Annotated in this window: 51 protein-coding genes (1 of these 51 running past the window's edge); 4 read left to right on the top strand and 47 right to left on the bottom strand. The window is 49.8% G+C overall.

Annotated features, from left to right (window positions below):
• Positions 1-277: 277 nt before the first annotated feature.
• Positions 278-1,114, top strand: coding sequence for an EcsC family protein (locus tag VIS48_05045; GenBank protein ID HEY9165507.1), 837 nt, complete (start codon positions 278-280; stop codon positions 1,112-1,114).
• A 172-nt stretch (positions 1,115-1,286) separates the two neighbouring features.
• A complete protein-coding gene (locus VIS48_05040) occupies positions 1,287-1,559 on the top strand; it encodes a hypothetical protein (protein HEY9165506.1) in 273 nt (90 codons plus the stop codon).
• 880 nt (positions 1,560-2,439) lie between these two features.
• On the opposite strand, the gene VIS48_05035 is transcribed toward VIS48_05040, so the two are convergent.
• From VIS48_05035 to VIS48_05000, 8 genes are all read right to left on the bottom strand, one after another.
• Positions 2,440-2,826: a VOC family protein gene (locus VIS48_05035; GenBank protein ID HEY9165505.1), complete on the bottom strand. Its 387-nt coding sequence runs from the start codon at positions 2,824-2,826 to the stop codon at positions 2,440-2,442.
• A gap of 366 nt (positions 2,827-3,192) precedes the next feature.
• Entirely contained in the window at positions 3,193-3,444 is a 252-nt protein-coding gene (locus VIS48_05030; protein HEY9165504.1) for a hypothetical protein, read from the bottom strand.
• Positions 3,441-4,100, bottom strand: a complete 660-nt coding sequence (locus tag VIS48_05025; GenBank protein ID HEY9165503.1) for an NmrA family NAD(P)-binding protein — start codon at positions 4,098-4,100, stop codon at positions 3,441-3,443. The genes VIS48_05030 and VIS48_05025 overlap by 4 nt, the downstream gene beginning before the upstream one ends.
• Before the next feature lie 211 nt (positions 4,101-4,311).
• Positions 4,312-4,857: a hypothetical protein gene (locus VIS48_05020; GenBank protein HEY9165502.1), complete on the bottom strand. Its 546-nt coding sequence runs from the start codon at positions 4,855-4,857 to the stop codon at positions 4,312-4,314.
• Positions 4,858-5,322: 465 nt separating this feature from the next.
• The gene (locus VIS48_05015; GenBank protein HEY9165501.1) at positions 5,323-5,730 is read right to left on the bottom strand and encodes a DUF3224 domain-containing protein; all 408 of its coding nucleotides are present in this window, start codon (positions 5,728-5,730) and stop codon (positions 5,323-5,325) included.
• 135 nt (positions 5,731-5,865) lie between these two features.
• Positions 5,866-6,210: a cupin domain-containing protein gene (locus VIS48_05010; GenBank protein HEY9165500.1), complete on the bottom strand. Its 345-nt coding sequence runs from the start codon at positions 6,208-6,210 to the stop codon at positions 5,866-5,868.
• A 224-nt stretch (positions 6,211-6,434) separates the two neighbouring features.
• A complete protein-coding gene (locus VIS48_05005) occupies positions 6,435-6,767 on the bottom strand; it encodes a cupin domain-containing protein (GenBank protein ID HEY9165499.1) in 333 nt (110 codons plus the stop codon).
• Positions 6,768-7,171: 404 nt separating this feature from the next.
• Positions 7,172-7,969, bottom strand: a complete 798-nt coding sequence (locus VIS48_05000) for a lysophospholipid acyltransferase family protein (GenBank protein HEY9165498.1) — start codon at positions 7,967-7,969, stop codon at positions 7,172-7,174.
• Positions 7,970-8,242: 273 nt separating this feature from the next.
• On the opposite strand from VIS48_05000, the gene VIS48_04995 reads away from it, so the two are divergent.
• Positions 8,243-8,554, top strand: coding sequence for a GIY-YIG nuclease family protein (locus VIS48_04995; GenBank protein ID HEY9165497.1), 312 nt, complete (start codon positions 8,243-8,245; stop codon positions 8,552-8,554).
• On the opposite strand, the gene VIS48_04990 is transcribed toward VIS48_04995, so the two are convergent.
• From VIS48_04990 to VIS48_04940, 11 genes are all read right to left on the bottom strand, one after another.
• Positions 8,551-8,856: a hypothetical protein gene (locus VIS48_04990; protein HEY9165496.1), complete on the bottom strand. Its 306-nt coding sequence runs from the start codon at positions 8,854-8,856 to the stop codon at positions 8,551-8,553. The genes VIS48_04995 and VIS48_04990 overlap by 4 nt on opposite strands.
• A gap of 19 nt (positions 8,857-8,875) precedes the next feature.
• Entirely contained in the window at positions 8,876-9,445 is a 570-nt protein-coding gene (locus VIS48_04985) for an SHOCT domain-containing protein (GenBank protein ID HEY9165495.1), read from the bottom strand.
• 206 nt (positions 9,446-9,651) lie between these two features.
• Positions 9,652-10,314, bottom strand: a complete 663-nt coding sequence (locus VIS48_04980) for a DsbA family oxidoreductase (GenBank protein HEY9165494.1) — start codon at positions 10,312-10,314, stop codon at positions 9,652-9,654.
• 19 nt (positions 10,315-10,333) lie between these two features.
• Positions 10,334-11,263, bottom strand: coding sequence for an ion channel (locus tag VIS48_04975; GenBank protein ID HEY9165493.1), 930 nt, complete (start codon positions 11,261-11,263; stop codon positions 10,334-10,336).
• Positions 11,264-11,341: 78 nt separating this feature from the next.
• Positions 11,342-11,752 carry a DoxX family protein gene (locus tag VIS48_04970; GenBank protein ID HEY9165492.1) on the bottom strand — a complete coding sequence of 137 codons (411 nt, stop codon included), beginning with the start codon at positions 11,750-11,752 and terminating at the stop codon, positions 11,342-11,344.
• 117 nt (positions 11,753-11,869) lie between these two features.
• Positions 11,870-12,412, bottom strand: a complete 543-nt coding sequence (locus VIS48_04965; protein HEY9165491.1) for a hypothetical protein — start codon at positions 12,410-12,412, stop codon at positions 11,870-11,872.
• A gap of 144 nt (positions 12,413-12,556) precedes the next feature.
• Complete coding sequence (locus tag VIS48_04960) at positions 12,557-13,453, bottom strand: SPFH domain-containing protein (protein ID HEY9165490.1); 897 nt, start codon at positions 13,451-13,453, stop codon at positions 12,557-12,559.
• A gap of 206 nt (positions 13,454-13,659) precedes the next feature.
• Positions 13,660-14,526, bottom strand: coding sequence for a glycosyltransferase (locus VIS48_04955; GenBank protein HEY9165489.1), 867 nt, complete (start codon positions 14,524-14,526; stop codon positions 13,660-13,662).
• A gap of 80 nt (positions 14,527-14,606) precedes the next feature.
• The gene (locus tag VIS48_04950; protein ID HEY9165488.1) at positions 14,607-14,963 is read right to left on the bottom strand and encodes a hypothetical protein; all 357 of its coding nucleotides are present in this window, start codon (positions 14,961-14,963) and stop codon (positions 14,607-14,609) included.
• Complete coding sequence (locus tag VIS48_04945; GenBank protein HEY9165487.1) at positions 14,964-15,545, bottom strand: HDIG domain-containing metalloprotein; 582 nt, start codon at positions 15,543-15,545, stop codon at positions 14,964-14,966. It abuts the gene before it with no gap.
• 865 nt (positions 15,546-16,410) lie between these two features.
• Entirely contained in the window at positions 16,411-16,788 is a 378-nt protein-coding gene (locus tag VIS48_04940) for a response regulator (protein HEY9165486.1), read from the bottom strand.
• A gap of 261 nt (positions 16,789-17,049) precedes the next feature.
• Between VIS48_04940 and VIS48_04935 the strand changes: the two genes are divergently transcribed.
• Positions 17,050-17,823 (top strand): inositol monophosphatase family protein, encoded by a 774-nt coding sequence (locus VIS48_04935; protein ID HEY9165485.1) that lies wholly within the window; start codon positions 17,050-17,052, stop codon positions 17,821-17,823.
• 127 nt (positions 17,824-17,950) lie between these two features.
• Here the strand turns inward: VIS48_04935 and VIS48_04930 are convergent, their stop codons facing one another.
• The 28 genes from VIS48_04930 to pyrB all read right to left on the bottom strand — a co-directional run.
• Positions 17,951-19,702 carry a M20/M25/M40 family metallo-hydrolase gene (locus VIS48_04930; protein HEY9165484.1) on the bottom strand — a complete coding sequence of 584 codons (1,752 nt, stop codon included), beginning with the start codon at positions 19,700-19,702 and terminating at the stop codon, positions 17,951-17,953.
• A 3-nt stretch (positions 19,703-19,705) separates the two neighbouring features.
• Entirely contained in the window at positions 19,706-20,104 is a 399-nt protein-coding gene (locus tag VIS48_04925; protein ID HEY9165483.1) for a hypothetical protein, read from the bottom strand.
• A gap of 2 nt (positions 20,105-20,106) precedes the next feature.
• The gene (locus VIS48_04920) at positions 20,107-21,138 is read right to left on the bottom strand and encodes a hypothetical protein (GenBank protein ID HEY9165482.1); all 1,032 of its coding nucleotides are present in this window, start codon (positions 21,136-21,138) and stop codon (positions 20,107-20,109) included.
• The gene (locus VIS48_04915; protein HEY9165481.1) at positions 21,135-21,587 is read right to left on the bottom strand and encodes a peroxiredoxin; all 453 of its coding nucleotides are present in this window, start codon (positions 21,585-21,587) and stop codon (positions 21,135-21,137) included. The genes VIS48_04920 and VIS48_04915 overlap by 4 nt, the downstream gene beginning before the upstream one ends.
• 145 nt (positions 21,588-21,732) lie before the next feature.
• The gene (locus VIS48_04910; protein ID HEY9165480.1) at positions 21,733-22,776 is read right to left on the bottom strand and encodes a hypothetical protein; all 1,044 of its coding nucleotides are present in this window, start codon (positions 22,774-22,776) and stop codon (positions 21,733-21,735) included.
• Positions 22,777-23,013: 237 nt separating this feature from the next.
• Positions 23,014-24,324 carry a thymidine phosphorylase gene (locus VIS48_04905; protein HEY9165479.1) on the bottom strand — a complete coding sequence of 437 codons (1,311 nt, stop codon included), beginning with the start codon at positions 24,322-24,324 and terminating at the stop codon, positions 23,014-23,016.
• Positions 24,324-24,884 (bottom strand): NUDIX hydrolase, encoded by a 561-nt coding sequence (locus tag VIS48_04900; protein HEY9165478.1) that lies wholly within the window; start codon positions 24,882-24,884, stop codon positions 24,324-24,326. The genes VIS48_04905 and VIS48_04900 overlap by 1 nt, the downstream gene beginning before the upstream one ends.
• A complete protein-coding gene (pyrE, locus tag VIS48_04895) occupies positions 24,847-25,428 on the bottom strand; it encodes an orotate phosphoribosyltransferase (GenBank protein ID HEY9165477.1) in 582 nt (193 codons plus the stop codon). Before pyrE ends, VIS48_04900 begins: the two co-directional genes overlap by 38 nt.
• Positions 25,428-25,709, bottom strand: a complete 282-nt coding sequence (locus VIS48_04890; GenBank protein ID HEY9165476.1) for a 4a-hydroxytetrahydrobiopterin dehydratase — start codon at positions 25,707-25,709, stop codon at positions 25,428-25,430. The genes pyrE and VIS48_04890 overlap by 1 nt, the downstream gene beginning before the upstream one ends.
• A gap of 30 nt (positions 25,710-25,739) precedes the next feature.
• Positions 25,740-26,333: an SIS domain-containing protein gene (locus VIS48_04885; GenBank protein ID HEY9165475.1), complete on the bottom strand. Its 594-nt coding sequence runs from the start codon at positions 26,331-26,333 to the stop codon at positions 25,740-25,742.
• On the bottom strand, positions 26,333-27,097 hold the full coding sequence (locus VIS48_04880; GenBank protein HEY9165474.1) for a geranylgeranylglyceryl/heptaprenylglyceryl phosphate synthase: 765 nt from the start codon (positions 27,095-27,097) through the stop codon (positions 26,333-26,335). Before VIS48_04880 ends, VIS48_04885 begins: the two co-directional genes overlap by 1 nt.
• Positions 27,098-27,104: 7 nt before the next feature.
• Positions 27,105-29,708, bottom strand: coding sequence for an alanine--tRNA ligase (gene alaS / locus VIS48_04875; GenBank protein HEY9165473.1), 2,604 nt, complete (start codon positions 29,706-29,708; stop codon positions 27,105-27,107).
• Positions 29,709-29,711: 3 nt separating this feature from the next.
• A complete protein-coding gene (locus tag VIS48_04870; protein ID HEY9165472.1) occupies positions 29,712-30,008 on the bottom strand; it encodes an ATP-dependent Clp protease adaptor ClpS in 297 nt (98 codons plus the stop codon).
• Between the two features lie 435 nt (positions 30,009-30,443).
• The gene (locus tag VIS48_04865; protein ID HEY9165471.1) at positions 30,444-31,715 is read right to left on the bottom strand and encodes an MFS transporter; all 1,272 of its coding nucleotides are present in this window, start codon (positions 31,713-31,715) and stop codon (positions 30,444-30,446) included.
• 75 nt (positions 31,716-31,790) lie between these two features.
• On the bottom strand, positions 31,791-32,933 hold the full coding sequence (locus VIS48_04860) for a hypothetical protein (GenBank protein ID HEY9165470.1): 1,143 nt from the start codon (positions 32,931-32,933) through the stop codon (positions 31,791-31,793).
• A 92-nt stretch (positions 32,934-33,025) separates the two neighbouring features.
• Positions 33,026-33,547: a hypothetical protein gene (locus VIS48_04855; GenBank protein HEY9165469.1), complete on the bottom strand. Its 522-nt coding sequence runs from the start codon at positions 33,545-33,547 to the stop codon at positions 33,026-33,028.
• A 16-nt stretch (positions 33,548-33,563) separates the two neighbouring features.
• A complete protein-coding gene (locus VIS48_04850; protein ID HEY9165468.1) occupies positions 33,564-34,244 on the bottom strand; it encodes a PspC domain-containing protein in 681 nt (226 codons plus the stop codon).
• A gap of 29 nt (positions 34,245-34,273) precedes the next feature.
• Positions 34,274-34,849, bottom strand: coding sequence for a 5-formyltetrahydrofolate cyclo-ligase (locus VIS48_04845; protein ID HEY9165467.1), 576 nt, complete (start codon positions 34,847-34,849; stop codon positions 34,274-34,276).
• Positions 34,850-35,174: 325 nt separating this feature from the next.
• A complete protein-coding gene (locus tag VIS48_04840; GenBank protein ID HEY9165466.1) occupies positions 35,175-37,196 on the bottom strand; it encodes an APC family permease in 2,022 nt (673 codons plus the stop codon).
• A gap of 80 nt (positions 37,197-37,276) precedes the next feature.
• Positions 37,277-38,389: a T9SS type A sorting domain-containing protein gene (locus tag VIS48_04835; GenBank protein HEY9165465.1), complete on the bottom strand. Its 1,113-nt coding sequence runs from the start codon at positions 38,387-38,389 to the stop codon at positions 37,277-37,279.
• A complete protein-coding gene (locus VIS48_04830) occupies positions 38,389-40,362 on the bottom strand; it encodes a M1 family aminopeptidase (protein HEY9165464.1) in 1,974 nt (657 codons plus the stop codon). The genes VIS48_04835 and VIS48_04830 overlap by 1 nt, the downstream gene beginning before the upstream one ends.
• Complete coding sequence (locus VIS48_04825) at positions 40,359-41,279, bottom strand: EamA family transporter (GenBank protein HEY9165463.1); 921 nt, start codon at positions 41,277-41,279, stop codon at positions 40,359-40,361. The genes VIS48_04830 and VIS48_04825 overlap by 4 nt, the downstream gene beginning before the upstream one ends.
• A gap of 29 nt (positions 41,280-41,308) precedes the next feature.
• Positions 41,309-41,905 carry a phosphatase PAP2 family protein gene (locus VIS48_04820; protein ID HEY9165462.1) on the bottom strand — a complete coding sequence of 199 codons (597 nt, stop codon included), beginning with the start codon at positions 41,903-41,905 and terminating at the stop codon, positions 41,309-41,311.
• Positions 41,906-42,026: 121 nt separating this feature from the next.
• Entirely contained in the window at positions 42,027-42,749 is a 723-nt protein-coding gene (locus VIS48_04815) for a transglycosylase SLT domain-containing protein (GenBank protein HEY9165461.1), read from the bottom strand.
• 463 nt (positions 42,750-43,212) lie between these two features.
• A complete protein-coding gene (locus tag VIS48_04810; protein ID HEY9165460.1) occupies positions 43,213-43,407 on the bottom strand; it encodes a hypothetical protein in 195 nt (64 codons plus the stop codon).
• 2 nt (positions 43,408-43,409) lie between these two features.
• Complete coding sequence (locus tag VIS48_04805) at positions 43,410-44,183, bottom strand: sugar phosphate nucleotidyltransferase (GenBank protein ID HEY9165459.1); 774 nt, start codon at positions 44,181-44,183, stop codon at positions 43,410-43,412.
• Positions 44,180-44,569 carry an aspartate 1-decarboxylase gene (gene panD, locus VIS48_04800; GenBank protein ID HEY9165458.1) on the bottom strand — a complete coding sequence of 130 codons (390 nt, stop codon included), beginning with the start codon at positions 44,567-44,569 and terminating at the stop codon, positions 44,180-44,182. Before panD ends, VIS48_04805 begins: the two co-directional genes overlap by 4 nt.
• A gap of 237 nt (positions 44,570-44,806) precedes the next feature.
• On the bottom strand, positions 44,807-45,103 hold the end of the coding sequence (gene pyrB / locus VIS48_04795; protein HEY9165457.1) for an aspartate carbamoyltransferase. The gene runs 612 nt beyond the window's last position; the window shows 297 of its 909 coding nt (coding positions 613-909); its start codon lies beyond the right edge, outside the window; its stop codon occupies positions 44,807-44,809.

The following is a 45,103-nucleotide window of genomic DNA, read 5'->3' as shown; positions in this document are numbered from 1 at the left end:
GAGATCACAACCTCGAGAGAGTGGATGGATATTGCGATGCACAAGTTCAACGTTCCATTGAAGTTTGAGATGCATCCTGTATTTGGCAGGGTGATTAAGAAATTAGTCTAAATCAGAGAATGGGGTATGCCCTGGCATCGTTTAGAAATCCACGCCTCGTGGAGCGATAATCCGGCGGGACGGATTTGAGAATGAGATCGAAGGGGGAAACCGACTAACAAGATCTTAGGAAGCGGGTTGCTTTCCGCCTCAAGGTGTATGCAGCTTCTGTATCATCGTGCGTAAGAATGTTGTGCTCGAAAACCACGACAGGTATATTGAAACGATGAATAGCACGGACCTGCAGGAGCTTAGAGAAGCTGTCGAGTTGCTCGAAAATCCTGGCTGGATCGCAAATCTTACCAATCTCATCGGCGTGCCTCTGGAGTCGGCAATCTCCAGGCTGCCGAGACGGATAAAGGTAAGGATAACGGGGGCTGTAACGAAGTCCATTCGAGTAGCGTTGGAAATAGCCGTAAAGACCATGGACCAAACAAAAGAAGTTTCGGTCAGTAATTGGATACACCGCGCAGCAGTTGGTGGAACAGGTGCATTGGGCGGTTTCTTCGGGCCATGGGCCCTGACTCTTGAGCTTCCAATTTCGACTGCTATAATGTTACGGTCAATCGCATTCATTGCTAGAAGTCACGGTGAGGATTTGACAGTCCCCGAGTCGAAGCTGGCGTGCATTGAGGTTTTTGCCCTGGGGAGTTCATCATCAAGCCATGGTTCTTTGGACGCCAGTTATTATGGCGTGAGAATCGGACTTGCGCGAGCGCTCAGCGAAGCCGCCGAATACATTGCAGCTAAAGGTCTGGCTGACGAAGGAGCTCCTGTAATTGCCAGGTTGATTGCACGGATAGCAGCAAGGTTTGAAGTTGTTGTAACAGAGAAAGTGGCGGTCGAGATTGTCCCTGTCGTTGGGGCTGTGACCGGCGCAACTATTAATGTTTTATTCATCAACCTTTTTCAGAAAATGGCCGAGGGTCATTTCACCATCAGAGAGCTGGAGAGAAAATACGGCCCTGAGGAAGTGAAGAAACAATACTATAAGTTACGTCAGGATGCCGATTGAGAATCGAGCTACCTTATATGACTCATTGTGTACGGCAATAAATGCTGAAGCTGACTAATCGGCATTTCTTGTTTCGAAATCCTATAAGGACTGCCGCAGCAACCTGGAGTAGTGTAGCATGGGCATGGTGAGACGAACCAAGGATTGGATTGTCTCGAAAGCTTTAAGGTTAATGTTTAAGAAATCCCTCTCTGATCTCGGCGAGTTGGCCGATGCAAGCATAAACCCGGAGACAAAACGCATTCATTTACGGCTGGAACTAAAAGGAGAAACAGAACCTATCGATGTTACAATTCTCAAATATGAAGTGAACGGTTCCTGTTTTGTGATAAAAGAGATCACAACCTCGAGAGAGTGGATGGATATTGCGATGCACAAGTTCAACGTTCCATTGAAGTTTGAGATGCATCCTGTATTTGGCAGGGTGATTAAGAAATTAGTCTAAATCAGAGAATGGGGTATGCCCTGGCATCGCCTAGTAGAACGGCAGATAAGTTCTTGAGGCAAGCTGGAGAGCTGAAAGATGGATTTTTCTCTCTTTCCCGCCGCTCAGGAAGGAATGGATTTCACTAAACCCTTACGAGCCAGGGCTCTCGTGCTTCAGCTTGTTCCGTCAGCTTGCTTGCCCTCCGTCTTTTTGGCGGGAGCGCCTGGTTAGCACGCACGTTCACTGGTCTTGCCAGTTTGCCGGCTGCGTCGTAGTGAACGTATAGTTAATTTGTTTTTGCAATCTTAGATAATCAACAACTATGAACAAATTGCTATTAGAATGCACAAAAGCAGTATCGCTGATCACTTCGTCGGTTAGCACATTGATCTTTACAGTGTGAGCGCCATCGGTGATACTGGTTTGGGTCGAAGCAGCAAACCCAGTGTTTGGGTTTGTTGTGACCATTTAAAACTCAGCGTGTGTTTGGCCGTCGATGCCGATTGCCACGGAATCTGACTGGAAACCATTTTGTAACATGATTCGGATTCCATATGAACCCGGCGGTTGCACAGGATTGTTCTTGCTGCAACCGAGAATGCAAGAAACAACAACGATTAGAGCGAAGACGAACATTTTCATGATGTATGTTGACGTGCGTCCTAACGGACCGGAGCTTCCGCCTTCGTCGAAAGAACGACTTCGGCGGACAGGAAGCTGCGGCGACGTGCAGCCATTTCCATGTAGACCATACGCGCGGCAGACATCGCCTTTCCTTAAAAAATTCTTTTTGCGCGCGGCGAAATCGTCGACGCCTGGTTCCGTCAGCTTGTCCGAAGGACTCCTTCGGAGAGCGACTTGTTAGGCCGCAGTTCGCAGCTGTGAGTAACGAGCTTGCTCATTGGCCTTGAGGCGGCTGCCATAGCTCGACCTTGTTTCCCTCTGGATCAATGACCCAGGCAAACTTCCCATACTCGGATTCGTCAATCTTCTCGAGCACATTGCAGCCTTCTTCCTTCAAGACCTTGACCAAGGCGTGGAGGTCTTCCACTCGGTAGTTGACCATGAAGGGAGCAGAGCTCGGAGCAAAGTGATTACTTTCTTGCGGATCGATGAGCCAGGCAGTTGTGCCTGCAACCGGCTTGCCCTCGGCGTCGGTCCAATCGAAGGCGGCTCCGCCCCAGGCTTGGACGTCGATTCCCAAGTGCCGCTTGTACCAAGCCTGCAGTGATGGAGCGTCTTTGGCCTTGAAGAAGATGCCGCCGATACCAGTGACTCGTTTCATGTGACCTCCTATGTGTGGTGGTGGTGAGAGGAATGTTTCTTCTGCGGCCTAACGGACCGGAGCTTCCGCCTTCGTCGAAAGAACGACTTCGGCGGACAGGAAGCTGCGGCGGCGTGCAGCTAGTTCATCGTAGACTATACGCACGGCAGACATCGCCTTTCCTCAAAAAAATTTTCTGGCGCGCGGCGAATTCGTCGACCGCTGGTTCCGTCAGCTTGCTTGCCCGCCGTCTTTTGGGCGGGAGCGACTGGTTACAACGCACACGGCAAAATATTTATTTGACAGATACATAGAGTTTATAAATTCAGTTCCGTGTCGCGGTTCACAATGCATTAGATTATGCCCCGCGTAACATGGCAACAGAATTCACGACGGGCGCTTGAATTGAAGCGCTGAGAGCACATCCCGCACAGTCGTCCAACGCATGTTGGGATAGCGATCATTGTCGAGCGGCTCTAGCTTTGCCCGGCCGTCAAACATGTTACGCATGTACTGCATGCCCTGCCATGCCGGGAAAAGCTCCTTCTCAGCGGGAGTGACGGTGCGCGCTACTTTGATAAGCGTGCCGAGCATTCCCAGACCTCCGGCGCGGAACAGGCGGAACTTCTTTGCCGTCACCTCACCCACAACCGCTGTGAGCTCCCGAGCGCTGATTTGATCGCCAGCGATTCGTAAAATGCGAGGGGTGGACGGATGAAGAGCCGCGCTCGCCGTGAATGCGGCCGTGTCGTCAATCGTCGTGAAGTCCATGCGTTGGTCTGCATCCCCCAATACAGGACTCGCTTCAGTTTGAAGAGAATGAGCGGCATTTGATCGGTCAGAAGATCGGTAAATGCGCCGTTGAAGATCGTGGTCGCTGAAATCGAAGTCTCATCCAGGCGCTTATGGAAGTCTCGGCGCAGATCGAGATTGCGGTTCTCTCCGGGTGGAAGCTTGGTGAAATCGATCGAGTAGTCGGACGGAATGAAGCGAGGTATTCCTGCCGCTATTGCTGCATCCAACAATACTCTTTGGGTATCTACAATCACCTCATGTAATCCTTGCAATGCTGACACGACACAAGATACACCACTGCATGCATCGGACATTTCTTCTACATTTGACATATTTATCTTAAATATCTTCACTCCAAGTCTCTCAAGCTCATTTAATTTTTCAATATCACTGCTTGAGCGAACAACCACTCTAACTTCAGCACCCCTGTCAAGTAAAGCGTTAATAACCCTTTTGCCTAGATTGCCTGTCGCACCTGCTACTAATATTATTTTTTTCATCTTTCCTGTTTTGTTATAAATTTATTAAATATTTACTGAAACTGAAATTTATAGTCATTCACTTTATCCGTTAGAAGTCAATTTACAATTACTGCAACTCGTTAAACTACGCCATGAGCAATTCGTGCGTTCTAACGCTGGTGCTCAGCCGCTGCCGTAAGCGGGAGCGACGCAGGAGCGTACGTTGTAGGCAGTCGGCTGCAACGGTGTGTTAAGTGGCGGTGGTGGAGCCGCCGCTATCTGGCTTTGACTCATCTTTCAAGACCTCGCCAAGGTCGATAGTACCGCCGCCTTCACCAGCAATAATATGAACTACACCCTTCGGGTATTTCTCAATCCGGTGACCGTCTCGAAGCTCAACACTGAGTGGAGGATGTGAGAGAACAGCTCTCATCTCCGTTTCATTTTCTGCCGCAGAACTTTTGAGCAAAGCTTCGACGAATTCGGGCCTCTCAATATATGAACGTAGATATGAGAGATTCTCTTGGTACGCATCAAGACCAACAATACAAAAGAACGCGACGGACTTATATTCTTCTAAAAAAGTTGCCTTCGGCTTTCTCTCGTCTGCGCCGAAAACGCCATAGGCTTCACTTCGGAGATTCTTAAGGCCGGCAATGAGAGAAGCTTGGAGTTGTACAAATGAGTCCAACTCTAGGTGGTGTGCAAACTCATTTCGTATTTTGCGCAAAACGGTAGCTGCGCTCAAAATTTTCGTTGGGATAAACGCGAGTGCCTCGGCGAGCGCGATCTTCATAGAGAACGTGAAATCAGTCGCGGTAGTGAGTCGCGAATAGCGAGGAAGGAATGATCTAAGCGTAGCATCAAGACGATCTTCGACTATGAGAGCCGTGACAATAGCCAACAATCTATCGTCCTTGAGCTGTTCCGTTTTGTTGAATAGCTCTGGAAGTGGATTGTGCCGAAAGTACCGCAAGAGTGGCTCGATAAAGAGTGACTCACCCTCATGTCCAGAGATTAGTCCCATCGTTGCCCTTTTCACCTCTTTCTATTAGTTTCAGCGAGCCTACCTAACGGATTGCGGCTAAGCTGACCGCGTGGCCAATTATAATTTTACACAAAACGAATCGAGGCACAAGACGAATATTTTCATTCAACACAAAACTTCCAAGCGCAATATTAAATTCTACTGACGCTCATACGGTCAGCTTGTCCGAAGGACTCCTTCGGAGAGCCGCTGGTTAGGCAACAAGCATCTGGTTTATAGCGTGTAATCTAACTCTATCTGAGCACCATCTTGATTAGCACTATACCGACCAGTCCCTTGTATACTTTTAAGTTCTCCCATACCTGAACCAGTAATAATTTGCAATGTAGAACTTGCCGCACCATTCTCAAATGTGCCATGGTCTTCAATCGCAAAACTTCCTTCTTTTCCTAAGATACTACCGATAAATCTCATTATCCCAATATAGACAGCAGATGATTTATGTTGGTCGTTTCCGTTGTAATATTTATAGAACATCAAATATTCTACAACAGACTTACCATTAATCTCTCCGCTCATTGAATATTCAACCGATGCTTTGGTCATTTTCACTTCCGAAGAGATTTGCTCGTACACATTCTCCTCCCACTTCTTTACTCCATATGTTCCTTTTGCTATCAATTCGATTTCTCCTTTTTTATGTTTGTTGCCTAACGGTTCAAGCTCAGCGGCGAGGAGGAAGGAGCGCAGCGACTGAAGACGAGTCCGCTGCAGCGTGTCGTTAGGCGGCGACCGGGGTAAATGTCGGGCCTGAGCTCACTGTTGCCTGACTATATCGACTGAGATCTCCACCGCCGGCGTCGTTCCTCTATTCTCAAGCCAGTGCGTGGTGTTCCTATCCTCGGGCCAGCCCAGTCCCGGCCCATACTCCTTCGCCACTCCATTTCGATGGTCAGTGATCGTTCCTTGCAGTATATAGACCATGCCCGGCCTGTCTTTATGGTCGTGAATCGGGCCGAAGACGCCTCCAGGTTTGATGGTCACCACACGCATTCGAAGTTGGCGCCCTGCCATGCCCTCGATTTCAAGGCCAAGGTCAAGCGCTGCTAGCAGCTTCACCGTGACACCTTTCGTCTCAGGTGCTGCCTGTTCATTTCTCATCGTGGTCTCCTTTCTCTACGTTCTGCCCGCCTAACTATAATTAGCCTGCCGTATATCCGCATAACATTCCCGCGATTGAGCGGCGGGCAGGCCGGCAGTAAAAATGTTATGTGCCATCTTCTTTCGCATCTCGACAGAATATGAACGGAGGCTCCCGAAGAAACAGGCTAACTTTGAAAGTTACACCTTTCACTCTCAAATACCGAAACTGTTAGAATGCAATGTCATTCTTTGATCATCACTAACAGCATTTTGAAACGCTGCACTGCACTTGCTGAGTGAGGAACATTGGCGGGAAGAATTATAAATTCGCCCGTGCCGACTTTGACATCTTTACCTCCGACAACAAATTCCGCTTCACCGTCGAGAACTTCCACAAAGGCGTCGAAAGGAGCCGTGTGCTCACTTAACGATTGTCCCTTGTCGAAAGCGAATAGGGAAATCGTACCTCCTCCGCGCTTAATCAACTGTTTGCTGACAACCGCATCTTCGGAGTATCCAACTGAATCGGCTGTCTTCATTGCTTGTGAGCCAAAAGGTTTCTTCTCATCCGTCATTCCTTTACTCCTTCTTTGTTGTGCAGGAGTTGAACTCCTGCACCAGAGCCGACTGCGACAGTTCAACTGTCGCAGAACGCAGACCTTCTAAAATTATCTGCTTACTGTCTTTCCCCTGTGCCATCTTGTCTCGCATTTTCAACAGAATATAAATGGAGGCTCTCGAAGAGACAAACTTGGCGCTCTTTCCCGGCGACGTTTCCGTCGGCTTGACCGCCTGGTCAAGCACAGCGCAATTAATATATCAGCGGGATTATTCTTCTTGTCCGTTTTTTATAATCCAGGTAATTTTGTCCTAGTTGTTCAGTCATGAATTTTTCTTCTACATTTATCCGATAGCCGTGTCCAATAGCAATTGGAATTATCATGAGTAGGATTGATATCCAATTCGACAGCAGGGATCGTTATGCCACCTTTGCGCCCCACTCTTGTAAGTGAGAAACGACAAAATCGATTATTTGAGTATTTTCTTTTTTCCCGTTACCTGAAATTGTCAGCGGCTCGCCGAACGTTATATAGATCGGTTTATGTCTGCTGATGCGCCCTAAGTCTTTTACAACTTTCCCGATTTCCCAAAAATCGGTCTTCAGTGCGATCGGGATTACCCGGACTTTTGCATTTGCGGCTAACTTTACTCCGAGTGAATTGAATTTCGCCGGCACAAACTCAACCATCCTCGTACTCTGTGGAAATATCACGACGGATATTCCTTTCGATAATAATTCCTGTCCTTTGCTCAAGACAATCCCTAAGTCTTCTCTCGAATTTTCCCTGCCGAGCACTATCGGGGCCCTCGACCGCATGATGGGTCCGAAGAAAGGATGCTTCACCAGGCTTTCTTTCACCACAAAGGTTACTTTTTTCTCGGGAGCGATGATACAGGGCAAGACCATCGTTTCCAAGGTGCTCATATGGTTTCCTACAAATACGACGGGGTCGCTGCATCTGCGGATGTTGTCCATTCCCGATATGTGAAACCTGCCGCCGCAGCTTTCGATCAGCTTGAAGATTTCAAAAGAGGACAACGCCCATGCTTCCGCATCGTATCTTCCCTGTATTGCCTGCTTGCGAGTCTTCAATACGATGGAGCTGTATTTGCCGACAAAGAAAAGTCGGGTGTTCAGAGCAATCCTATCCAGGAAGGCGCGGCGGGTATTCTCGCTCGTCAGGTACGCATCCGACGTAAAATATTTTGTTAACAAGATCTAACGTCTCCCTCTGCTTCAATTGGTGGTCAATGAAGGTTACCCAAATGCCCCCCGTAGTTCAAGTGGGAAAAGGGACGTGTCTCACTTTCAAAGGCTCCTGTCACCCTGAACACCGGATAGGAACATTCCGGTGCAGGCTAGTCTGTCGGAGACAGATCCGACAGGGTCGGATTTCGGGGTCTATAGACTTGAACGGTCATAGATGCCGAAATAATCCCGAATAGGATCACTTCGGGACAGGATTCGGCATGACAGGAAGAGGGGGTTATGAGGAGGCTTGGCAAAGACGGTTATGTTTACATCATGAGCAATTTCAATCGCACGACTTTCTATATCGGTGTGACTAGTAATCTTGTCCACAGAGTGATGGAACACCGTGAGGGAAAGGTCCGGGGCTTCACGCAAAGATATAGGCTCAAGTACTTAGTTTACTTCGAAGTCGCCGGCTCGATGATCGATGCAATCTCCCGCGAGAAGCAATTGAAGAACTGGCACAGGGAATGGAAGATCAATCTTATTAAGTCGATGAACCCTGAGATGAAAGACCTTTCCGATGACATTCTTGGAGGAGACAGTTAATGAACTCTGTCGACAAAATAGATGCTCAGCGATATGCTCATGCAAACGAAGCCTGCGAAGAATGCGAGGAGACTCCACTTGTTCGACTGCGAGAGTTTCCCTACTCTCGCTAAGACGTATCCTACAACCAGATTTCCTAGCGCCCAGACGACATTCACCACCGGCGATGAAAGTCCCTTGCCTGGCGGATTGGAAAAGGGAGTTGGAAAGCTGTCACCAGATACGCCGTGAATAAAGTGAGGAACCGTGTTCGCCATAAAGATGCCGGCGAAAATACAGACGACATAATGATACCATTTCATGAGATCCTCCTTCGATTTTTCAGAAGCCCATCCGGCGAGTCGTAGATTGAGCGCCTTCAATGATCGACTTCTTGATCAGATCGTATTCGTCATCGTTGATGGCACCGTTTTGCTTGAGCCTTGCGAGTTTCTCCAGCTGATCAGGAATGCTCACGGCGGACATTGGAACGAAATGAGCTTCAATGAAATTGCGCCTGCGCTCCTGTAGCTTCTTGATGAAATCCGCCAGCGCGTCGCTCGAAGGATTGTCGGAGTAAAAGAGAAGTGTTTGACCTGTGCAGTGAAGACCAAGGTATTTCACGCGTGAAATGAAAAAGCGAACACCAAAAGGGATAGCGAAAACAAAATAGACAAGTGTGGATACGGTATCGAGTCTCGAGTCAGCAATTAACAGTATCAAAGTTCCGACACCCAACGTTAAGAGCCCCACGAAGAACCAGAAGGCAAACTTCGAGTAGGTGCTGAATATATATGTCTCGTCGCTGATTGCTTCATAAGAAATCTTGAATTCGCGGTAGGTAAGAAATGAACGAACACTTACCTGGACTCCGTCGGCGGCAAGTGAATAACTGCGCTTATTGAGCAACAATCGAGTTTGAATCAGGTCAGGGGCATCCATAACAGTCGCTTTCGAATGATTGCACGTCGAGGATGTAGCGGCTATGCTGTCGCCCCGGTTTCGCTGATCTCGCTGGAGGGATCCTGTCTATGGTCTGCTCACCCCCGGTCGCCGGTTTGCCGGCTCGCAAATTATCCCTCGCCATGAAGGAATATATGCGAACGGCTCTGAAGAATCTACTTTAGTAAACTCTTCTCTTGGACATGCTCCTCGTTCCACACCTGATCGAGCGTCTCCATGAAGAGATGGGTCGGCTGAGCGCCGGAGATCGCGTACTTCCTGTTGAAGACGAAGAAAGGTACGCCGGTTATACCAAGCGACTCGGCTTCATCTAGATCCTGCCGCACTTCATCTTCAAATTCCCCGCTCTCCAATGCTTTCCTCGTCGCGGCGGGATCCAAACCGATTTCGGTCCCGAGTAGTACGAGCGTTTCAAATTCGTTTATGTCCTTCCCTTCCGTGAAGTACGCGGCAAAGAGCCTCTCCTCCGCTTTGCCCTGCAAACCGTGCTTCGCTGCAAGATGGATCAGCCTGTGCGCGTCGAATGTGTTGGCTGGAATTATATTATCGAATTTATACTCGAGGCCCACTTCCTTCGCCCTCGCCACGAGGTCATCGTGCATCTCCTTCGCCCACTCACGCGAGCGGCCATACCTGTTTGCAAGATATTCGTGTATATCGCCCGCCGCGCCGGGGTTGAATTCAGGATTCAACTGGAAACTGTGCCACAATATTTCTACTCCATCCTTATGTTCGAACTTGTCAAGCGCGATCTCGAACTTGCGCTTTCCCATGTAGCAGAACGGGCAAACGACATCAGACCAGATTTCTACTTTCATCATCAACTTCCTTCGTTTCTTAAACGGCAGCTTTCTCAACTTCACTCAAGCGGTCCAGCGCCAGGGCCATGTCACCGTCAGCCGTCACGCTGAAAGCGGGAAGGAATTTTGCTCCCCACAATATCTCATCGAACCTGTACGAGTAACGCGAGTGCACAACCTGGCTGAACGTGTCGTCAAACGCCTTTATCATGATAAGGATTTCCGCCTGTGAGTCTGCCAGGTCCTTCAGAGTCTTCCCAAAAAGCGGGCTCTGTTCGTCGATCGGGTGGACGACCGTCCAGGTGAGCGGGAGGAAATATACAGACGATCGTTCGAGGTTCATTACGTGATATTCACGCCTGTGATTGTCACCTGTCCCTGAGACCGTCATGATCAGGACCTTCGCCTCAATCTCCATGAGCGTGTTCGTGCGCTGGTTCGCAATGCGGAATTGAAGGCTCGTCCTGCCGCGATACGGGGCGATGATCGCACTGTCGCTGAAGACCATTCTTGCCGACGGCCGTGAGAATCTCCCGTAGAGCAATCCTGTCGCCACCGCAAGTGCCATCAGTCCCGTCAGCGATTCGAGCGCCGCCACTGAGTTCGTCCAGACGTCCTTAGGTGCGATCGTCCCGTAGCCAACGGTCGTGAACGTATGAACGCTGAGGAAGAATGTGCTCAGGAATTCCGACAGCGGCGTCGAAGTGTCGGCTCCATGTATGTTCCCGATGCCCGCGAGGAGATAAAGACACGCGAAGAGCGCGTTGACCAGTATGTACCCCGAAAGGATAACGAGGAAGAACCGTGGCCAGGAAATGTTTATAAGGAATTGGTAGAAATGGAAATGCTTCAGGCCCAGGCCCGTCTTCCGGACATTGAAAGATCCGTCCTTCTCAATCGCCCGCTGCAGCTTACCGGTGTATTTCTGTGTCAGTCCTGGATCGAACGTCGTTTGCTCAAGACTCATAAATCCTCAGAAGTTGTTGAGTGAAAACTCCAGCTCCCTCGCAGGCGAGACTATTTCCCCGCTGTCAGGAATCAGCCGTCATATTCCAAACAACAAATGGTCCAAAGAAATTCTCCCTGGACCGAGAAGCACGACCGAAGCGGCCGCCAGAAGTACTACGAGCTCGAATTCCCACCCACCCGAAGCGCCCTTGGCAAGGAAAGGCATCTTCGTGTTTCTTTTGAGGCGTATTGCCAGGAACATGACAATGACAAAACACGAGGCGGTCAGCTGGGTGAGCAAACCGAGGAGAATAGCGATTGCGCCGAGCGGTTCGGCGTACGATAGGATCCTCAGATTCTTCAACGCGCCGGCAGTGAGTTGCTCCGATGGCTGCATATTCCTGAACTGCGCTTTCATCACGCCGTGGAGCCAGAAAATCACGGCGAGTCCCGCTCGAAGAATCAGTATTCCGATACTTGGATGATAAATTGACGAGAATAATTCCATGACATCACCTTCTACGAATCATATGGAAATTTAACAATTCCTCTAACACTTTGAACACAGACCCTGTTCCCGCCAAAGCGAGTGGCGTAAGCCCTCCGTCAACTTGTCGTTAGCAATTTAAAGGTTGAAGTTTACGCCTGCCTTGAGATTAGGCAAGACAAGTGGCGCGTTAGCGGAAAATGAAGCAGCTATCCCCATCGACCAGATAAAGTGAAACCCGGGATCGACGATGTTCTCGTGGCCAATGTTTATCTCGCCCGCAAATCCCCCGGTCATGCGGTGTGTGATTCGGTTGGGGAAAAGAACTACTTCGTAGCTGATGCAATTCAGCGTGGACCAACCGGTGTTTTGCGAGACTCTTATCCCGAATCCCCCGTCTGCACTTGGGAAATAACCGCCGCCAATCCAATAGCCGCCGTACTTCACCCCGACAGCCCAGCGATCGCTAACCTGGTACCCAATTCCCAATCCAAATAGTTCGGCCAGGCCCACGGTGAGATGAAAATAAGGACCCCTGACTTCCTGGTCCAGTGAGTCAACTGATATTCCGACAACCGCTGCTGTATCAGACTGAGCTTCCCGGTCAATTGAAGCAACTGGTCCGGCGATTGATTCGGATGCCGGACAAAGCAAGAGGAAGATGAAAAAATTGATTTTCATGTATGAGGTTCTCCTACACTCTTCAGCAAATCCGACTGTAGAAGTTGGTTCCGCATTTATACCACGCCACTGGTTTAATTGGGCTGAAGCCGATTTCTTGTTTGATCTCTGCCGCGAGCTAAAGCTCGGTGCAAGAATCGTGTATTACCCGGCTGAACCGCCACCCGACTTCTTCATCGGTACAATTCCCGCCATGTCGCCGATGACGTTGACGAGCTCCTGGTTGGCGGGCACCACGATCTTTGTGTTCTGCTGTAAAGATGCCTGGACGGTCTCGAGTCGCTTGAGGACCTGCGCATTACCGACGAAGTATTTGTTCGCGGCTTCGTTCACAAGCCGGATCGCTTCGGCTTCGCCTTCAGCCTGGAGTATCTGGGCCTGTTTAATTCCTTCGGCTCTTTTTATTGCCGCACGTTTTTCACCGTCTGCCGTCGTCTCGGCAGCAGTTGCGAAATCTACTGCGGCGATCTTTTCATTTTCTGCTTTCACGATCTTGTTCATAGTGTCCTGGACGTCTTTCGGAGGGTCGATCTGCTTAAGCTCCGCGCGGACGATGTCTATTCCCCAGCTTGTGGTTTCCCTTACAAGTATGTCGATGAGGTCTTTGTTTATTCTACCGCGCTCGCTGTTTGCCGACTTCAGCGTCAATGTGCCGAGTATATTCCTGAGAGTGGTCCGTGTCAGGTTTACGATTTGATACTCGATGCTGTTCACGCTGTATTGGCTTCTTTTCACGCTCTCTTCGTCTTCCCTGATCTTGTAATAGATCTGAGCGTCTACCATCGCGTTCAGATTGTCGTTTGTGATTATCTCCTGCGGTTCGGCGTCGATCATCTTTTCAGTAATATTGACTTTGACAAGTCTGTCGACCATAGGAATGATCCAGTTGAATCCGGCACGCGCGAACTTCCTGTACCTTCCCATTCGTTCGACAAGTCCGCGATGAGTCGGCCTTACGATCTTTATTCCTGAAAAGAAGAATAGGGCAACAAGAATACCAATTGCCCATTCGAGAAATACTAGCCCGCTATCCCCTTCCATGACATCCAGTCCTTTTTTTAGTTTCCTGAATTATGAATGCGAATCAGCCCGTGAAATGGTATACGCCATCGCTGCCAGCCGATCATGATTCCGTTCAGGCGACTCGCAATCATCCTGTTTGCAGAAACGAGAAATATCTAGAGAAAATTAGCAGAGGGAAGAGGAATATTCAATAATGTCGATACGACAGCCGCCGGCATTCCGGGTCAAAGTTTCTCGAGTCCGAGCTTGCATCTCGGATCGCCCGACTTCCTGACCTCCTCGAATCTTTTCACGGATCTATCGGATGGCATTGTGCGAGTGTGAAAGACGTGAAATTGTATGGCCAGATTTCTGAGAGATTTTCCAGTGACACCGACCAGTGAAAGACGGTACTGAATATCAGAATCTTCTCCGTGTCCCGGGCCGTCATAAGCTTCATCGAAGCCGTTTACCGCGACCAGATCCGACTTGTGGACAGAGAAATTGCTCCCGAGAATCTTGTCCGAATCTCTCTTGATGAGTTTTCGAATCAACGTATTCTTTATTCTGATTCCATCCTCAAGTCGAGCCGCCTTCCCTCGCACGCCATCGATGACATCAAATAGCCCGATCCTCTCAAACCGGCCGCTCGCAATTTTCTCTACGTTAAGCGCCTCAGCCCATCTTTCGCTCATCTCAACTCTCCTCCCGAGAAGGAGCCTGTGCGGTTCTCTTTCATCCAGATGATCTTTGAGGAAATCCCGGGCGGCGATACAATCGCCGTCGATAAATACAAGGTAGTCCGACTTCGAGGCGCGGATCGCGTTGTTCAACATTATGTTCTTTCGCCACCCGCGATCTTCATGCCAGAGATGAGTGATAGGAAAGTGGTAGCTTTCCTTTGCCTCACGCACAACTTCTGCAATTGCGGGAGCGGAGCCATCATCCGCCACGATAACCTCGAAGCCTTCAACCGATTGTCGGGCACATGCGGCAAGCGCGCACCGTAGCACTTCAGGCTTGTTATAAACCGCTATCACCAGGCTTATAGAAGGAGCAGCGCCGGCGGACAGCGAGTTTTCGACAGCAGAATATGCTTTCAATCTATTCATTATCCCGGGATTCGAACTCGCGAAGATTCACGCCAACTCAGATCGACCAGAGATAAGTCGGCGTGCGAGATGGGAAATTGTCAGCAGCAGACTGATTGCAGAATTTCCCGGATACTGGAATTGAATTCAAATCTCGAGAGGACTTCATCGCACCCGGCAACGATCGCTTGCGCTTTGAGCGGTGTGTTGACGTGCGAAAGGTAGGCAACGACTCTGATTGAAGAGGTCGAGTCATTCTTCTTCAATCCCTCAACGAAACCGAGTGAGTCGAGAAATTCGTTTTCGAGATCGATAAGGACGAGCGCGCAGTCTTTCAGGTAGAACTGCACCTGGTGGTCCGTTCCTGCGAACCCGACGCTCAAGCCGAAATATTCGGCCGTGTTTCTGATCTTCGTCATGAAAATCAAATCGTTCACTATCGCCGTTACTTTTGCCATTTATCCTAATCCCAATGTTGGTGCATTTTCCTGGAGGGCCTTGATGACGAATGAAATATGCTCATCTTCCGGAATGCCAAGTTCCGCAATCCCGTTTCGAATGTCGTCGCGACTGACGCTCCGGGCAAACGCTTTGTCCTTCAGTTTCTTTTTCACCGACGACGGTTCGAGCCCGACCAATTTTGTAGGCCGCACCAGAGCGACTGCCACAATGAATCCGGAGAGCTCGTCGCACGCGAAAAGGCATTTTGCCATCTGTGTATCTCGCGGGAACTTCGTGTAAGGAGCATGACCCATAATGGCATTTCTGAGACTTTCGGGATAACCTTTCTCCGTAAGAATTTTGTTCCCGACATACGGATGCTGCTCGGCAGTGGGATACATTTCATAATCGAAATCATGAAGTAAGCCGCCCAATCCGTAAAGATCGGGATCTTCATGAAACTTGATCGCATAGGCGCGCATAGCTGCCTCGACTGCGAAAGCATGTTTCCGAAGACTATCTGTCTTGGTATACTCGAAGAGTAAAGCTACCGCTTCATCCCGGCTCGGAACTAAGTCATCTCCCTTGTCACAACTCAAATATATTTTTGCCGCACATTATAATCAATTATCGGTAGTGCCTCACTTTGAGTTACGACCAGATACCCCCACAAACGGCCTTCGGAAAAAATGGCGATTAGGAAATTTCCCGTACTGCCCAACAGAGGCCTAACAAACAAATCGCCGACGCCGTCAGGCGGAGGCTTGATTTGTTTCCCACTTAAGCGGAAATTTCCAGCCATTTTTTCCGATAGCCTTGATTTTTCCTTTGGTACTTTCCTTTTGATCAAGCAAAAGGAAAGTACATCACCTTTCTGGACTCCTGTAATTTATCTTGTCCACTTTTCCCGCTCCGTTTGCATTCACAAATGTGCGGGATCCGCAAGGCGGACTTTTGCTCGTCCAAAAGTCCCGCTCTACGGGATCCCGTATATTGCGTAGATATTGTGGTACGGGAAAAGTGGACAGAAAGTCCGCCAGAGGTCGACGGCACGTCTACGACCCTTCGGGTCGAAAGACCCGTAGGGACTCGTCGAGCGGATGCGCCGCATATAAATTATCGGAGGCGCAAAAAGGACGCCCCGCGAAAATGGTCCCGACTTACGTCGGGGTCGTCCCGCCCGCTGCTTTATGCGATTTTTTGAATTGCTCCGTTAAGTCCTCTGTTGACAAAAAATCGCTATAGCCAATCTGTAGAGACATGAATAGACTGTTCCTCCTTAGCGGGACTCTCCCGAAGGGATCCCTTTCCCTAAGGGACTCCTTCGGAGCGGGACATTTTCGCAAGGGGAGAACAGTTACTTATTGAAATTGGGTCACCACCCAATTATCTCATGCATTTTGACCCGGCGGGAGCCGGCGGATGGCAATCGGGGTGACGAAGAAGGAGAGAATTCCTGAACGATCAGGATTTGCCGGTTCTCGAAAGGATTGCGTTGACCCGCGCTAAGAACACTTTTGTGCTGAACGGCTTGGTTATGTAGTCGTCCGCTCCCTGCTCGAGTCCTCTGACGATTTCTTGTTCGCTCGATTGAGCTGTGAGCATGATTACCGGGATGGACTTCAGCGCAGGATTGCTCCGAAGTCTGCTTAGAGTCTCAAGCCCATTCATCACTGGCATCATCACATCAAGCACGATCAGATCAGGCGGATTCTTTTCCGCGGCTTCGAGTCCCAGCTTCCCGTTCTCTGCCAGCGTCACGTTGTGGCCGGCACCCTTCAACTTGAACTGGATTAATGCCGCGAATTCTTCGGCATCTTCGATGACAAGTATATTCGCCATTTGATCTCGACGCCTCTATTTTCGTGGAACAAAAACCATTATGACCACAGGACAGCTCCAATCTTTCTTCGGAATATTGTCGAACGACTTAAGACTATGGCTGTGTTCTCGAATAGATTTGTCCGACGTTTGATAAATTACGCAAAAAAGCAGCGGAATGCTCAACAACAATATCAGGAGAATCGTGGACAACGCAATGAGATTTCGAATTCTGCTCTATTCAATCGATGTTTGGTCAAATTTTCATAAATTGTTAGAAAAATGATCGACAAGATTAAGGAAATTGCGGTTCAGGCAGGTCACTTCTTAAAGGAGAACCAGGGAAGAATTTCGGAGGTGAAAGAAAAGGGATCGTCCACCAACCTGGTTACAGACATAGACAGGAAGTCGGAAGCGATGATAGTTGATTTCGTCCGGAAGAATTTTCCGGGTCATGATGTCCTTGCGGAAGAAGGAGGCGGAAGTAAAACAAATTCGGAGTACAAGTGGATAGTCGATCCGCTTGATGGCACTACAAATTTCACACATGGATATCCCGTTTACTGTGTTTCAATTGCGGTTGAGCACAAGGGGGAAGTGATCGCAGGCGCGGTGTATGATCCCAACCTGGACGAGATGTTTACTTCTGAAAAAGGATCCGGCGCGTTCTTGAACGGGGAGAGGATCCACGTATCACAAACCGATAATCTTCCGCACGCAATGCTCGCCACAGGATTTCCTTACGACGTAAAGGATGATCCATATAACTGCATCGAGCACTTCGACACATTTCTCCTTTACTCACAAGCCATAAGAAGACTTGGGTCGGCAGCACTGGACATATGCAACGTAGCCAATGGAAGGCTCGACGGATTCTGGGAAGTAAACCTTCACGCGTGGGATACCGCAGCTGCTGTGCTCATCTCGACCGAGGCCGGTGGGAGAGTCTCTGACTTTCGCGGCGGGAAATACAGCATTTACGACAAGAACATCCTGCTCTCAAACGGAAGAATACACGATGCGATGATAAAGGTTCTCGCGAAGAACCTGAAGTAGGATGACTTGCTGCAACGGCCGGGTGATGAATTAACGGTGGAACCGGCGCGCTTCGAATTCCCTCACCGCACGACGACAATTTTAGTTTTGTAAAAATTGAGCCGCGGCCACCTCTCCACCATAACCCCTATCTTCTGCTGACAGTTGCCTCTGCAGTCTCTTTGTTCCCATTCCGCAGATACTTGATAACGATTTTATCGCCCGATTTTATTTCCTGCAAGACGTACATCAGGTCATAGATATTTTTTATCTCTTTTGATCCGATCTTCGTGATCACGTCGCCGCCACGAAGCCCGGCTTTGTCGGCAGGACTGCCGGGGGTCACTCCACTAAGCTTGTAACCGACGTCCTGACTTCCGAAGTCAGGAATCGTACCGAGATACGCCCTCGCTCCCTCTGTCGGCCTTTGCTGCGCAGCGACCGCGGTGAACGCAGGTCTCCACGTTGCGGATTCGAGACTGTCCAGGTCCGCCTTCACGAAGTTCAATACCTTCACCTCACCCGGATAATTCAACTTGTCATAAGTATCGCTCGGTTTGTGGTAGTCCGAATGAACATCAGTGAAGAAGAAGAGTACCGGTATCGACTTTGTATAGAACGATGCATGATCGCTTGGTCCGAATCCCTCCATGTCGAGAGAAAGACTGAGGGAGTCCGCACCGAGCTTCTCGTCGTTAAGCTTCGCAAAACTTTCCCATTGAGTTGCGGTTCCGATGCCTCCAAGAATCAGGCGGTTGTTTCGCAGCCTGCCGATCATATCCATGTTAAGCATTGCCCCGACGTTGTTCTTCGGCATCGGAAGGTGACCAGCGAAATACTCCGAACCGAAGAGCCCTTCTTCTTCGCCCGAAAAGCAGACGAAAACTATCGGCTTCTTCAATGCTTCGCGATGAGAGGCATAGTACCGCGCCAACTCCAGAACGCCCGCCACTCCACTCGCGTTGTCATCCGCACCGTGGTGAATGGCGATCGTATCGGGCTTCATCGATCCAAAAGGTCCCCAGCCAAGATGATCGTAATGGGCACCTAGTATGTAGCAAGTGGAGTCGCTGCTGCCGGAAGGACGGACAATGCCGGCAACATTTATCGCTTTCGTCTTGAGAATCGAAATATCTATTGCCAGGTTCAGCTCGAGATTCTTGATTTCCCTTGAATCGGGTGACATTGTCTTTTCTATTTTTGAGAGCGACGCGGCCAGGTCAAATCCACCCACCTCCAGAAGACGTGTTGCGGCAGCATAGGACATGTTGACTGCGAGAATACCGGCACTCGGGCTGAAATCGTATTCGAATTTCGCGAGCGTCTTGTCGCTTTCTCTATTTACCACGATGATGGCTGACGCGCCCAGATTTCTCGCTGTCATCAGCTTCATCCTCACCGCGCTGAATTTGTAAAGCCGGTCGCTAGTCGAGTCTTCGCGAGGCGAGCCTTTCATTACCACAACGATCTTCCCCTTTACATCGAGGTTGCCATAATCATCATAGTTCGAATCTTTGGCTGAAATTCCGTAGCCCGCGAAAACGACAGGACCGTTCGCAGATCCGCTGTCTGAGTAAGTGTACGGAACGTAATCGGAGTCAATTGCGGCTGAGAAGGTCTTCCCGTCGACAGACGCCGCGACAGAATTCCGACTGCCAAGGACCGCCTTCGCGTTGAAATCATAAAACTGGAAGTAGCCCGGAAACAACGGCTCGACCCCGTAAGCCTTGAACTTCCCGGCGATCCATTTCGCAGCAGCAGCCGCCTGCGGTGAGCCGGTAAGTCTTCCCTGCAATTCGTCGGAGGAGAGAAATTTCACATAAGACTTTATACTATCCGGATTGACCTGTGCTTGTGCCGCGACTGACAGTAGCACGACCAGTATTAACGCCCTTTTCATTTTTCACTCCAATATGAATGTTGTATCACTTTCCATCCCGGAACTCTTTGATAAATTCGCATAGATGAGTTCGGGATTACTGCCTGAAATCTGAATAGCCCAGTCACCTTTATTGTTCTTAATGAGACTGCCGAAGAGTTTTCTTGATTTCGCTTCAGTAAATTTTTCCACGAACACCCAACCAAAATAAGCCGTCTCGTTTCGAATCACAAACGCAGGAACTCGCTGGCCCCACTTCACATCAATGTCGGCGACCTTGCACCGCGCATATCCGTGGACAGAAAGTCTCTCTACAAAAGTCTCCCGCAGAACCTCTCCCTCATGAATAAGCAGATGCACAGACCTTTTGACTGTTCTTCCCTCGATTATGTCATCGACGGCAGCAACCAGCTGATCAGTCACACTTACTTCACCCAGTCGGCCACGAAGACATTTAAATCATGAATCGACTTCGCTCCCCGATTTGAACAAAAGACGAGGTGCTTTCCGTCCCTTGAGAAGATCGGGAAGAAATTGTAAGTACCGACGGACGTGACGCTTTGAAGACCGGTCCCGTCGACGTTGATCATGTACAATTGGAAATTTCTTCCTTCCGGGTCGGCATAATTGGAGGAGAAGATTATTTTTTTGTCGCCGGGGAAAAAGAAAGGCCCGAACGACGCTTTGCCAAAATTCGTCAATTGCTTCTTGCGGGATCCATCGGCGTTCATTATAAATAGCTCCATCTTCTCGGGCTTTACGAGCTTTTCCTTGAGAAGCGATTTATACTCAGCCGCCTCGGACCTGTCCTTGGGATGATAAGCGCGGTACACGATCTTCGTTCCGTCCCATGAATAGAACGGACCGCCGTCGTATCCGAGTTCGTGCGTGAGTCGTTTTATTCCTGAACCGTCGAAATTCATCGAGTAGATATCGAGGTCACCGTCTCTCACGCTCGTGAAGACGATTCTCTTTAGAACATCGGACACGGTGGCCTCGGCGTCATATCCTTCTGCAGACGTGAGGCGTCTCAGGCGCGATCCGTCAGCACGACACTTGAAAATATCGAACGAGGAATAAACCGGCCATATATAACCCCGAGAATAATCAGGAGGCGGCGGACAACCTTTGCCTCCGAGGAATGTGGAAGCATAAATAATCTCGGAATCGCCCGGGAGGAAGTATGAACAAGTTGTCCTTCCTTCGCCATTTGAAATAAGCTTCATATCCGAACCGTCGATATTCATAGTGAAGATCTGGTCGCACTTGAATGAATCTCGCGTTGCCTGGAAGACGATCCTTTTCCCGTCCCACGAAAGGTATGCCTCGGCGTTTTGGCCGCCAAAAGTTAGCTGCCTGATATTTTGGAGATGGGGTTCGTTTGAAACGATGAAATGATTTTCCGCCGGAAGCGTCAACATTGAAATGGCGATAAGAATCTGAATCAATTGCATCATTCACCTTTCTCCTCGAGTTTCTTGGCAGCATCGAGATGCGGACGAGGCAGGATACTCTTCGTGATTTTCAGGAGAGTTCCGTCTTTCCCTATTATGAACGTTACGCGAGACGCAAATTTGAATATCGGATTGAACGCACCGTACATTTTACTGACGGCGCCGCCGGCATCTGAGAGAAGTTCGAAGGGCAAGTTGTGCTCTTTCCTGAATCGCTCGTGGCTCTCTATGGTATCTGTGCTCACTCCGACGACGCGCACGCCGGCGTCCCGAAGGTGCGAAAATTCGTCTCTAAACCCACAAGCCTCCGCCGTACAACCCATTGTAAAATCTTTTGGGTAGAAGTAGAGAATGATATTACCTCCCGCCAGTTCCTCGTATAGATGGAATACCTTGAGGGTAGTCGATGGAAGTTTGAAGTCGGGTGCTTTCTCGCCGGTATTAAGTTTCATATAGACTGTTTCCTGTTGTTCATATACACATGTATGAATAAAAACGAATTGGACCGGTTGATTGGTTCCGTCAAAAGAAAGGCCGAGTGTGATCAAGCATTTCGGGAGCCGTAACTCTCAGGAGAAGGTACAATGAGTCTGAATCTCACTTTCTTCTGAGCGTGTCCAGGGCTGTTCTCGCCCGGACGTACGTATAGCTGTCGCCATTTATATTCGCCGCTGTCTCAAAATCTGAGATCGCGTCGGCGACACGATTCAATTTCAGAAACAGCTCTCCTCTTCCGAGGTACGACCACCGCACGAGGAATTTCGGTACGGCAATTCCGATCATCTTCGTATAGTCATTCAGGGCTTCGGCATAATCTCGATTCAAATCAGAGAGGGCATTCGCGCGAAGAAACAATAAGTAGCCGATGTTCCTTCCATGGCAGCCGTCGTTCGAAGCGTATACGCTGAGGGCAGAATCTGCATAACCAATTATAGGTGCATAGTCGTGGAGTTTGTATAGATCCCAGCACAGGCTCCGTGTAAAATCGAGGTTGAGCGGGTATTCGTCATGGAGCATCCGCATTATCTCTTTCGCGCCAGAGTAGTCGTCCTCGTTGACATACACCACCGTTGCAAGAAACTCGGCCGCTTCTGTCTTTGAGTACTTCCCGTACTCGGCGGCCTTCCTGAGTTGTGCCAGACCTTCCGCCCCATTTCCACTTACTCCGAGGACATAAGCGATCGGCTTGAGGTACCAGGGAATGTTTGACGCGTAATAGTTGAAGGCGCCGATCCCGGAATACGCATCATAGAAATTCGGGTCGAGTTCCAAGATCTTCTGAAGTAATTTCCTGCTCTTCACGCCGTCCGACATGACGGAAAACCAGTCGTGCTTAATTGCGCCGTATCGCGCCCGGTACACAAGCCCTCCCGCGTAGTAGAACAAACCCATTACATCGGAAGGATTCTTCCCGACATAAGTCTTGGATAAACCGCACGCAGAATCGATGAGATGTTTGATCTCCGAATATGCACTGTCTGTCGGACCCGCGCAGTCTTCTTCGAGCATTTTCCAGATTACTCCGCACTTGTACAGGTATCCCACCGGCTCGTCCGGGTAAGCCGCGTTCAGCTTGTCGGTTGTTCTGACTGCCTCTTCAAATTTATAATCGTACGTATTCTCAATCGTCCAACTTACCATGGACTCAAGTTTGCCATTGTTCGCTCGAGACTGAGAATCAGACACTGACGGGCGCAGAATTAGTGGCGCGAATGAAAGGAGTAAAGTGAGGGGGAGATATTTCAACCGCACTGAATGTCTATATTTCTCTATATCCGAAATACGATTCCGGGTCAAGCGTGACCCAGGGTCTGAGTGGCGAATCTATATCCTCAGGATCCGGCAAGATTTTTCCGTTTCGGGGAGTTGGTCGTTTCATCATGGCGCTATTCTCTCCATGATCAATGGTGGTTGGACCGTCTTCTTCGCGGACATGACATATGCCGATCGGATTTCTTCGATGATCTCGTTTTCTACAACGTCTCGATTCGTGCGCGCGATTGCAATAACCTCGCCGCGAGCAACCCTGTCACCAATTTTCATCTGGACGCGAATTCCCGCCGCTGGATCGATTTGTTCCCCCGCCTTCATCCTTCCCGCACCGAGTCTTACGGCTGTCATTCCGATTTTTCGGGTATCGATCGCTTTGACGTATCCCGATTCGAGCGAGCTGACGTCCACGACCCTTCGCGCGGCCGGATACTTTTCCGGATTTTGAATGAACGCCACGTCACCACCCTGGGCGCGGACCATCTCAAGAAATTTTTCGTATCCTGCACCAGACGCAAGTGCCTTCCCGGCTTTTGAAACCGAACGAGATAAACTTTCACCGGTGCAAAGAGAAAGCATTTCGCCTGTCAATTTCAATGTCAATTCGGTAACATCTCTCACTTTCGATTTTCCGCTCAGGACATCAATCGATTCCACAACTTCATTCCAGTTTCCAACTTCATGACCCAACGGCTGGTTCATCCCGGTAAGATATGCAGCGGTCTTTTTGCCATAAAGCTTACCGATCTTTACCATTTTACGGGCGAGCAATCGTGCATCAGACACCTTCTTCATGAACGCGCCGTTCCCAACTTTGATATCGAGAACGAGGGCGTCTATTCCTTCCGCGAGTTTTTTGCTCATGATGCTCGACGTTATCAGTGGTATCGATTCGATCGTCGCCGTCACGTCCCGAAGCGCGTACATTTTCCTGTCGGCAGGCACAATGTCGTCGGACTGGGCACTCATCACGAGTCCGACATCGTTCAGGATTCTTTTGTACTCTGCGGTAGAAAGAGCCGTCCTGAATCCCGGGATAGATTCCAACTTATCGACCGTCCCGCCTGTATGGCCAAGTCCCCTGCCTGAAACCATCGGGACTTTTATTCCGCAAGCCGCAGCGATCGGAGCCAGTAGCAGCGAAATCTTGTCGCCGACTCCTCCCGTTGAATGCTTGTCCGCTTTTGATCCCGGAATATCGGAGAGGTCAACCGTAACTCCCGACGATATCATCGAATGAATGAGTGCTAAAATTTCGGCGTCGGACATTCCTTTGAAGAATACCGACATCAGGAAAGCGGACATCTGGTAGTCCGGCAATTCCCCTGAAGTATAGCCCGAGACTATTTCAGCGATTTCGTTTTCCGAAAGAACCCCGCCGTCGCGTTTCTTCCGGATAATCTCATATGTAGTCAGCATCAGCCCTTAAGCAAGTCCTTAAGGAAGAAAAGTCCCGCAATCGTCTTCGCGTCGACAATTTCTCCCGATTTGACCATCTTGAACGCAGCATCGGGTGAAATCAGCTCTAACTTTAAGTCGGATTCGCCCTCTTCGAGGTTTTGTTTCCCGTCGGTGAGCTTTCGTGCCAGGAAAATATGAAGTCGCTCGGTGCAGAATCCGGGTGACGTACAAATCGTCGTCAGCCTTTCAAGATGGGAACTTGCGTAACCGGTTTCTTCTTCGAGTTCTCTCGAAGCACAGACCTCCGGTGGTTCACCCGGTTCGAGTTTTCCTGCGGGTAGTTCGATCACAAACTCATTTAATGGATAGCGTTTCTGGCGGACGAAGACGATTCGTCCGTCGTCCAGAAGCGGAAGGACCACAGCGCCGCCCGGGTGTTCCGCAATTTCCCTGACGGCTTTCCGCCCCGAGTCGTACTCCACTTCATCGACAATGGTGTTGAACACCTTTCCGCGATAAATGACCCGGCGATTGAGGAGCTTAAGCGGCATCGGCCTTTCGGCTGCCAGGCTTCTCAATAGGAACGTTCTCCTTGCATAGCGGGCAATTTTCAGGTTTGTACGTGTCGGCGGTCATCTTAAGGAGGTGGAAAGTTTTCGCCGCAAAGTTAATGGGTTGATGGCTCCTGTCGACGATCGACGCGACGCCGACAACAGTTCCGCCTGCCCATTTAACCAGCTCGACGATCTCCATAGCACTCCCGCCTGTAGTGACGACGTCCTCGCATACGAGCACGCGCTCGCCTTGCTTGACCTCGAAACCTCGGCGAAATAACATGACATTATTCTGCCTTTCGGCAAAGATGCCCCGGACTCTCATCTGGCGCGCGACTTCCTGGCCGACCATTATGCCGCCGATCGCCGGCGAGGCCACGAGCTCGACCCGCCAGTCGTGGAAATACCTTGCTATTTCTCCGCAAAGAAGTTCGTTGTATTGCGGATACTGAAGCACCCTGGCGCATTGGAAATATTCGGCGCTGTGAAGGCCGCTTGAAAGCTGGAAGTGCCCATGCTGAAGAGCACCAGTCATCTTGAACAGTTCAAGAATCTTTTCCTTTTCCATTATGCTCCGCTGAATTTCTCGATTTTTTCGGCGAGGTCGAAGTCTTTCGTGGTCAGACCTTCCTCGCTATGGGTCGTCAGTATTATCTTGACACGATTGTATTCTATCGTCATGTCCGGATGGTGTTCCATCTTCTCAGCGGCGAGAGCTATCTTGATTACGAATCCCATAGCTTCCTGAAAATCTTTCAACTTATAATCTTTTACTATCGAATCCTCAGCCAACCGCCAGCCTGGCAGCTTGGCAAGTCTCGCGTCTATCTCAGGTTTCTTAAGTTTCATGATCAGTCCTCCTCTATAGTTTATTCACCATCACGCTTGTCCGGCGTACAGCTCCAGCTCAACAAGTTCCGAGATAATATGTCCGATTGTAATATGTCCCTCCTGGATGCGCTGAGTATTGTCCGAAGGGATAACGATTGGGAGATCGCATTTCGCCTTGAGCCTACCCCCATCTTTTCCAAGGAAGCCGATCACAAACAGTCCTTGTTGCCGCGCTTTATCGGCGGCCCGGATTATATTTTCGGAATTGCCGCTGGTGGAGATCACCACGATCACGTCTCCGTTTCGCCCGAGCGCTTCGACAAGGCGCGCATATGTATTTTCAAAACCCAGATCGTTTCCGCCTGCCGTGAGAGCTGACGTGTCGGTCGTAAGAGAGATCGCGGGAAGTCCCTTTCGCTTGATTTCGTGGTTCAGTCGAATTGTGAATTCAGTTGCGAGGTGTTGGGAATCCGCCGCGCTGCCGCCGTTCCCGCAAAAGAGGATCTTCCTGTCGTTCTTAAGGGCATCTCTTATCACTGTTACCGCCCTCGAGATCTGGTCGAAGCATGAGTTAAGGATCGCCTTTTTTGTCGCGGCACTTTCTTCCAGTGACTCACGGATAAATTTGCTTCGGTCGATCATCAGACAATTACTCCTTGCGGTTTTCTGAAATGCACCGCACGCGCAAACTCCTTCAACAGATCAGCATGTCCGTCCTCCTCGAAAAAATTCCCCGTAACCACGAACGACGCACCTGCGCGTGCCAATTCGTTCGCAGTTTCAGGATTCTTGATGCCGCCGCCGACGGCGATGGGGACACCCACGGATTTCGAAACCATTCGCACCATTTCGGGCGGGACTGAATACAGAGCGCCGCTGCCCGCTTCGAGATAGACCATCTTCATCCCGAACATTTCCGCCGCCATTGAGTAAGCGGCCGCGATTTCCGGTTTCTCGCGCGGGATGGGAAAACTATCCGACATGAAATGCGCCGACGTCATCTTTCCAGACTCCACCAGGAGATACGCCGTCGGAATCGTCTCGAGCCGGTGCTGCTTGATGAGAGGCGCTGCATGCACATGGTTACCGATTATTAAGTCTATGTTCCTCGAGGCCAGGACGGAGAGGAACAGGATCGCGTCTGCCTGCCCGGAGATCTGGAACAAGCTTCCCGGAAAAATCACGACAGGGATCTTAGAATTCTTTTTCATGTCTGTGAGGACTTTCTCAAAGACATCGCGTGTAAGGAGGCTGCTGCCGACAAGGAACGCATCTACGCCGGCATCCTGCGCATGTCTGACCACTCGCCCGAGATCTTCATTGGCGAGTTTGTCCGGATCGAGGAGAAGCAGGAAACCTGCTCCGTTTTGCTCGCGGACCTCAAGTAGATAGTCGTAGATCTTCATCAGCCTCCTATTTTAAGTATTGTCTGACGATTTCAGGAACGCTTTTTAGAGCTTCATCAATTTTCGATTGGTCCTTGCCTCCGGCCGTCGCGAAATCAGGTCTGCCGCCGCCGCCGCCGCCGACTTTCCGTGCGACCTCACCGACGATTTTTCCGGCATGCAATTTCTTTTCGCCGATCGCGGCAGCAGAAACGACCGCTACCAGGCTTACTTTGTCGCGGATCCTGCTTCCAAGTACGATCACGGAAGCGATCGATTTGGATCTGACGTGGTCAGCCAGCTCTTTCAATTCTTCATCTGAACTTACGTCAATATGCGCGCAAAAAATCTTCACGCCATCGATTTCTGTCCGACCGTTACCTTCCCTGATAAGCTGTTCAATCCTGTCGACCGCAATCTTATATCTATGATCGTTCAGCTCCTGTTCGAGAGCCTTGATGCGTTCGGATAATTCTTCACTTTCCTTTTCTTTCTCCTGGATCTGACTCTTCAAGTCCGAGATCACGTGTTCTACGCCTGTTCCAGTTACGGCTTCGACGCGGCGCACACCGCTTGCAATACTCGACTCGCTGGTCACCTTGAAGATACCTATTTCGCTTGTGTTCCGGACATGCGTTCCACCACAGAATTCCATCGAGAAGTCGCCGAACTGGACAACATTTACTTTGTCGCCGTATTTGTCTCCGAAGAAAGCAAGGGCACCCATCTTCTTCGCCTGCTCATAAGGGATATTTCTGTGATGCAAGAGTTCAATACGTTCGAGTACTTTATCGTTCACTATGTTTTCGATCTCTCTCAACTCTTCGGGCGTCACTTTTTTATGATGTGCAAAATCGAACCTGAGGTGATTCGGGTCCACGAGAGAGCCGGCCTGGTGGACGTGGGTGCCGAGAACTTTTCTGAGAGCTGCGTGTAAAAGATGCGTGGCGCTGTGGTTGCGCATGATCTCAAGCCTGCGCTTCGCGTCCACTTTCGCAAAGACTTCCTCACCGGAATGGAGTGTGTCGCCCGGATTACCATCGACGACGTGAACAATGCGGTCATCGACTTTTACAAGATCGAGAATCGGAATTTCTCTTCCACCCGCGATGAGGTTCCCGGTATCGTCGACCTGCCCTCCTGATTCAGCGTAAAATGGCGTCCTGTCGAGAAGGACGTAGTCTTCGTTCCCGACTTTCTTCATCCCGACGACTTTCGCGCGGTCTTCAGTCGAATCATAACCTGTAAACTCGGTCTTCGAATTGCCGACGAGTTGTTTAAGAGTGCCGTCATCCGGCAGGATCACATTCACGTTTTTTCTGCCTGCGGTCCGCGATCTTTCCTGCTGTACCTGCATCAGCTTCTCGAACCCTGCCGAATCAATCGAGAGTCCGCGTTCATTCGCAATCAGGCTCGTGAGATCGGCGGGAAAACCGTAAGTATCGTACAACTTGAAGACATCTTCACCTGGAATTACTTTTCGGCCGGCGGTGCGAATCCTGCCGACAACGTCCTCGAATATCTCGAGACCGCGGTCGAGAGTCAGATTGAAATTCTCCTCTTCAGACTTTATGACGTCGGCAATTCTCCTTTGTGCCTTCGCGATCTCCGGGTATGCACCACCCATTTTGGTGACGAGCACATCCACGAGTTTATAAATGAACGGCTCGTGCATTTCCAGATTGCGCGCATAGCGTGACGCCCTTCTCAATATCCTCCTGAGAACATAACCTCGTCCTTCGTTCGACGGGTTCGCGTTATCCGCGATGGCGAATGTGAGAGCACGAACGTGGTCGGCGATAACGCGCATCGCGACCTGATTGTGCTCACCTTCGTATTTTTTTCCGGAAAGCTGCGAAATCCGCTCGATGATCGGGGTGAAGAGATCCGTGTCGTAGTTCGAATTCTTACCCTGAAGCACCGCGACGACCCTCTCGAACCCCATGCCGGTGTCAACGTGTTTCGCGGGGAGAGTCTCCAATTCACCCGAAGAGTTACGGTTATATTGAATGAAGACAAGATTCCAAAGCTCGATGAACCGTCCGCAGCCGTCGGTATTGACTCGATGCGAGTGATTCTTAGAGCACAACCCCTCGCCGAGATCGATGTGTATTTCGGAACACGGTCCGCAAGGCCCGGTTTCACCCATTTCCCAAAAATTGTGTTTCGCACCGAACTTGAGGACGCGGTCATTTGGGATATCTGTAACTCTTTTCCATATATCCGCTGCCTCGTCATCGGTTTCAAATACGGTAGCGTAGAGTTTGTCCTTTGGGAGTTTCCAGACTTCCGTCAGGAGTTCCCATGCCCATCCAATCGCCTCTTTCTTGTAGTAATCTCCGAACGACCAGTTTCCCAACATCTCGAAGAATGTATGATGGTACGTGTCATGCCCAACTTCTTCCAGATCGTTATGCTTCCCGCTCACCCTGATGCATTTCTGGTAATTTGCCGCACGAGTATAATCACGTTTCCCTTTTCCGAGAAATATGTCCTTGAACTGGTTCATGCCCGCGTTCGTGAAGAGAAGCGTCGGGTCGTCGTAAGGAACGACAGGAGAGCTCGGCACGAATCTATGCCCGTGGCTTTCAAAAAACTTTACAAAACTTTCTCTGACTTCGTTAGAATTCATCTATCAAATCTCTATTTGTGTAATGAGACTGATCTCCTCGAGGACGCTGTTGACCCTCAGGCAATCATTCAACGGTCCTTCATATGCCGCCGCCTTCCCATTTGAATGCGCCTCAAATGCGATCGCTTCAGCTTTTTCGGATGAACAGCCAAGTGCCTTTATCAACTGGCCGATAACCTCCTCGAACGTGTGCCAATCATCGTTGAATAGTATGACTCTTGCGGGAGTCTGCACTTCGGTGATAGTGTCGTCGACTTCAAGCGGTTTCTCAAGTGCAGATAGGCCGAAGACACTATCCAAAAGGTACTCCGGAACATGCAAAACCATGCGTCAACAATTATTAGTATTGCCGCGTAACAGGCTGTGATATGAATACTGAACTGCCATTTGCAGACCTCGTTGAAATATAAACGTAATGGGGGGTTTGTTTCAAGAACGGAATATGGATGGCACTTCAATCATTTCGTTTGTTGCTGATTTGGAAGTGCGGGAAATGAATTTTTTTGAATTTGTGGATCGAATTCAAACCATGTCGTTGCAAGACGCACGAAGGGAGCCCTCAACCGGAAAGAGGTTCATGAGAAGGTTCGATGTGAATTAAAAATGATACTGCTTCAATAAAGTGGAAGTCGTGATAATTGCCCTACAGTGTTAACCGAGAAGATCGATTCCTTTCGCCAGCAAGAAGGTATGAGGTGTATGAAGAAGACGACGATCTCCTTTCCATCCGCGAGTTCAGAAATTTTCCGCGATCTTGAGCTTCTTCCCTTTAGTTTCGGGGAACGTCCAGATCCAGATTCCCGTGAGGACGGCGAAAATCGCAGCGAGGGATATGCCGCCACTCAGTCCATATTTCTCGGCTATGACTGCGATGACGACCGGTGTAAGAAATTGGATTCCCCGCGCAAGATTGAACGCCGAGCCCATCGCGGTGTTTCGAATAGAAGTGGGGTATAGCTCGCTGAAAAGCGGTCCGTACCCGCTGAACATTCCCGTACCGAATCCCACGAGGAACATGAAACCCAATATGACCGGAGGGTATATTACCGCAACGTTCCACATGACAGTTATCATCACGAGGGCGCCTGCCATTATGAATGAGTAAACCGAGTATGCAGGTCGTCGACCAAATTTATCGGCTACCAACCCGAAGGAGATATAACCCAATAGGCCGCCGGCTTGCGTGACGAGCATCCACACTGCCGATTTCGCCATCGGAAAATGGCGCTGCTCGTGCAGATACCCGGGAAGCCAAGAGTAGGTGAACCAGTAAGCCGACATATCAAAGAGCGCGAGGATGAGCGATTGGATGAAGAGCTTCCTATACTCCCTGCCAAATAATGCCAGGAACTTGTTCTTGCGTTCATTTGCCAATCCCACGCGATCAAGTTTCCCTTCTGAGACTAATCGATTCCTGGCGAGCCAGATATCAGACTCGGGCAATCGCCGTCTGATTAATATCACTAGAACCGCGGGAAGAACCGATATCAAAAAGCAACTTCTCCATCCGATCACAGGTTGAAGGAAGCCGCCGACAATCGAAGCGAGCACAATTCCGATTGGCGCGCCGGTTTGCATAAAGGCTGCGTATCGAGCTCTGACCGCCGGGGGAAAGGTCTCCCCAACATATGTTTGACCCGTCGCCCACTCACCGCCTACCCCCAGCCCAGTAACGATGCTGAAGGCAAGCAACCAAACGAATCCATTCGAGAATCCGCAAAGAAAAGTTCCGAAGCTGTAAGTCAGGATTGTCCACTGCAGCACTTTCCTTCGTCCATATCGATCGGATAAGACTCCCATAATGACGCCACCGACAGCTGTGGCGGCGAGAGATGCGCCAATAATATATGATCGTGACACATTAGAGAGGCCGAACTCGGCGCTAATCGGGATAATGAGAAAAGTGAAAAGAATGAGGCTGTAGAAATCGAATACCCATCCAGCCCAGCTCATGAACAGGATCTCGTAATGAGCCCTGGTCGGCTTGTCATACTCATTTAGGAGCATTCGATCGACCTTTCTAACGCTGAGCCGGTCACGTGAACGCTCGAGCTGGCGAGAAGTGGAATTTGAAAAGCTTGTTCACTCGGATCTGCGGTGGCCCAGCATTTCTTTTATCTCCGGAACCGCGTTCAGGTTTACGAGAAAGGAAAGAGTCTTCAATTTCATGTACGATTCGTGAAAATATGAATACCCTTTATGATTCCCCTCCCACGCAGTCCTCCACGAATCTTTAAGAAGGAACCATTCATCACCGGAAGAATTCTCACAGGCAACCGCCTGGACAAGATGATCGTCGGTAGTAGTGCCGTTCTCAAATCGGAACTCGCGCGAATCCTGGCCGATGTCTTTTATTGAGATATCAAACTCAGGGATTATTCCTATCCCCTTTTCAATTTCATAACTCGGTTCGGAAATATCGGCGTCGATTGCCACCGAGTACCCATGCTCCAGAGCGCCCTTGATTGACCTGAAGTAGAGATCGAGAGGAACATTAAAGTAGCTGCTGTCGTGCGCCCAATTGTCCGGCACGCGAAGTTGCGTGAAGGTGTAGAATGGCGCGTACTCAAATGAAGTGACTTTGATATATTCGTCCCAGGGAAGTGTCACCACTTGACTCAGGAACGTCTCCGGTGTGTATGCTTTACCTTTGTAGTTGAACTGCGAGGGAGGTTCGCCCATATACTTGTTGAGAACATGTCTGACATGACTGACAACGGAGTCTTCGTTCCAGTACGAGGCAGTCTTCACCATCTCCATGTAGTCCGTCAATTCGATGTACATCGGCTGCTGGTTAAATGTAGCGCAGTAGATTGCCTGACCCCGATAATCGTCCATCGGGATCTCGCCGTACTTCTGGATGGTGTTCCACACGCCTGTAAAGAGATCGCCCGGTGCGAAACGCGACTTGCCGCGCGTCTCCACAAACCGTTTTGCTTTCTCGAGGAACACGCAGTAGACAGGATACATCACGGAAAGTCTGGGCGTGTCAAGTCCAAGTCTTCTCATTTCAGATTCGATATACGAAGTGGTCGAGAAACTCCAGCAAACGAGAGTGGTATCCTGATTGATCGGTAGAAGATGAAAGACCGGGTTGAAATCAGAAACGCCTTCCGGGACGTGATGAGTGCGGGTGAAGAGTTCGAGTTGAGACTTGAGAGTCTGACCATGAGCAGAAATAGAGACTAGCATAACTATCAGCCAAGTGAATGAAGAGTTCGTCATGGCGATCTCCTTGATAACAAGTCCAACAAAATGCAGCGGCGTCAGCCGGTTCCAGGGTCAAGAACATCCAGGTAAAAGCCGGCCAAATCCTGTCAGTGGGGGTCGTTCCTGCCGGTGAGCGACCTTCTGAAAACATAAACGCCGGCGATGATTATTGCTACTGGAAGCGCAGCAGTGACGGTGTCTTCAATGCTCCCGCCGAGTGTGACTTCACCTTTGACCAATATGAGTCCGACGATTCCCAAAGACACAAAGAACGCCGACACGGCAAGCAGCGCGAAATCTCGGAGGTCCGAAAAATAGACCATGAGCAGCGCAAGTCCGGGAATCACAAGTACAGACGGCCATGTCTGATCCCACGAAGCCGGAACCAGACCATAAGACATGAATAAGGTAAGCACCGCTATCAGAAACACAATCGAGCCCCACAGAATTCGCTTACGGTCGGCCGCACCAAATCCTGTCACAGCGTGGAACCCGCCTGCGAGGAGAAGAACATAACCGACCAGCTTCATAAGATCGAACCGCACAACGCCAGCCCGTTCGATCAAGAGGAGAACGCCAACTGCTAGTAGACCGATTCCAATGACCAACCTGACGGGGGTCTTCTTCATCCTTGCTCCGGGCCTGTCACATTTCCTCCTTTGGGATCACCATCGCGCAAGCGACATAAAGCACGAGAGCAAGACCGAGCGAAGCGAATGCCAGGAGGACACACAGGAGTCTAGCAAGCGTCGGATCCGTCCGAAAATATTCCGCGAATCCGCCGCAAACGCCGGATATTTTCTTGTCTCGCGACATCCTCACAAGCTTCCTTTGCTCATGCCCGGACGCGTCCGGATTACGGTTCACTTCAACATCTTGATGTCCCGGATCCTTTTCAAGCAGCAGAGCCCCGCCGATCAGGATAAAGATTATGGGCAGCGCAAGCCGACCGAATGAAACCCATAGAGAGGAAATCGAAAGCAAGTCGAAAATTTTGAAAAGGAGTCCGAGCCCGATTAACATGATAACAGTGCCGACAACCAGACCCGCCATCCCGACCGAGCCGATTCCAGGTTCGGAGGTTTCTTGTTCCGTCACCCGTTCGGGTGCCCCTGTTTCGGCCCGAGGGATTATAACCATGGCAACAAGGTAGAAAAGCGCTCCACCTGCTGCGTTCATTAATGTATACGCGATTAGGACAAGCCTCACGACATTCGCGTCAGTGCGGAAACTTACCGCCAGTCCGCCACAAACCCCGTCGATTATTTTGTCCGAATTGGATTTGAAGAGTTTCAGGGTCGAAAGTTGGGAGGAATGTTCTTCCATATTACTGATGCCGACTCGTTTCGGCTTCTTCAGGCGCGGGCGTTAGTCTTTATGATTTCATCCTCTGTGACGATGTAATCGACTTTGACGTCAGTCTCCAAGGGTTCTATGCTATCGACAACTTGAAATTTGTAAACAAGTGCGACGATCGGCTTCTTTTGTGAGTGAAGATAATTATCGTAATAGCCGAACCCTGAACCGATCCTATTGCCCGACCTGTCGACTGCAACCGCCGGGATGATGAAGATGTCGACCTCTTCGAGCGGTACAGGTGAGAAAACTTTTGGTTCCTTGATATGGAACGGACCTTCGGTGAGATCACCGAGATCGATAAGTTCCGAGGTTTCCAGCTTCCTTTCCTTTTTGTCCGTGATAACGGGTACCGCAATGCGTTTTCCGCGCGCGTACGATCTTGCGACCAGCATGATTGTATCGACTTCATTTGGTCTTGATGATAGGTAGGTGTGCACGAGCCCGGCGTTCCTGTACTCAGGCATATTCTCGAGTCGCATGAGCACAAGTTTACTCCTTTGCAGCGCTTCTTCCTCGCTCAGCTCTTCCCTGATTTTCAAAATCGATTTTCTTATGTCTTCTTTAGAAGTCAATTTAAGATCGCTCCCGCCTGGATTTGGCAAACCGGGGAGAAACCTGCGATGCCATTCACTAAGCTATCGTCCTTTCTTGTTGTACGACGGGGGTCGTGCCGGCCTCCCGCCCGTAAATCCGTCGAGTGTACGCCTGCAATAGCAATGCTTATCTGAACCGATAAGTCTTTTCTAAGTTGGTGAAGATTGAAGTCGCTGATCCGCGGCAGTGTGGGCACCGCCGCTGCTAATTCTCATCGTGACTAATACGCAAAAATATCAGGAAAGAATGTTTAAAAAGCAAACCGTTCAGATATCCGACGTCCTAAGTTCACCCCAGCTTCAATCAGATTTCGAAATTCATTTCACCGCGAGGACCGATGGTTCTTATGTTGACATGATGATTCTCATCAGCCTCAACCATTCCCCAGTATAAGGCGAATTGTTGCATCTGATATTCCGCAGGATAGCGCTCAGAGGTTCCGAGGAATACTTCTTCTGCGCCAATCTGAACAGTTGTGTGAGCGATAGCGTAGGCCGCGTTGTTTGTCGGGACAACGATCGGCAATACCGTTTTCCCTTGTTTCTCGGCGATTTTTATTACTTCGCTGAAGAGTTCTTCCTCGAAATGATCAATGGTATTAGCTGCGGTGGTGCTCTGTCCCGGGATTATTTTGGCTGTCATAACCACAATGTCGACTTCGTCGGGGTCACTCTCTTCAAGGCATCTGTAAAGATGGTTAAGGCGGTTGGGAGCGCGGACTGCCACCAGCTTGCGGCGGGGGGTTCTGCAGCCGATCGCTTCAGCTGTCAGATTATTTTGGGCGAACACGTTGAACTTTTCAAGCGCGGGTCCGCGTGAAGCGTCAAGTCTTTTGTTTGCTCGCTCGGAAAATTCGAAGAGTGCGAAGAGGATAATGGTGAACGTTACTCCGCCCTCAGTCGCGAGCGGCTTGGTGAAAAGATTTGTGACGCCGATGCAAAAAAGAATTATGAAGACGAAAATTAGTCCCAAGGGAACCTCGTACCTCCCTAACTTCAAGTTCGGCGGCATCTTCCATTCCCGCACCGATTTGTCCTTGTGCCGCAGAACGAGTATCGAGAAGGTGGTCATGATAAAAGTCCAGACGACGCCGAATGCGTACGCTTCCCCGAGGAGGAAAACGTCGCCTCTGCTGGCAAGAATGACCAGAATCTGAATGATCGCGAGGAGGTTGATTATGCGGTAGGACGTGCCGAATCTGCCATGGGGGCGACGGAACCATTCATGAAGGACTCCGTCTTCCGCCACGCGATTGAGGACGCTATTCGCTCCGATCAGGGCGGTATTGACTGCTCCGGCAAGTATCAGGAACCCAACGACGACCACAAACGCCTGGAGCGTGAGGAGAATCGTATGAGGTCCGACAAAATTCATCACGAGTCCGCTGAGGGCATTATCATTGTACTTGCCCATCAGGTCGGCCTCCGGGATTATCATGGCACCGAAAATGGAATTCAGTCCGGTGAAGATGAAGCTGAACACGAACATTATCAGCGCGGCGCGCTTCAGGTTCTTGAGTTTCGGAGACTCGATCTCGCGATAGACTTGCGCTAAAGTTTCTTCCCCGCTGACGGCGAGTATCGAGTGTCCCATACCTATAAGCACACCCACGAGTCCGATGGTCTTCAGTACGCTGAATCCCTTGAGCCAACCCATCGCGGAATCGGATAGCCTGACACTGAATGAAGGGATATGCGCGCCACGTGTGAAGATCGTGATAATCGATCCCACGAAGAGGATGCCGGCAAGGACGGAAGTAACCTGAAAGATACGAAGAGCTTTCTCGCTCGACTCTTCAATTCCTATAATATTCTTTCGCCAGAAGTAAAGCTCGATGAGGATCGCGGATCCGACTGCTATGGAGTTAGGTGGCACCTGCAGATTTGGATTCACACCAGCGAGGAGAGAGTCGATGAGTCCCTCAAGATATTGTCCGGCGGACACAGCACTGATCGGCGCGGTTATCAGGTAGTCGAAGACGAGTGCGGAAACAGCCACTTTGGCGAAAGTACTCCCGAGGGTTTTCCGGACCACCCGGTAACTGCCGCCGCGAACAAACATGCTTGAGGATTCGATGTATACTGCCCTGATGCCGTAAGCAAACAACATGACAAACAGGATGAAGAAAGGCGCAGACGGACCTACGGCTTTCTCAGCAATACCGAGCGCATAGAACGCACTCGAACCAATGTCCGACACTACGACCGCCGCAGCCCTCCAGTACGATATGAAGGACAACATGACGGTTGTTATTACCACAACCTTCACTTTCTTGTAGTCGAGGTTACCTGACTCCTGAGGTACGTCTACATATTCCTGCTTCATTAATTCCTTTTTTACAAGGGCTTAAGCTACTTTGTCAGGCCAGAAAAAACAAACAAGACGGTTTGGGCATGATCGAAGTATTATTTTATAAGAATCGCTTTCAAGGTTCTTACGTTTCTTTCGGTTCCATAAAGTGTTTCGATCTTTGCGAAATACACTCCTGAGGCCTGACCTGAAAGGTTGAGAGAAAGGATGTTGTGTCCAGCATGGAGCGAAGTGGAGAACGACTGGATCCTTCTTCCATCGGAGGCATATACAGAGACGTTCGCGGTACCAGTACCCGCAGGCACGTCGACGTCGATATTAGTTGTAGGATTAAATGGATTAGGGTACGCCTCCGAGATCATGAACGTCGAAGGATTCGATTGGTGAACTGCCGTTGCCGGGCTTGCGTCCACCATGGCAGAGTACACCAAAGACGCCAGAGACACCGACGCAGTCTGAAGTTGTCCGATCGTCATCGTATCGAGTAGCGACCATAAGGTCTGGTAGTAAGTCGTCGGAGAATTCTGTCTTGCGCTTTTGCCGCCTGCCTGATCATCAGCGTCGATAATTACCTGGGCCTTTGAGTTCGACGCGTATATCACGCGAAACGCAAAGTCGAGAACGTCCGGGATGTACCTCGAAGTGTCGGGCGAAATCGTGATTTCGGAAAGATAGTCGTGAAGCATAGTGCTTTCGTAAGGGCTATGGATTCCGTTCCTGTTGTAGTTCTCGGTGCAGTGGAGCGGCTGACAGGCGTCTCCGATATAATGTCCGAGGTCTGCTATCACTCTGTTGGCGCTGACCGTGTCTCCACTCTTTAAAAATGCCACAAGCGAGTCATAATCGGCTTTTATCGCCCATGGGAGAGTACCGTTTGTTGTTACAGTCGACGAGCCATATTCCGCGATAAGAGAATCAATGTCATGAGGAAACCAGCTTGAATGGAACTCAGCATAAGCGTCGATATCGATGAAGTGTCTCGGCGATTCGGATGGGTCGGAGCTTTTCCTGTTGTCGGCGTCAGAGGCATGATCGGCATAATATTGAGTGAAGCGGGCGACCCACGAGGTATCCAGCGGGAAGTGCTTTGTGAATGACGAGTTGATAATTCTGTGACCGTCCTGTCCCCATCCAAAAGCTGAAGCGGACCAGAGCGTTGCAACAACTATTAACGAAATCGATCTTGCGCTGACGATTCTGTTTTGCATTATTTTTCCAGTAAGATTTTAGTGGTTCGGTCCCCGAATGCCGTTACGATGCGGCACAAGTAAGCTCCGCTCGCCAGACCGACTGCATCGAAGGTAATGTCATGAAAGCCCGCACTCTGGTACCCCTGTTCAATCGATCTGATCTTTCTTCCGAGAATATCATAGACTTCAATTGTAACTTTGCTGTCTCCGGCAATCACGTATTGAATTGTAGTCGACCTCGAAAATGGATTCGGAAAGCTGGTGATCGTGACCGGAGACGGTGATGTCATCGAGTCGCTCCATGGCGACGTGAGCTTCAGGATTTTGTCTGAAGGGTCAAACGAAACGGAGTCGATGGTCCCGCTGAAGAAGAACGACACCGACTGCAACTGGAGAGAATCGGTGAAGTGGAGGATACTTGTTGTACCTCCGGAGTAAACTCCAAGGTCTATCGGCATTTTGAAGAACGGGGCGTTCACCTGGTTTTGTTCAACTGTGAAGTTAAGCGTGTCCCCGCTCCTCCTATACGTGTAGCTGTAAATCGGGTACCCAGGCGAGAATATCCATTCGTTGAAGAACCAGCTCATGTCGGAGCCGGTCACTTTGCTTACGTCGCCGGCAAAATCTGTGGTCACGGCGTTGCCGAATTGGAAGTCGGCCCGGTAGGTCTTCATGATATCGAAGAACGTCGAGTCTCCGACGATGCTCCTCAGCATATGGAGCACCCATGCACCCTTGTAGTATTCCGCGAGACCGAAAATCAGTCCCGGTGGCGGAGCATACGCGGCATACTTCGTGGTATCGTACTCGCCAAAGAACTGAGCCTCATAGTATTGCATCTCGGAGTGAAAATCCGATTCGCTCAGGTGCTGCTGCTGCATCGCCTCGGAATAAGTAGCGAAGCCCTCGTTAAGCCAGATATCCTTCCACGTTCCAAGCGTGACATTATCGCCCCACCAGTGGTGAGCGAGCTCATGAGCTACCACTCGCCTGTCGAATTCATAATTGCGCTTAACTGTCGTGATGGTTGTGTGCTCCATTCCGCCGTAATAAAACGGCTCGATACAAGTCATCGCGTATTTCTCGAACGGGTATGGGCCATATATGGAAGAGTAAAACTTTATCATGGAGATTACGCTGTCTACATCGCATGAACCGTTCGACACTGCGGCCGCAGAATCCTCCGGATAGACATAATACTGCACAGGGATTGAGTCGCCGGGCGCTCGGACAAACGTTCCCTGAACAACAGCGAACTGAGAAACGGTTGCGCACATCAGGTATGTTGCAATAGGAAAATCCTCAACCCAATCGTAGGTTATGCTTCCGTCGTGATTATTCGTAGTCGCGGCAAGTCTTCCGTTCGACGCTGCGACGAATCCGTCGGGGACTCTGACTGAGATCTCACTCAACGCTTTGTCCGACGGGTCATCATAACACGGCATCCAGTAGTGCGCGTCGCTTGGTTCGCTCATTGTGTAAGCAATCGTATGGAACACCGTAGATCCATCCCGATAATACAGGTAAAAGCCTTTTTGAGGGCTGGAATTCGACAATCCGGGATTCGTTACGTGGTAGTACAGTCTCACGACCCCTGTGTCGCCGGCGACAAGATTCGTATCAAGATAGACGATCAATCGGCTACCGTTGCTGTTTAGCGAAAGTCTCCGGTTATAGGCAAATGCCGAGTCCACTCTGAGATAAACCCCATCGTTATCGAGATTGATCGAGTCAAGGGGGCTGGTAGCGTCAGGCCTAAATGTGATTTCCATAATGCCGTTGTATCGTAGAGATTCATTTTGCAGGACGGCGTACCAATCCATATACAAATTATATTTCAGGACATCGTAAGCGTGAGGAGATACATAATTGATGCTTTCTTCTGAACTCACCATCTGCTTGTCCCCTCCTGTGTAAAGCGCGTTTTTGATTTGCGCGAATGCAACAGGTGTCACGATGAAGAAGCAGATGAAAAGTGATTTAGCGTTCATTTGGCGGAAATCTTTTCATCTTCATTCGAATTTGGTTTAACTCCGGAAAACCTTTCGGCAAAGAGATTCATAGTCAAGATTCCGGCGAGTATCAATCCTGTTCCGATGATTGTCCCTGAAGGTAAATCTTCTCCAAGAAAAATCGCTCCGGCAGCCAATGCGAGGACCGGAGTAATGAATGAGGTCATGGAGAGAAGGACGACGCTGATGTGCTTGAGAAGGTAAAAGTAGATACCGAAGGCAACAACGGATCCGACTACGGCAAGATAAAGCATTGCAGAAATCGTTGAAAGATTGAATTGGACATTACTCCAGCTCTCGACGAAGACACTCGTCAGAATCAGCGTAACTGCCCCAAGTGCCATCGGTATTAAGTTGATGTAGATTGGATCGATGTGCCTTCCAAATTTCTTGACATTAACCGCCACCATTGCATTACAAAAAGCACTGAGGACTACTGCCAGAATTCCTTCAGCTCTTTGTAAGGAGCCTACCTCAAAGTCGCCGCCGAACATGATCACCAGTCCCGCAAAGCCCAAAAGTATCCCGAATATTTTCCAGAATGACAGATCATCGGTCTTGAGCATGATTCTCGAAAGAATCGCCGCGAAGAAAGGCATCACCGCGAAAGTGACAGCGGTGAGACCGGAAGTGATTCTCCCTTCCGCCCAGTACACGAGTCCATATGGTACGCTAAAAGATCCAAGTCCGACTAATAAGAGGAAGATTGTTTCTTGGACACTGAAATGATATTTGTAGTTACGGATCCGCAACACTACGACGATAATGATCGAGGCCATTGTAAATCGTATACCCGCACTGAGAAACGGAGGTACCGTGAATATAGAAACCTTGATCGCGAGCCATGTTGTCCCCCAGATAACACATATCAAAACGTAGCCCGCGAAAATCCGCAACCTGTCGGAGTTCAGGACACACCTCCCGTTCAGAAGTCGATGCGGAGATTTACGAGAGTCGGGGCTGCGCTCAACTGAATCCCCAATCCGTCACCGATGATCTTCTTCCGAAGAGAAGTGATCTGAGGACTGAGTAGATGAATCGCCACGGCCGACGCGCTTCCAAGTATAGCACCCGCGAGGACGTCACTCGGATAATGAAGACCGAGATACATTCTTCCGTAACCGACGAAGGCCGCCCACGCATAAGCCGGGATGTAAACATAAGGTTCAGGGTACCTGAACGTCAGCGCGGTCGCTATGGCGAATGCTGCTAATGTGTGTCCCGACGGCATGGAATACTTGTCAGCACTATCGAGATGCATCGTATGCACGTTGGACAAAGTAACGGATGGGCGATCACGCTTAACTATGACATTCTTAACGACGTAGTATACCGCGTAAGCTGAGACCTCTGTCAAGCCAACTAAAGCTCCCGTGTCAAAGGTGTATCCATCCTTCTCGATGAGCCCGACACCTCCGAACGCCAACGGTGTAGCGATTGCCAATGGGAGGACCGCATAGTCATCTGCCCCAACCGTCGCATCCAGGAAAGCGGACCTGGAATCGTTAATGCTTCTGAACATACTAACGTCCCATGGGGGAGGTTGGGCATGAACCAACGCGGGTAAGAGACAAAGGAGGAGACAAAAAAGGGCGGTAACCCTCAATTCTCCGGATTGCCGCCCAGAAAGGACTGATCCAGAACTACCTGCGCAATACATTCCTGTAAATATTGTAAAACTGCATCACACTTTCAACGTAGCCTAAAGTCTCGTCGGAGCCCGCAAAATAGCCCGCAGTAGGCTTTCCATCTTCCCAAACGTGCGAATGAAGAGGTGAAAATCGCTTGGAAAGAAGAGTCAGACCTGATCTAACTGAGCTCCAGGAATCGGTCGGATCCCCCAGGAATTTTGATATGGTCTGCGCATCCTCGATGCGGGAATAACCGCAGTTGTAAGCGGCTATTGCCAACTCAAGCCTGTTGTCACCCTCTGTATCGGAAAAATTACGAAGCATGTCACGAAGGTGGATGACCCCGAGCTTGATGTTGTCTGACGGCCTTGTGATATCCTGGACATTGTGCAGTGAAGCCAAGTAGAGACCCGTATTCGGCATGAGTTGCATAAAACCCTCAGCACCCTTGTCCGAAATTACGGTCGGATTGAATGCGGATTCCTGGCGAAGTACCGCTAGTGCCAGCCGCCAGTCGACCCCATACTCGTAACTCATGTCTTGAAGCTCTTTACCGTAGTGGGTCAGGAAAACATAGGTCTGTTTGTCGAGCTTTGGTATGGACGCCTCAGGAATAACCGTGCTGTCATATGAATATCGAGCAGCATGCAGCTTCCCAGTTATGACAATTCCCAATCCTAACAATAAAAGTGTAGATATTCTGATAATTAGACCTCGAACTTCTGGCCTCTTCATCATCCCTCCAATTTAGTTTCGATTGCCTGACGCTCTATAGCCAACGTGTATCGATTCTTCCTCGTGGAGCCCCCAAAACAATCACCATTTCGGCCCCTACGAATTACAGTTCACATAGCATTCCCATGGAATTGTCCCAGATGAAAGTGAACTGCTCGCTTTAATTATACATTCCCGAAGGTAGAAAACCAAAACATCTTTTTGGGATAGTTGTCATTTGTCACAGGGACCCTCAAGAATTGCCCAAATTGGCCGGTGCCGACCCAAGGAAAATTTCAAGATCGATGCGGGTGGCTGATTGAAGCAGCTTGAGGAAGCTCGATCAACTCATCGAAAAACGTCAGCCAGCTGTTTCAGGGAGGAAAGAGGAAACGAAGCCTTCAAATCTCAATTCTAAGGTGGGTTCAGCAATTCGGGTACACGTGAGTAGAGAAGTGGTCAGCCTTCGGTTCGCGCCGGACTTCTAGAGAGAGGGTTTCTTGTACCCGGAATACTTCTCGTAGAGCTCTCTGAGTCGTTTCATGGAAATCAAGTCAAGATCCTCATCGTCCTTATCTCGCTTCGCGAACATCTCATAATCATATTTGTCTTTGGGAGGCATTTTCGCGGTCTTGTATCTTAACGAATCGATCATTTTCCTTTGCTCGACGTATGACATTTTCAACGCCTCCTTAGAAGCCCATTTGAATTCAATGCTTCTTCAGCTTCCTTGAGCTGTGCCATGGTATTGATACCTCTGATTTCGTCAAAATGTTCTGCCAAAATGGCACTAACTCTCATTCCTTCGTTCACGAAGTAAGCGAAAACATCTGTCAGATAGTACTCATGTTGCGAATTATTTGGCTGGACGTGCTTAAGTGCTTGAAACAACTCCTTCTTTTTGAAAGCATAGATACCTGAGTTTATCTCATTTACCCTACGCTCCTCTGGCGTGGCATCCCTGTCTTCGACGATCTTCTCAACTGATCCGTCCGCGTGGCGAATGATCCTGCCGTACCCCGATGGGTCATCCACTTTTGCAGTCAATACGGTCATTACGGCCCCCGTCTCATAATGCGTCTTAAGAAGGTTTTCGATGGTCTTGGGCGTCAGAAGTGGTACATCGCCCGATAGTACTATGAGATCGCCGTTGTAGTCTGCCAGCAGTTCCTCCGTTTGCATGACTGCATGACCCGTTCCAAGCTGTTCCTTCTGGATGGCAAAGGCGATTCTCGAGCCGAAAACCTTTTCAAGATGGCTGATGACGTTTTCACGTTTGAATCCAACGATCGCTATCACACGGGCACTGTTCACAGAGATTGCCAGATCGACAACGTGGTCCAGCATGGGTCTCCCTTTCACCTCAAACATCACCTTAGGGATGTCAGGGTTCAGCATTCGCTTTCCCTTTCCGGCAGCCATTATGACCGTTACGAACGGTTTATGGTCGATCACGTGTTACCCGGCTTGTCTTCGAGGTGACCCTTGATCACCTTCTTTATTTTGTTTTTGTCATCCACGAGAACGACGGTGGGTTGGAATCCTTTTGCTTCCTTTTGATCATACTCAGCGTACGATATAATCACAATTTCATCACCGACGCTTCCAAGACGCGCGGCCGGCCCGTTCAGGCAGACAATGCCTGAATTTTTCTTGCCCGGAATTGTGTAGGTTTCGAATCGCTCACCGTTATTCACGTTGACAACCTGCACCTTCTCGTACGGCTGGATGCCTGAGACTTCCAGAAGTTGAGTGTCCACGGTCAGGCTTCCTTCGTAATAGAGTTCCGCTTGTGTGACATGCGCGCGGTGAATTTTCGATTTGCACAGTGTGATCAGCAAGAACGCTCCAATAAAGTGAAATTCTCCATGAATTGACCCATCAAGTTATTAAGCGACGGGAAAGTTAGCAAGCCTCTCACGTGTACTCGTTCCCGCGGCCTCAACGCATAAACGGACGTTGCATCATACAAGTTTCGTTCTCGTGCATTATGCGACCAGGCAATCTCAAATGAAGTTCCGAATGTTGTCCCGGAAGGGCCTCAGTTCGTGACCGATGGGTTGGGATACCGGGCGGTATTAGCGCCCGAGAAGCGACACAAGAAGAGCCATTCTCACGAAGATGCCGTTCTTAGTTTGGCGGAAGTACGCAGCTCGCGGATCACCATCAATCGTCGGAGATATCTCATTTGAACGCGGAAGCGGATGCATGACTATCGACTTGTGCGGCAAATACCTCATCACCGATTCATCGAGATAAAATTTCCCCGATTCGATCCCGTCTCGTTGCGCTGCCTCAAGTCTGGTCATATATACTACATCGACCTCTCCGATCACCTTTCGGAGTTCATCCTCAGCTGTGTACCAGACATTATG

The organism is Candidatus Kryptoniota bacterium (assembly GCA_036567965.1).
Classification (GTDB): domain Bacteria; phylum Bacteroidota; class Ignavibacteria; order Kryptoniales; family JAKASW01; genus JAKASW01.
This window is presented reverse-complemented; position numbering and strand designations above follow the sequence as displayed.

Bases quoted from the DNA above. Each gene is read 5' to 3' on its own strand.
- VIS48_05040 (HEY9165506.1), top strand. From the start codon at position 1,287: ATGTTTAAGAAATCCCTCTCTGATCTCGGCGAGTTGGCCGATGCAAGC.
- VIS48_05035 (HEY9165505.1), bottom strand. From the start codon at position 2,826: ATGAAACGAGTCACTGGTATCGGCGGCATCTTCTTCAAGGCCAAAGAC.
- VIS48_05025 (HEY9165503.1), bottom strand. From the start codon at position 4,100: ATGAAAAAAATAATATTAGTAGCAGGTGCGACAGGCAATCTAGGCAAA.
- VIS48_05020 (HEY9165502.1), bottom strand. From the start codon at position 4,857: ATGAAGATCGCGCTCGCCGAGGCACTCGCGTTTATCCCAACGAAAATT.
- VIS48_05010 (HEY9165500.1), bottom strand. From the start codon at position 6,210: ATGAGAAATGAACAGGCAGCACCTGAGACGAAAGGTGTCACGGTGAAG.
- VIS48_05005 (HEY9165499.1), bottom strand. From the start codon at position 6,767: ATGACGGATGAGAAGAAACCTTTTGGCTCACAAGCAATGAAGACAGCC.
- VIS48_04995 (HEY9165497.1), top strand. From the start codon at position 8,243: ATGAGGAGGCTTGGCAAAGACGGTTATGTTTACATCATGAGCAATTTC.
- VIS48_04990 (HEY9165496.1), bottom strand. From the start codon at position 8,856: ATGAAATGGTATCATTATGTCGTCTGTATTTTCGCCGGCATCTTTATG.
- VIS48_04980 (HEY9165494.1), bottom strand. From the start codon at position 10,314: ATGAAAGTAGAAATCTGGTCTGATGTCGTTTGCCCGTTCTGCTACATG.
- VIS48_04975 (HEY9165493.1), bottom strand. From the start codon at position 11,263: ATGAGTCTTGAGCAAACGACGTTCGATCCAGGACTGACACAGAAATAC.
- VIS48_04970 (HEY9165492.1), bottom strand. From the start codon at position 11,752: ATGGAATTATTCTCGTCAATTTATCATCCAAGTATCGGAATACTGATT.
- VIS48_04965 (HEY9165491.1), bottom strand. From the start codon at position 12,412: ATGAAAATCAATTTTTTCATCTTCCTCTTGCTTTGTCCGGCATCCGAA.
- VIS48_04960 (HEY9165490.1), bottom strand. From the start codon at position 13,453: ATGGAAGGGGATAGCGGGCTAGTATTTCTCGAATGGGCAATTGGTATT.
- VIS48_04955 (HEY9165489.1), bottom strand. From the start codon at position 14,526: ATGAATAGATTGAAAGCATATTCTGCTGTCGAAAACTCGCTGTCCGCC.
- VIS48_04950 (HEY9165488.1), bottom strand. From the start codon at position 14,963: ATGGCAAAAGTAACGGCGATAGTGAACGATTTGATTTTCATGACGAAG.
- VIS48_04940 (HEY9165486.1), bottom strand. From the start codon at position 16,788: ATGGCGAATATACTTGTCATCGAAGATGCCGAAGAATTCGCGGCATTA.
- VIS48_04935 (HEY9165485.1), top strand. From the start codon at position 17,050: ATGATCGACAAGATTAAGGAAATTGCGGTTCAGGCAGGTCACTTCTTA.
- VIS48_04930 (HEY9165484.1), bottom strand. From the start codon at position 19,702: ATGAAAAGGGCGTTAATACTGGTCGTGCTACTGTCAGTCGCGGCACAA.
- VIS48_04920 (HEY9165482.1), bottom strand. From the start codon at position 21,138: ATGATGCAATTGATTCAGATTCTTATCGCCATTTCAATGTTGACGCTT.
- VIS48_04915 (HEY9165481.1), bottom strand. From the start codon at position 21,587: ATGAAACTTAATACCGGCGAGAAAGCACCCGACTTCAAACTTCCATCG.
- VIS48_04910 (HEY9165480.1), bottom strand. From the start codon at position 22,776: ATGGTAAGTTGGACGATTGAGAATACGTACGATTATAAATTTGAAGAG.
- VIS48_04905 (HEY9165479.1), bottom strand. From the start codon at position 24,324: ATGCTGACTACATATGAGATTATCCGGAAGAAACGCGACGGCGGGGTT.
- pyrE (HEY9165477.1), bottom strand. From the start codon at position 25,428: ATGGAAAAGGAAAAGATTCTTGAACTGTTCAAGATGACTGGTGCTCTT.
- VIS48_04890 (HEY9165476.1), bottom strand. From the start codon at position 25,709: ATGAAACTTAAGAAACCTGAGATAGACGCGAGACTTGCCAAGCTGCCA.
- VIS48_04885 (HEY9165475.1), bottom strand. From the start codon at position 26,333: ATGATCGACCGAAGCAAATTTATCCGTGAGTCACTGGAAGAAAGTGCC.
- VIS48_04880 (HEY9165474.1), bottom strand. From the start codon at position 27,097: ATGAAGATCTACGACTATCTACTTGAGGTCCGCGAGCAAAACGGAGCA.
- alaS (HEY9165473.1), bottom strand. From the start codon at position 29,708: ATGAATTCTAACGAAGTCAGAGAAAGTTTTGTAAAGTTTTTTGAAAGC.
- VIS48_04865 (HEY9165471.1), bottom strand. From the start codon at position 31,715: ATGCTCCTAAATGAGTATGACAAGCCGACCAGGGCTCATTACGAGATC.
- VIS48_04860 (HEY9165470.1), bottom strand. From the start codon at position 32,933: ATGACGAACTCTTCATTCACTTGGCTGATAGTTATGCTAGTCTCTATT.
- VIS48_04855 (HEY9165469.1), bottom strand. From the start codon at position 33,547: ATGAAGAAGACCCCCGTCAGGTTGGTCATTGGAATCGGTCTACTAGCA.
- VIS48_04850 (HEY9165468.1), bottom strand. From the start codon at position 34,244: ATGGAAGAACATTCCTCCCAACTTTCGACCCTGAAACTCTTCAAATCC.
- VIS48_04840 (HEY9165466.1), bottom strand. From the start codon at position 37,196: ATGAAGCAGGAATATGTAGACGTACCTCAGGAGTCAGGTAACCTCGAC.
- VIS48_04835 (HEY9165465.1), bottom strand. From the start codon at position 38,389: ATGCAAAACAGAATCGTCAGCGCAAGATCGATTTCGTTAATAGTTGTT.
- VIS48_04830 (HEY9165464.1), bottom strand. From the start codon at position 40,362: ATGAACGCTAAATCACTTTTCATCTGCTTCTTCATCGTGACACCTGTT.
- VIS48_04820 (HEY9165462.1), bottom strand. From the start codon at position 41,905: ATGTTCAGAAGCATTAACGATTCCAGGTCCGCTTTCCTGGATGCGACG.
- VIS48_04815 (HEY9165461.1), bottom strand. From the start codon at position 42,749: ATGAAGAGGCCAGAAGTTCGAGGTCTAATTATCAGAATATCTACACTT.
- VIS48_04810 (HEY9165460.1), bottom strand. From the start codon at position 43,407: ATGTCATACGTCGAGCAAAGGAAAATGATCGATTCGTTAAGATACAAG.